This is a genomic window from Fodinibius salinus, assembly GCF_008124865.1.
Taxonomy (GTDB): domain Bacteria; phylum Bacteroidota; class Rhodothermia; order Balneolales; family Balneolaceae; genus Fodinibius; species Fodinibius salinus.
This window is the reverse complement of sequence record NZ_VNHY01000002.1, coordinates 692057-749727: the sequence shown is the minus strand read 5'-3', so window position 1 is coordinate 749727 and position 57671 is coordinate 692057. Positions and strand designations below refer to the sequence as shown.

Below are 57671 nucleotides of genomic sequence, written 5' to 3'. Positions count from 1 at the left end.
GTTTATCCGCTGCTGCCAAAATTGTGGTCCAAGATGTCGGCACTAGCAGGTGCAACGGTTTTGGTACCATTATGCGGGAAAACACTTGACCTGAAATGGCTGGCCAACCGCGGATACCAAGTCGTGGGCATTGATGTCTCGGCCAAGGCACTGCATGCTGTTATGGATGATGTGGACGAACCCTTCATCGAAGATTCCAGCCATGGGTTTACTATATATCGATCCGATAATATTAAACTTTGGGAGGGAGATTTTCTCAATCTGCCGGTAACGGCTGTTCCAACGCCCAATGTTATTTATGATAAAGCCTCCATTGTTGCACTGCCTCCGGATATGCGTAAAGAATACACCAATAAAATTCTTCAACTCTGCGGAAATCAAACGGAAATACTGCTTCAGACTTTTTGTTATAATCAAAATGAAATGAACGGTCCCCCCTTTTCTGTGGATAAACAGGAAATAAACCGGCATTACGGACAGCAGTTTGATATCCATTTACTCCATCAGCAATCAAAATTTGAGGAGCTCAAAAAGTTCCAGCACAGGGGATTATCTTCCTATCTTACGGAAAAAGTATTTCGACTAAAACCAAAAACATAATTCCACTTTATTGTTAGCAGTAAATATTTGATCTTAAGCAAGCTCGGCATTTTTGCAGATCCCTTGCATATCAACAAGCCGGCATGTATTTTCTAGGTCTTATTTTTCGTTAATCATCTTAATTATACCTTTTCGCAACATGGATGTACAAAAGCGTAACCGATATATAAGTTTAGGATTATTCGTTGTTATTATTGGGTTGGGATACTGGTTATATCACTCAATTGTTACCCCTTATCAAGAGGTTATTAAACGTGAACAAATGACTGAGCGTGTACGTCACCAAATGGGTAATATTCGTGATGCACTTACGCGATACGAACGAAATACCGGAGAGTTCCCTCCTACCGAGGGCGGGCTGGATACGTTAGTTAAGTATCTGAAAACAGATTCCACAATGATTATGAAGGGCGATTCACTGTTTCAGCCGCTCAAAGAAAATAAAACCTACAATCCCGATTCGTTGATCTACTCCGTTCGGCCTCCGCATAAAAAGTTTCAATATACGCTGAACGATACACTTCGACCTGAAATTTACCTGCTAGAAGATCCCGATACCGAAGATAAAATCGGGTCACTCGAAAAAACAACCTTGCTCAATGCAGGCAGTTGGGAATAATGGTGCATGGAAGACTCAAATCCTAGTTTAGGGCTTAGCTTTTTTGGGAGTCGGCTGTTTTATGCCGTCAACGATTCTGATAATCCCCGGAGAGTTAACCGAATAGGATCTTACGACTTTAATGTTGATATATCCGAAGCGCTGCTCGGTGATAACGAGCAGCAGTTTCGGGGTATCAGCAAAACTGTTGATGAACTTAAACAACAATATTCGGTTCAGCGACTGCGCATTCACTCTTTCCCCTCTCAGGAATGCTGGACTACTGTTCCCAAGATTGTTTACGACGACTCTGATGAGCGAGAGAATCATATCAATATTTTAATGAACGGTGTCGATCGTAAACACATCCATCCTACTTGGTACAACCTGAGCAATCAGGGACATAAATTTTTGCTGCTGCGCAACCGCGAGTCTACAGCTGGACTTCAACAGCTGGCTGCCAAGGCCTCAACCTCCGACATGATCAGTGATTTTGAGATTGGCATGCGGTGGATTCAACACGCCAACCCCGGCGGCTCTTTTATGACCATCTGCTGTTTTGGCAACTGCATCTCGGTCTGCTCATTTATACTCGGCAAACTACGCGGTGCTACCTACCTGCCGTTCGATGACATTGAAGATCTGCCCTACCTATGGCTGCAGCACGCACAAGAATTGCAATGGATGCAAGGACTACACGACAATATCTATCTATATGGTGCAAGGGCGTACCGGGTAATAGAAATACTGCAGCCCTTTTGGGATGAAGCCGGCACCATCATCAAAATGGATTCGCTTGATGATATGATGATTGAAGCTGAAGAAACCACCTACGGGTTTAACCTCGAGCAGGCATTCCCCGCTGTACTGCTTGCCCTCGATCTTAACTAAAAGTTCGTCATCAGTACAATACATACTTTAATAAAAGTAAGTAACTAACCCTTCCAGCATATTTTTTTTACATTAGGATAAATCTTTATCATATCAGATAGCACATTATATGCGTATCATTACCGGTTTATTGAAAGGGCGACGAATTAATATGCCCAGCACACTTAATGTTCGACCTACTGCAGCACGAACCAGAGAGGGGTTGTTCTCTATTCTGGATGCCCGAAAGTTTATCCGAAATACACGGGTACTAGATCTTTTCGCCGGCTCGGGCAGTCTTGGCATCGAAGCTATCTCACGCGGGGCCGAAAAGGTCCTTTTTGTGGACAGCGACCGCCGCAATACCCAACACATCGAAAATGTGTGCAACGAATTTAACATTGCTGACCAAATTCGCACCGCCCCGACAACCGTTCAAAAATTTCTAGACGGTATACCGCTGCCCTACGACATTGTATTTTGTGATCCTCCGTATGACTTCCCTGACATGTATGAAATGATTGCAACCATCACTACTGACGGATGGCTGGCTGAAGGCGGATGGCTAATCCTGGAACACGACAAGCGGCACAATTTTACTGATCATCCGCACTGTGCCTATTACAAAGAATACGGTCGTACGCATGTAAGCATCTTTCTTGATGAACCCGGAATCGAATTTTAATCAACTGCTTTTATGAAAACATTAGCACTTTATCCCGGTTCTTTTGATCCCGTCACCTATGGACACCTTGACATCCTTGAACGCGCCACCGAACTTTTTGACAAAGTCATTATCACCATTGCCATCAACAAACAAAAGGAAACGGTATTTACCGGAGATGAACGTGAAGCCCTTATTGCTGAATGCTTAGAAGATAAAAATTGGGCCAGCCGCGTTGAGATTCAACAGTTTACCGGCCTACTTGTTGACTTTGCCAAAGAAAAAAATGCCCAAACGCTGGTGCGCGGCGTGCGGCAGGTTTCCGATTTTGAATATGAATTCCGTATGGCCCTCACTAACCGCCGGCTGGCACCTGAAGTAGATACGGTATTTCTGATGCCCAACGAGCAGCTCACCTTCATTTCGGCCTCGCTGGTTAAAGAAATTGCCCATTGGGATGGCGACCTATCCTCTTTTGTACCTGAACACGTGAGTAATGCATTACGAGAAAAATTTGACCATACGTAAGTACCATCTCTATAGCCCGCACATCTCGCTTCGTTCTATATCCATCCCTCTCAAGAGGGATTATGTAGAATTACGGCACACTTTTTTCTATTTTCCCCACTGCTAACAACAATTCATAACAATCAACAACATGATTTCATCCCGTGCGCAATCGGTAGCTCCCTCTGCAACACTTGCCATTTCTGACAAAGCAAAAGAACTTAAGGAAGAGGGAAAATCCATCATATCACTCAGTGCCGGCGAACCCGACTTCAATACTCCCAAACACATTTGTCAGGCTGCCATTAACGCTATTAATAATGGCTTTCACGGTTACACCATGAATACCGGGACCCCCGGACTGCGAAAAAGCATCACCAACAAACTACAGCGCGACAATAATCTGAGCTACAGTCCCTCCCAAATTGTGTGTACCAACGGCGCTAAACAAGCACTCGGTTTTAGCATGCTGGCAATGATTGACGAGGGTGATGAAGTTATTATACCTGCTCCCTACTGGGTTTCCTATCCACAAATGGTAAACGTAGCCGACGGGACGCCCGTGACGGTACGCACTTCTTTTGATAATAACTACCGGATAACGGCCCAGCAGCTAAAAGACGCCATTACCGAACAGACCAAAGCCGTAATGCTCTGTTCTCCCTCCAATCCTACGGGCACTTGCTATAGCAGAGAGGAATTAAAGGCACTGGCAGACGTTTTGGATGATCATCCCCAAGTAAATATTATCTCAGACGAAATTTATGAATATATCGTTTTTGAGGATGAGCATGTCGGGATCTTGAATGTAGCTCCCCAACTTAAAGAACGCACGGTACTCATTAACGGTTTTTCCAAAGGGTTTGCTATGACGGGCTGGCGACTGGGTTACCTGGCAGCACCTCAGGATTTTACTGATGCCGTTGCCAAAATTCAAAGCCAGGAAACTTCAGCTCCTTCGGCTATTTCTCAAAAGGCCGGTGAAGCCGCCTATAGAGGATCTCTTGATGCAGTAACAAAAATGCGAGAAGCTTTTAAGAAACGTCGCGACTACATCGTTGGTGCATTATCTGAAATCGAAGGTGTCAAATGCTTTACCCCCTCAGGTGCTTTTTATGTATTCCCTGATATCAGCCATTATTTTGGACGCTCGGATGATAACGGAACCACTATTGAATCCAGCACAGAGCTGTGCATGTACCTTATTGAGCAACATGGACTTGCTGCAGTACCCGGTGATGCTTTTGGCGAACCCAATGGCATACGGCTGAGCTACGCCGCTGGCATGGACCAGCTTAAAGAAGCCATAAGCCGGCTGAAAAAAGGACTGCAAGAACTATCCTGATATGTCAATTTGCAATAATACCTGCATTTGGCATTAAATATGCTATACATTTATGCTAATACGATTTTGAATCATTCGAAAACAACCCATGCCTACATACAAATACAAACGAGAAGACGGAACCACCTTTGAAACCCGCCAAAGTATTAATGATGATGCCCTCGAAGAATGTCCCGATACGGGCCAAAAAGTTAAGCGGGTTATCAGCGGCGGAGGCGGCGTAGTCTATAAAGGCGACGGCTGGTACGTCACTGATTATAAAGACAGTGACCGTAAAGAAAAGCGGGCCGAAGCAGCCGAAAAAAAGAACGGGACCACTGATTCTGCTGACTCTAACGACAGTACTTCGAATAACAAGACCGCTACTGACAATAACACATCTGATTAAGTTGTGGATTCAAAACACTCGAAAACGCATGAAGAAGCATTAGAACAATTTGTATTGCTTTGGGGCGAAATGGCCTCCGCTTGGGGTATCAATAAAACAATGGCACAAATTCATGCCCTACTGTATGCCGAGGCTGATCCGTTGGATACTGACACAATCATGAACCACTTGGATATCAGCCGAGGGAATGCCAATATGAACCTGCGTAAACTGGTGCAGTGGCAGCTCATCCACAAGGTACATTTTAAGGGCAAACGAAAGGATTTTTTCACCGCCGAGAAAGACGTCTGGAATATTGTATCTACTATCATACGCGAGCGACAACAACGTGAGGTAGCACCCATCCGTGAAAATCTTAATGAGACCCTTGCTCTTTTTGATGAGCCGGATTCACTTTCGGGGGAAGAACAAGCATTCAAAGAACGGATAGAAAATTTCACTACCTTTCTGGAAATGTTTGAACGCTTTACCGAAGCGCTGTTGCCCTATATCAGCAAAAGTAATCTCAAGTTCTTGAAACATTTGGTGAAGCTTGCAGAAATGAAAAACAACATCACCGAACCCAACCAACCTCCTGAGGATGAGTAATAAATCCAACCGCGAAATTGGCGATGAGGGCGAAGAGCTGGCCGCCGCTTATCTGGAATCCAAAGGATACACTATCCTGGAGCGTAACTACCATTTTGAACATGCTGAGGTGGATATCGTCGCTTATGATAATGAAGCCTACATTATCTTTGTGGAGGTAAAAACCCGTTCTTCCAATCAGTTTGGTGAACCTGAAGAATATGTGGATGATGAAAAGATTGCCAATGTCTATAAGGCCGCCGAGGCCTGGCTGTATGAACGCAAAATGGACGGGGCTCCTGTTCGCTTTGATGTGATTGGTATCTTACAACAAAAGGGGCAAGCTCCAGACATTTCGCACTATGAAAATGCGTTTCGACCAGGGCGATAAGTATTTACCACATAAACATAAAGGAGAAGCCATTCCCCTCACTTTACTGCACTCAATATAGGACAACTATTCGGGAGTATAATTCCCGCTGTCTTGGGCTGTTTTTACGCATCCACGCTTGAAACAAAATGTTGATAAATGTAGAACGTTTATTAATACCTATTTACCTGGGATAACCTTTTCATTCGGTCAGGAAGGCAGAATAACCAATGCCAACAAACTAATATATAAAGGTTATCCCGATCAGTACATTGCTTATGTGTCGATCACCTCTCCAGGAAAAAGATTAAACATAAAGAAACCCGCAGCAGCTACGACGCCACTGCGGGTACAAAGTATCCTACGGGAAAATAGGTCCGTCGTTTACTCCACCGGGCTCCAATAAGGAATAAGATCACCGGCGCCGTTGGCCGTTAGGTTAGTCGGAATTCCGCTGCCGTCAGCATTAATTTTATAGATTTCCCCATTCCCATCGCGGTAAGAGGTAAAGGCCAGTTCACTGCCGTCCGGGGACCAGCTGGGGTAGGCATCTGTCGCCGGGTCGTTAGTCAATTGCTGCACGCCGGTGCCGTCGGGGTTCATCGTATAAAGCAATTGGTTCCCTGAACGGTTACTGTCAAAGACAATTGTACTGCCATCCGGCGACCACCGGGGCGTGGCATTATTATAAGAATCGCTGGTGAGCTGCTGGCGGCCGGTCCCGTCGGGATTCATGGTGTAAATCTCATAGTCCCCGTCGGTATTGCTGGCATAGACAATCTTGGAACCATCCGGGGACCAGTGGGGGAAGGCATCACGAGCGCTGTTGTTGGTCAGCCGCTGCTCCCCGCTGCCGTCGGCCCCGATCGTATAAATTTCGTTATTCCCGCTGCGACTGTCCACGAAGGCCAGTTCGCTACCGTCCGGGGACCAGCTGGCTATATCTGTCGGAACCACTTGCGCTCCCGCGGCCGTCAACTGCTGGACATTTGCCCCGTCGGCATCCATCACATACAGGTGGGTCGTAGAACCCCCGCGGTCACTCGTAAAGGCAACCTTGGTGCCGTCGGGAGAAATGGGTCCGGCAAAGTCAGCGGCGGTGTTGTCGGTTAGTTTCGTCGGGGACGAGCCGTCGGTATTCATCAGGAACACCTCCGTATCCCCGTCGCGGTTACTGCTAAAGGCAATCTTGCCATCAGCCACGGCCTGGCACTCCACGGTAAAGGATGTGGAGGTGGTATCCCCGGCCGTAATGGTCACCGTTTGGGGGTTGCTGCCGCTGACCGAGCAGTTGCCGGCGATGCCGGACAGTTCGGTATTCACGTCCCCTTCGGAGAGGCCGGCCAGGATCACGGTGCCCGACGACGATACGCTCTTGCTTGCCCCATCGGCGCTGGCGGTGTAGCCGTCGGCGTCAATGTCATCACCGGTGCTGCTGGTGGTCACTTCCACCGCCCCGGTGGTGGGCTGGTCGTCATCATTATTATTGTCATTGGTTGGGCCGTCATCGCCACAGGCAGCCACCAATAGCAAAGTCATAAATAAGGTCGATAGTTGTATTAGTCGTCTCATAATGATAGTTGATTATTGTAATGAATGTAGGATAATCACAGAACTACTTCTGTAGTATTCATTATTATATACGTGATTCTGAACAAAATGAGCTCAAATGAGTGACATATCGTAGCTATAAGCATAGGAGAATGCTCATAGCTGATAAATAAACATAAAGAAACCCGCAGCGGCTGTGATGCCACTGCGGGTAAAAGTTATTATTCGAAAAAATGGTCCGTCGTTTACTCCACCGGGCTCCAGTAGGGGTTAACGTCACTGGCGTTGTTGGCCGTCAGGTTAGTCGGAATCCCGCTACCGTCAGCATTAATTTTATACACTTCATCATTCCCAGCACGGTCAGTATAAAAGGCCAGCTCACTGCCATCCGGCGACCAGCTGGGGAACTCATCCGACCCCGGGTCGCTAGTTACCTGCTGCACGCCGGTGCCGTCAGGGTTCATGGTGTAAATTTCTAGGTTCCCTGAACGGTTGCTGGCAAAGGCTACCTTACTGCCATCGGGGGACCAACGAGCCATACCATTATTATCGCTGTCGGTGGTGAGCTGCTGGCGGCCGGTCCCGTCGGTATTCATGGTGTAAATCTCATAATCCCCGTCGGTATCGCTGGCATAGAGAATCTTGGAGCCGTCCGGTGACCAGTGGGGCCAGGTATCCGTTGCGCTGTTGTTGGTCAGCCGCTGCTCGCCGCTGCCGTCGGCCCCGATCGTATAAACTTCCCCATTCCCGCTGCGGCTGTCCACAAAAGCCAGAGTGGAACCGTCCGGCGACCAGCTAATCCCTGCTAGTAATAGATTCACACTCGCTCCCGAGGATGTCAGCTGCTGGACGTTCGACCCGTCAGCATTCATCACATACAGGTGAGTTGTAGACCCGCCGCGGTCACTGACAAAAGCAATTTTGGTGCCGGTCGGAGAAATCGGCCCGGCAAAATCAGTGTCGGAGTTGTCGGTGAGTTTCGTCGGTGAGGAGCCGTCGGTATTCATCAGGAAGACTTCCCCGTCCCCGTCCCGGTCGCTGATAAAGGCAATTTGGCCGTCGGCCACGGTCTGGCAGCTCACGGCAAAGGAGGTGGAGGTGGTATCTCCGGCCGTAATGGTCACCGTTTGGGGATTGCTGCCGTTGACCGAACAGTTGCCGGCGATCCCGGACAGCTTGGCATCCACGTCCCCTTCGGAGAGGCCGGCCAAGGTTACCCTGCCCGACGAAGGCATGCTCTTGGTGGCCCCGCCCGCACTGACGGTATAGCCGTCGGCGTCAATGTCGTCACCGGTGTTGTTGGCGGTCACTTCCAGTGCCCCGGTGGGGTCGTCATTGTTGTTGCCATTGGTCGGGCTATGGCCGTCATCGCCACAAGCCGCCACCAATAGGATGGTCAAAAATAAGGTCGCTAGTTGTATTGGTCGTCTCATAATGATAGTTGATTATATTGATTGTTGTAATGTAAAGTAATCACAGAAATATTTTTGGTATTCATTATAATATGCGTAATCCCAAACATAAAGGGGGTCAAATCAATGGATGTTGATCTAGAGTAAAAAAATAAATGTGGTGGTAGTATTTTTGCTAACCTTGCGGGACATACAAGCCTCCTCTCTCTACAGATATTATTATAGCACGTACAGGAAAAAGATGGAGAAATGAGATTCAAATATCAAATCTTGTCGAAATTCGGGATCCTGACAGCGTTGCAAAATAGAGGATTTTTAATATGGATCAAGCCTTCTGAAATACCCGCTGCAGGGCTGACTTGCCAATTGACCAGTACCAGCCTATGACCAGACCGGTAATAATATGCCAGATGCCCCACCAAGCGGCGACCAAAGCCATGCCTCCAAGGCCGTTAAAAAAGGTAAAGATAAGCAACAGCCCCAATCCTGAATTTTGAATACCGGTTTCTATGGCAATGGATTTACGGTCTTTGCGGTCAAGATTAAAGAGCCAGGCCAATCCATATCCGCTGCTTAGTGCAAAGGCATTGTGAAAAAACACCAAGCCGACCACCAAATGCACGTAATTCAAAAAGTTGTTAATATTCATACTAAAGGCTACCAATACAAAACCGGCAAAAAACAATATCCCAAATCCTTTAATCCAGGATGATATTTGATCAGCCAGTGGCTCTTTCCAAGACCGTACGAGCATACCCACAACAAGAGGCACTCCCAGGATGAGCCCCACAATCTTAAAAACCTCCCACAAATTTAGATGAATATCTTTTAAAATAAGATTTGTTGGCTCATAAAAACTGGCCCACAGGGTAAAGTTAAAGGGGGTCATTACAATGGCAAAAAGAGTAGCAATAGCCGTCATGCTTACCGAAAGAGCTGCATTACCTTCAGCTAAAAGAGAAAAAAAGTTTGAAATATTTCCACCGGGACAAGCCGCAACCATGAACATACCCAGCGCCAGGCTCGGCTTTGGTTCAAATCCTAATATCAATAAAAAAGTAAGTGCAGGCAGCAACACAAACTGTGAAAAAACGCCCACTAAGGTAGGCTTGGGATCATTCAGCAGCCGCTTAAAATCATTGACAGAAAGTTCCAGTGCCACTCCAAACATGATAATTGCCAGCGAAATATTCATTGCCAGCAAACCACTGTCATCTAGATTTATGCGGATCGCGTCTAAGGATTCAGCCATTAATCAATAATTATTTTTCGGTTTCCAGGGAAGTTAAATAAGCTAAGAATAAAGAGTTCAAGGCGGTAAATGTATACCCCCAACAATTACTCTATCACCACATTGGGGCGCAGCTTTTCCATTGTTTTCGGACCAATGCCGTTCACTTTCCTGAGCTGCTCCACATCCGTAAAGTCTCCGTTTTCTTTTCGATAATCAATAATGCGCTGGGCATAAGCCGGACCAATGCCGGGTAAGTGATCAAGCTGTGATTTGTCAGCCGTATTGATATTAATAGGGAAGGCCTCGGCGGGATCCGGATCCTTATCTTCAATCATGGTCCGGGGCATCTTTTGAGCAATCTTCTCGGGATGTTCCCAGATCCCTTTATTCTGTTGCTGAGCTTTTTCTGTATATCTTTTAAAGGCTTCTACAGAATCGGGGTGCTGAGCATAATACGGTTCCGGCTGTCCCAGTCCCTGTTGCAGCAAATACTTGTTTACTACAATTTCCTGTCCATCTTTTTTAAGTGTCACATAGGCTTGAAACGCTCCGTACCCTGCTTGTGGCGTTCCACCCGAGGGGCCCTGCAGCTTGACTTGTGATTCTGATATGAGGTTACGCACACGTTTTGCAGCTTCGCTACTATAATATTCCGAAGAGTCGTTACCGGCATACATACGAGGCACTTTAACACCCAAAAACTCTACCTCGTATTCAAAGCTAGGGGCTATCTCAATGCTAAATTCACTGCCATCCTGCACTTCCTGAACTGCATACCACTGATCAGCATTAAGCGGCGGTGCCGGTGGTTGCTCTTCGCCTTTTGCTCGGCGCAGTACTCCTCGAAAATCCTGATAATACTGATTGGTAATTTCATCAGAATAAATGATCAATAAATTTTCATCGTTATTGACTTCCGCATTTTTTGAAAAGTTATATGAACCGGTTAACGTCACTCCCTTGTCGGTAGAATCCGGATGGGCGGCATCCAACAACATCACCTTATGATGCAACTTACGCATTTCGTTGGCCGGTAGAATCTCACGGTTCGTTACGTTTGCTTCGGGTGATGCCCAGATATCACCATTACTTTTGTAGCGACCATAAAACAGCGGATCAATAATACCGCTAAGTGCAATATTCCCGGTGGCTGACATCTTCCAAATTGTGCGGCTAAGCGGTATGCTGGGAGTAATGGCAAAAGCCTGGAAAGCAACATCATGTTGGACTTCGGCCTGAACAACCTCTACCAGTCTGTTCATTACACTGGGCTTGGTATCATTACGATTGATAGGCGCAAAATACAGCTCCACTTTGGTATCATCTACATAGTAAATGTGATCGCTGACTCCCTTTTTATCCTTATGATATTTTGCCCGGCCTGCATTGGGAGTGTCTGTTTCACTTCCCCACATTTGTTCAAATTCCCGTGTATAGGCTTTGGCTATTCCATCATCCTTAATAACAATAATATTATTAGTGTTATAGGCACCGGTATAGGTAAGGTTGGTCGATCCGGTCCATACTAAATCATCATTGGGAGAATCATTGCGTCCATCGATGACGGCAAATTTGTGGTGCATATCTGCCCCAGAATTTGTCAGCGAGTGATCCGAGATACCGCCGTTGGGCTGATAGATATCGCCGTCATCATCAATAGATGTAATACCGGCCTGGCGCAACGTAGCCCACATTACAGAATCAATGTGTGCAGCATCGGATCGATTATAGTTATCAGTAACAATACGAACATCTATCCCTCTTTGATGTGCTGCAGCCAACGCTTGCCCTATGCGCTGGTGTTCAAGATCATAAATAGCCAAATCAACGCTGTATCGGGCGTCCCGAATGAGCGATTCCAATATTCCGATCAAATCTTCACGGCTATTACTCATATTGCCGGGTAGTGCTACTGAATAATCAGCCGGCATATTGAAATATACCTTGATCCACTCGGTGGTACTACTGTCTGCTGTTGTTTGACTTTTACTTTGCAGAGGTAACAACGCTGCCGCAATAATCAAAAATCCAACGACCCGACGTTGTAGTATCATTCCTGTTGTTTTTCATCCGTTTTTTATCGTATTTTCGAGTTGTAATGTACAGTTTTAATGGGCCATAAAGCAATTTGAGTGATGAATTTACAGCTTTTAAATCCCTTACGATGGCGGAAATCGTTCCTTCTCTTCATCCTGGGAGGCTTCGTGGTTGTTTGGTTCAGCTTTATAGATACCTACAGTATCTGGAAACGTATTGAACTTAATCAGCGTAAAGCTGAGTTAAAGAAAAAGAAAACGCAATTAAAAAAGGAAACAGCTGTACTCAAAAGAAATATCTCGAATCTCGAATCTGATCCCTTTTTACTGGAGCGTATTGCCCGCGAAGAGTATGGTATGAAAAAAGAGGGAGAACTTATTTATAAGGTGAAGGTTTCAGATTAGGCTGCTCACTTATCTTGAACCATCGACTGTCGCTTGTCTTTCTTATACTATAAACCAAAATAAAGAGTTATTATAACCCTCAATATTACATAAAATCCTGTGTCAGCAACAGCTTCTGCATGAAACGAATGTTTACATACAAGGCTTGGTCTCTGGGGCTGTTGCTGGTATTTTTGTTGGCTGTTATTCAGCCACTTTCAGCCCAAGATAGCACGGGAGTAGATAATCTCCTTAATCGCTCTTCGCAACTGGATACTACGAAAACCAACGATCAGCGTCAGAACACCCCAAATAAGCAATCAAACAATCAATCCGGGCGTGGTAACGCAGGCGCGCCTGAGCAAGAGGGACAAGTGAACTTTCAGGCAAGCGACTCGCTGATCTTTGAGTTTAAAGAAGATCGCATTGCTACCCTTTATGGTTCTTCATCAGTAGTACATACATCCGGTGAACTACAGTCCGGCAAAATATCCATGAACCTTGACCAAAATCTGGTAAGTGCCAAAACCCAAACTCCGCAGGATACGCTTTCCCAACCGGTACTAATTAGAGATGACCGACGTATTCGAAGCAATAAAATCGACTTTAATTATGAAAGTGAAAGCGGACGTTTCGAGGTAGCTCGGGTAAATGTTCAAGATGGTAACCTTATCGGCAATAAGGTTAAAAATACCGGCCCCAATGTTGTTTTCCTGGAAAATGCTAAGTACTCAACCTGTCAGCTCGACCACCCACATTATTATATTAAGGCAGATAGAATGAAGGTTGTTGACCAAGAAAAAATATTTTTCCAAAATGCGCGACTATTTATTCTGGATATTCCTTATCCGCTAATTTTTCCTTTCGGTTATCTTCCGGGCAAATTTGATAAGAAACAATCAGGCCTCCTACAGCCAACCTATGTATTTCAAGACCAACAACGACGGGGAATTGGACTGAAAGATTTTGGCTGGTTTCAGTACTTCAACGATTACCTGACGGCCCGCGCCTCTATCGATATTTTTACTTCGGGTACCTATTTTATAGATACACAGACTAATTACCGAATTCGCAATAAGCTAAACGGAAATGTACAAGTAGGATACTCTAAGAGAAATAGCGGGTTGGAACCGACGGATCCCGATTATACATCGAGGGTAGAAAAGGAACTACGAATTTCACACCAGCAACAGTTTTCACCTTACGCCAACTTTAATACCAATATAAACCTACGTACTGAAGATTTTAATCAACAAAACTCTTTTAATCCCACTGAACGCGCTGAGACCAGCACGAGCTCCAGTATTAATTATCGATATCGACATCCCAATAACACCTACAATTTTGATGCATCTATCCAGCAAAACCAAAATTTTCTGACTAATGTAACCCGTGTTCAAGGACCCGACTTGAACTTCAGTGTAAAACAATTTTCACCTTTTGAAAACGAGCAAACCTCTGGCAACGAATCAAAGTGGTACGAAAAAATATCTTTACGGTATCAAAATAGTTTTAACTCCGATTACGAGTTTGATCCTGTTCGCAAGGACTCTGCCCGTATTAATTGGTTTGAGGCCCTGCGAGATCCCACTAAATATCGCCAATCTACAGATGATACCGATCACTATAAATTCGGATTCCGACAACGAGCAAATCTAAGTGTAAATCAAATTTTACCCAGCCAATTTTTAAACGTTAGCCTTAACGGGCAATATAATGAATACTGGTTTCCCACCACCATACGTAAATCTTTTAATGCCGATTCCAATCAGGTAGTAGATCAGCAAGTTCGCGGTTTTACCTCGGCCCGGGATTTTAGTGCCGGACTTAGTTTTACCACAACCGTTTATGGTATTATGAATGCAAACATCGGAAATATCACAAGCTTTCGTCATACTCTGCGCCCACAATTTTCACTTAATTACCGCCCAGATTTTAGCAGCGATTACTGGGGATACTATCGCACAGTACAAACCGACACTACTCGGAAACCCGATGGAACACTACCCAGCCGAGAATATTCAATTTTTGAAAATGAAGTCTTTAGCGGTCCCCAAGCCGGTGAACAACGATCAGTCGGGTTTGGAATCGGCAATGTCTTTGAAATGAAAAAAGTAAGCCGCGATTCTACCGGTGAAAAGAAAGAAGAAGTTGTACGGCTTATTGACCAGTTTAATATAAATTCCAGCTACAATTTTGCGGCCGACAGTCTTAAACTTGCCAACCTGCAAACAAACTTAACGGCCAGCATCTTACCGGGGCTGGATATCAGGGCTGATGCCAATTTTAACTTTTACCAACGAAATGCCCAGGGACAAAAAATTGATCATTTCCGAATTTCTAACTCCCGGCAGCTTGCAGAATTAACCAGCTTTTCTACGGGAACCAGTTATTCGGTGAAATTGGGCGAACAGGGATTGCAAGCAGATGATCGACCTAATTATCCGAAGAATTATAACCCTCTTAACCAACGTATTTTTCATCCCGTAGATCAATATTTTAACCAACAGCCCGTACAGGATTTTAAAACACCATTTTCATTTTCGATAAACCTTAGCTATCGCTGGTCACTGAACCCCAATCCCAATCAGTCCAACAACAAGTCAGCAACCATTAATGCCAATAACATCAGCCTGAAACTTACACCAAAGTGGAATTTCAAAACCCAGATTGGTTATGATTTTATTCGGAAAAAATTAACCCCTTCACAATTTAATCTTACCCGCAAACTCCACTGCTGGGATTTTTCATTCACCATGAATCCTTTTGGAGATAAAAAATATTATTTCTTTTCACTGCGGATTAATGCAGGTCGGCTGCAAAGCATTATTCAAAAATTACCGGGACTTAATAATCTAGAACGAGGTTCTGATCAAGCCGGACGAACACCTCGCGGCTTTTAGTCTTCTCTACTCTGCAAATGTTTTTGCACATATTTTCCCAAGATGTCGAACTCTAGGTTTACCGCATCACCGACTGATTTGGAGTATAAATTCGTATGCTCATAGGTATAGGGAATAATAGCCACCGTAAACCTATTCCCGGTTTCTTCAGCTACTGTTAAGCTTATTCCATCAATAGCAATACTCCCGCGTCCAACAATAAGACTGCTATGTTCTCTCGGATATTCAACTGTAAATAACCAGTCACTGCCTTCCTGTTCAATATTTTTAATAATCCCCGTGACATCTACATGCCCTTGTACAATATGTCCGTCCAGCAGCTGGTCAGGACTCATAGACCGCTCTAAATTGACCGGTGATTCTACTCCAAGATTACCAATAGTTGTTTTGCGGAGTGTCTCTTCCACGCTCTGAACGGTAAAAGTTTGCTTATCACAAGCCGTTACGGTATGGCATACGCCGTTAATGCTGATACTTTCATCCACCGACAACTTTCCGGCGAAATCGGCTGCAATGGCTATTTCTTTACCACCGTCAAGTGAGATAATATTCTGTACTGTACCGACTGATTTTATAATTCCTGTAAACAACGCAGATAAGTTAAGTTCTGATTACATACACATAAACCTAAGACTATCCGTGGAAACATGCTATAGCGGAACCCCAGATATTAAGGTACCGGCAGAGGTATTAGCAGGTATATTATTTCCTAAAGATACCCACGGAATAGCAAATCATTACCCACCTGCTTCCATTCCAGATCATGAAACTCCATAATTTCAGACATGCGATTGATATCCAGATTGATAATTGATTTTGTGCCCCCTCCCAGCATTTTAGGGGCAATAAAACACTCTACCTTATCCACCAACTGCTCATGCAACAGTGCCGATGACAACTGTTGTCCGGCCTCAACTAATACTGAGGTAAGCGGCAGTTGTCCTAATTGGCGAAATGCCTGGCGTAAATCAGTATGTCCATCTTTCTCATCCACTAATAACGTCTCCCCATGAAAATAGTCTGACTGCAGCATATCAAGCATCGGATCAGCTTCATTCTCATACTTTTGCCTGTTATGGGTCAGCACAATGGTCTTTTCTTCATATTGATCAGAAAATAAATTCAAATCTTCGGAAAGTTCCAGCGGACCATCAATCACAATACGACGCGGCTGCCGCCCTTCAACATGGCGTACCGTCAGTCGGGGATTGTCGAGACGTGCTGTATTTCGTCCGACCATTACGGCATCATACTGGCTGCGCCAGCGGTGGACCAGCGCACGAGACTGGGGACCGCTAATCCACTCTGAACTGCCATCAGGTGCTGCCGTATAGCCATCCAGCGTCTGTGCAATTTTGAGTGTTATAAAAGGTCGGTTTAACGACTGGTGATACAAGAAAAACTCATTAAGATCTTCGGCCTCTTCCTGCATCAGTCCTACATCAACGGTAATGTCATGGTCGCGAAGGTGCGTAATACCTTTGCCAGCTACCTTAGGGGTGGGATCTTCCATTGCCACTACTACCCTATCAATAGGTTGTTCGGCAAGCAATTCGCAACAGGGTGGCGTATTGCCGTGATGAGCACAGGGTTCCAGCGTAACATAAACGGTAGCTCCCTCAAGCGAACTTTTATCAGCAATATCATCCAGCGCTTTTTTTTCGGCATGAGCTTCGCCGTGGCGTTCGTGAAAGCCCTGCCCAATCTTTTGACCTTCGGTAGATATAATAACACAACCCACCATGGGATTGGGTGACACATAACCAGCCCCCTGCTCGGCAAGATCCAGCGCGTGGCTCATCCATTTTCTATCTATATCGGTCGTTGTGTCAGCCATCTTTCACTACTTTTAAAAATCAATAAGAAGTTATCAACAATTAAAAAAGGGCAAGAATTTCTCCTTGCCCTTTTGCAATCAATATCTCTTTGTGTAATTATCCGCTGAGCAACCGGTCTCGGTTATCTTCAATGTCAGCTTCTTCTTTAAGCTGTTCAATCCAGGTATTCATAAATACCTGATTTTTGCTTTGCTCCAATTCACGTCGAATTTGTTCCCGAACCTGGGGCGTCAGATTCTGTACATCAGCTTTACGAAGTTCGTTTACCTTCACAATAAAAGCGGCATTCGTGCCTTCAATAGCAGCGGAGTAGGCTCCTTTTTTCAGACCAAAAATAGCACCTACAACCTTCGGTTCCCGGCCGGCCCCCTCGATGGTAGCATCATTCATTGACAATGAAGAAACGGTCATAACCTCATTACCGGACTTTTCTGCAATCGTCTCCAAGTTATCATATTGTTCGGCCAGTGTATTAGCTTGTTTTACCGCATGTTGCTTAAGCTTATTGTTTTTAACAACCGTGCGAATTTGCTTTTTTACTTCCTCGAACGGTTGTGTGCCAGCCGGGGTAACTTCGGTAACATGCAACACTACAAACAGGTTGGGAAGTTCTATAGTCTTCGAAATAGCTCCGGGCTCTGAGGACTCTAAAAAGTTGAGAATCTGCCGGCTTTGTCCAATACCTGAAACAAAGTTATTCCCCTTGGTTGCAAACCCTTCTTGCACCGATAACGAACGTCTTTCAGCTTCACCGGTAAAGGTTTCCTGCTCAGCAAAGTAACTGAAATCATCAGCCTTTTTAGCTCGCTTATCAAGCGTAGCAACAGGATCTGCTTTTACATCCAAACTAAAAACGACAAACCTGACTTTACTTGCTGTCTCCTCTTTCTTTTTTAGCAAATACATTCGTCCCTGGTCCCTTATAACCTCTGTTACCTCGCCTTCGGCTACATCAAGTACCGAACGGTAGAGCTCCCGTATATCGCTTTTGGGAACCAGTTCTGCAGTATAATCGGTGCTTGACTGATATCGATTTAAAAACAAGGAATCATTTTCAGCACTGGCAAAATCAGAGCGAAGCTCTTTAATATCATTGAGCGTACGCATGGTATCTTGCTTTGTAGGGGTCTTGTCAAAACTTACATACTCAAATCGGTACGACTCTTTGCGCTTATACTTGTCGGAATGATTTTCATAATACGTCCGAAGATCTTCTTCGCTAACAGAAATCTCACTTTTATCAACATCGCCATAAGAAAATCGAACAAATGAAACATCAGCCGTAGTATTTCGGCGAATATATTCTTGCTCCACCTCATAATCACTAACTCTCATAGACGACTGCAAGTAATTGCTCATTTTTTGCTGACGGCGCTGCTGGCGCAGTTGCTGTTCTACCCGAATCCACATCTGTGTATTTTCAGGAGCATCAATAGCAGCTTGTAAAGCAGCGCGATCTATGGTCCCATCCTCACGCTGAAACTGTTGTCTGATAAACTGTACCGGATTTTCACCGCTAATCATATCCACTACTTCCTGATCAGTTACAGTAATACCCAGATCATCCATTTTTTGCTGTATCAGCTTGCTGTTTACAAGAGCCTCCCAAGCACGCTGCTGATATTGAGCCCGCAACTCTGGATTCATAGAATTGCCGGTTTGGCGTGTATGTTGCTGCGTAAAATACTGCATGCGGCTGTTGTATTCGTCCAACGAAATTTTTTCTCCATTAACCGCTCCCAAAGATCGGGGACCCTTTTGTAACACACTAAAAAGGTCGGTGTCTTGAAGCATCCACAATATTCCGAATGAGAAAATAAGCACCCACAAAATAACGCCGGTCCCTTTTCTCATTTTTTCCATTACACCCATATTCGTAAACCTCGTAACTACATCTTAATTAATAAAAAAATTTGTTAGACAAACATATTCTGCCTGTCCATAAGCTTCTAAATATACAATACACCTGTGCTAACAGCAATATTGCGAAATCGAAAATAGTTGCCTTCTTCAATCAGTTGTACAACAGGTTGTGCACACAAAACAACGTCTAAAATACCTCAATCAGCTTCATTCCCTTAAGGTATTTCTGGGGATTATTGTTGATATTGTTGATTAGCGTATCCATTTCGCCAGTGAGACTTTCCAGATTATTATATAATCCGGGATCATTGACCAGTTTACCCAGACTGCCCTCCCCGTCGTTAATTTTTGTCAAAATCTGATCGAGTTTACTGTTCGTGCTCTTTAAATTTTGTGCGAGAGTTTCCAGCTGGGTTAGTGACCGATCCAGCCCCGTCATCACAGAATCTATGCGCGACTTATTGCGCATGCTAACTGTATCCACATTCGCCAAAAACCGTTCGGCATGGTTAATGCTGTTTTCAAGATTTCTTCGTTTGTTCTTGAATAAGGTTGACACCTCCTTTGATGTGGTCTCTAAATCTCGCAATATGCCCTTCACATTTTTCTTAGACTCCTCATCCATCATACTGTTTAGGCGGGCAAGCAGTTTGTTCAACTTTCCAAATGAGTCGGATACATCTTTACTCAACTCATCCCCTTTCTTTCCAAATGTCTCCATAACCCCGGCCCGGTATTCACCTTCAATGGTATCACCATAATGTAGATTTTCTTTGGCATCGCCTCGCTCTACGACAATAGCCTTACCATCCAGCAGACCCGTCGATTCAAGATATGCCACTGAATTTTTGGGAATATCCACATCCAAATCAAAGCTCATGGTAACGCCTACACTATCGTTGGATAGCAGCTTAATCTTTTTCACCGAGCCTACCTTTACACCATTAACATACACATAATTTCCTGCTGATAGACCGTCAGCTCGGCTGAAATATGTTTGTACCGTATTTGACTGGCGAAATAATGGCAGATCACTCATCAACCGGTATCCGACAAAGCCAATAAAAATGGCTATTAATATTGTTATTGCTACTTTTAATTCATTGCTGACTTTCAAAATAACTCCTCGTTAGTTTCTTATTTGATACTCACTAGCTGTTATAAAATTCATTAGATCTTCGTTATCACTTTCGCGCATTTCATCAACAGTGCCATGCCAACTTAGGTTTTCATTTTCTAAAAAGACTACACGCTCGGCAATCTCAAGCACACTGTGGATGTCATGCGTCACCACAATAGAAGTAATATTCAAATTTTGGGCCATCGAGATGATTAACTCGTTTATTTCTTCTGATGTTTTGGGATCTAAACCCGACGTAGGTTCATCATAAATTAAAAAATCGGGCTCTAGGATGGTAGCACGTGCAAGTGCCACCCGGCGCTGCATACCGCCGGAAAGCTCCGCCGGCGATTGGTCACCCGTACCGGCCAAATTCACCAAGTCCAGACTCTCCTCAACCTTGTCGGCAATCTCATCTTCAGTAAGATCAGTAAAATACTCCAGCGGAAAAGCAATATTTTCGAAAGTATTGAGCGAATCGAAGAGTGCCGATCCCTGAAAAAGTACTCCAAAACGCTGACGCATTTTCCGAAGGGCTACGTATTCCAAATCAAACACATTTCGCCCGTCAATAATTACTTCTCCCGAATCGGGATACATAAGGGCATTCAAATGCTTTACCAGCACCGACTTACCACAACCCGACCGGCCAATTATGGCTACCGTTTCCCCTTCTTCTATATTAAAAGAAACGTCTTCCCACACCAGGTTCGACCCAAAACTTTTGGTAAGATTGCGTATCTCTATCATTTGTTTATCATTGTTTACAAAAATACCGAAGCCAATACAAAATCAGCTAATAATACATAAATGCAGCTCAAAACCGTAGCCTGCGTCGTGCTGTTACCTACTCCTTCGGCACCGCCGGTAGCATAATATCCTTTAAAACAAGAGATCGAAGTAATTACATATCCAAACACAAAGGCTTTGAGCATACCAAAGGTCACATCCCAGGGAAAGAAAAACTCCCGGGCACCCTGCATAAATTCAGCCGGCGGCAATGCTCCTGAAAAATATGCGGCTGCTAATCCACCTAAAATACCCGACACGCTGGCAAAAATATACAGCAAGGGGAACATAATAAGTCCCGACAGTACGCGTGGAAGTACCAGGAAAGAAACCGAGTTAAAGCCCATCGATTCCAACGCATCAATTTGTTCACTCACTCGCATGGTGCCCAACTCAGTGGCAATGCGGGCTCCTACCTTACCGGCTAACACCAAGCTTGTGATTACCGCCGACAGTTCAATAAGCAGCGACTCTGATGTAATAGATCCAATCACTGAAATAGGCACAAAGGCAATATTCAGCTGGTATGCCGTTTGGATAGTCATTACTGCACCGGTAAATACGCCCGTGAGCAATACGATAGGTACTGACTCATAGCCAATTTTCAACAGCTCGTTAACAAGGTTTTTCTTATACGTATTAAACTCATATAACGATCGTAACGACCGATACAAGAGTAAACTGTATTTTCCTAACTTTTCGAGTGCCTTCATAAATGGGATTAATCTAAAATAAGGCTGGAAAGTATTAAATTTAAGCGTGGTTGTCATTTCGTGCGCTTTAATTTTTCAACTATATTATAGATGTCTTTGTAAAGTTCAAGCTCTAATCCTTAATACAGCTAAAGAAGGTCACTTTAAAACCAAAATTGTTGGTAATTTTTTTCGATAAATTCAAAATAATCTAACTTTTAGTTTTGCAAAGACGTCATATAAAAAATTATTCTCGCGATAATTGAGGGCATGAATACATTTTATAATAACGTTATTGACAACATTATAGCCACCAGGATTGCTATTGCCCTAAGTATCCTGGTTGTTGTATTTGTTGTAGGCTCGTTTGGCTACAATATTATTGAAGGTATGAGTTCTTTCGATGGATTCTATATGACCTTCATTACTATCACCACCATTGGCTTTTCGGAGCTAACTAACCTATCTCCAGCCGGACGCATCCTTACTATGGTGATTTTTGTGATGGGTATTGGTGTCATTTCGTATATTGCTTCGCAGACTACCCAGCTGATATTTGAAAGCGAAATTTTCAAAAAACGTGCTATGAAAAAACAACGCGAAAAAATGGAACAACATTACATTATAGCGGGATATGGACGGATCGGACACCGCATTGCAGAAGTCTTACGGGAAGCTAACATCCCCATAGTTGTCATTGAAAACAGAGAAAGCAGTATTGAACGCATTAAGGACGATAAACTGCTATATGTAAAGGGAAATGCACAAAACGAGAGTGTGCTCCGAGAAGCCGGCATCGACCGTGCAAAGGGTCTAATCTGTGCCCTTTCCCGTGATGAAGACAACGTTTTTGTTACTCTGGTTGGCCGCGATATGAATCCTGATATTTTTATTCTCGTGCGTACTAACGAGCACGAAAATACAAAGAAAATTTTACGTGCTGGAGCTAACAAGGTGATCTCTCCCTACGAAATTGGGGCCGACCGCATGGCAAACGTTATACTTCGGCCTCATGTTGATCAGTTTATGGACCGTATCAGAACCGATGAAGACCAAGATCACATTTTTGACGAGGTTAAGATTTTTGAAGGATCGGTATTAGCCGGTAAAACACTGGCTGAAGCACAAATTCGACAGAAATTTTTTGTAGTAATTATTGCCATTATTCCTCAGGACAAAGAGAATATCCAATTTAACCCCGGCAGTGAAGATAAAATTTCGATCGGCGACTCGCTGATTGTGCTCGGCGATGTGGATCGCATTGAAAAGCTGCGCGAAGAGGGATGCAAAGATTTTCGAACACTAGAAGAACGTGTATCTAAGCACGACTTTATGAAACACATCAATCCTCACCAACGTAATACCCAATCGGCATGATACGATACTTAACCGCCGGCGAATCGCACGGCCCTAAACTTACCGGCATCATCGAAGGCGTGCCCGCCGGCCTGCCCATAACTGAAGATGAAATTGCTCTACACCTAGCACGCCGTCAAAAAGGTTACGGCCGCGGTGGACGTATGGCCTTTGAAAAAGATAAGGCTACCATCTCGTCCGGCGTACGATTCGGTAAAACAACCGGTGCCCCCATTGCTATGCAGATGCCCAACCGCGCGCATGAAAAAGACGATTCTAACTGGCCCAAAGTGCTAGCCAAGGAGGGCAACGGTGACGATGTAGATCCCATTACCGTCCCGCGACCCGGCCATGCCGATCTGACGGGTGTACAAAAATACCGGTACGATGATATTCGACCCGCTATCGAACGTTCTAGCGCCCGTGAAACAGCCATGCGCGTAGCCTGCAGCTCTATCGCTCGCAAGTTTTTAAAACATTTTGGTATTGAAATTGGCGGTCATGTAACCCGCATTGGCAAGGTAGGATATGAACAGCCGTGGGAGGATGTGCGCGACCGCGTGGATCCCATGCTCGAAGATGGCGCAGAAACCATATTCAAAACCGCCGATGAATCACCGGTGCGCTGCCTCGACGAAGATCTGACCCAACAGATGCGTGATCTAATTATCAAACGACGCAAAGAAGGAAGCTCACTAGGCGGACACTGGGAGGTTGTGGTAACCGGCCTGCCTGCAGGACTCGGCAGCTTTGTCCACTGGGACCGCAAACTCGGCGGCCAGCTGGCACAAGCCATCATCGGCACCCAAGCCATGAAGGGCGTGCAAATCGGGCAGGGTTTTGAGTCTGGCCGACGCCATGGACAAGTAGTGCACGATGAGATTATCCATGAGGATGGTACATTTAAGCGCCGAACTAATCGCATGGGTGGACTGGAAGGCGGTGTAACTACTGGCATGCCGCTAATCATCCGCGGCGTAATGAAGCCTATCCCCACTATGCTTACACCGATTGATACAGTTGATATCCACAGCAAAGAAAAAACCGACACACGTTATGAACGGTCAGATGTCTGTGCGCTCCCGCGGGCCATTGTGGTAGCAGAAAGTGTAATTGCCCCCGTGCTGGCCAATGCCTTTTTGGAAAAATTCGGTGGTGACTCTATTGAAGAAATTGAAGAACGGCTTGATCAGTAAATGGAAGTCATACTTTTCTTTATCAGCTTTTGATAAGCAACTGATATACATCTAATATTAGATCCCTCATTGTCCTCAACTGAGATCAGGTTGAGGGCAATATCGCATCTGCGGGACGAAGTTCACATACAACCAGCAGCCCTCATCACAAGTTACAAAGTGCGGCCAAATAAACGAGCGTAGGTTCCAGAAGAACCCTTTTTCCCTTCCGCAATTTCCGTATCTTATCAATGGAACATAAAATAGTCTGGTCTGATATACGTTATTACTAACGGTTATGAGCGAAGAAGATAAACCAAAAATAAAGCAACTTGCCCGGCAGATTAAACAAAATCCCGGGGACTCATTTTCAAAGTTTGCCTTAGCGCTGGAGTTTCGCAAAGAGGCCGAATTTAAAAAGGCGCGTATCCTCTTTGAGGATATTCTCTCCACTGATCCCGATTATGTGGGCGTCTATTACCATCTTGGCAAACTATATGAAGCAATAGGTCGACTGGCAGATGCCCGTGAGTTGTACCAGCAGGGAATTCCCAAAGCTGAAGAACAGGACGAGAACCGGACAAAGACGGAGCTGCAGGAAGCACTACAGCTGGTTGAAACCGAAATTGAAGACCACTAAGAAAGAATAATGAGTTATCAAAAAATATTGATTACAATATTCTGCATTGGCTTTCTAACGGTAGGAGCTTCTTCTTGTGTTTTAGCTCAAGGAACTTCACATACCGTTCAGGAAGGCGAAACGCTCTTTAGTATTGCCCAGCAGTATGATGTAACAGTCCAGCAGGTAAAGGGTTGGAACAGCCTGACCAACAACAATCTTTCGGTGGGACAAGAACTGATCATCCGGGACAACACACCCACTGATAAAAACCAGCTTACCCACACTGTTAAAGCAAATGAAACTCTTTTTTCGATCTCTAAATCTTACAATGTAAGTATCGCGGAAATCAAATCGTGGAATAATCTATCATCAAATCAGTTAGCTGTTGGACAAAAGCTGACGATTTATCCGGCAGAGAAAAAATCTTCTAATGAGTCATCAATTGTTGTAGATGAACCATCGGATCAAAATACTTATTACACCGTTAAAAACGGGGATACGTTATATCGCATTGCACAACAACACCGCATGACGGTTGAGGAGCTAAAAAAACTGAATAATTTGGCTTCGAACACTATCAGAGTAGGGCAAGAACTTACGGTTCGCGATACTGGTACAGACGTCCCGCCATCTGTAGCCGAAGCTGTGGGATCGGCACCGCAGGGTAAATTCATTTCCTATGAAATAAGCAACAGTTCCGAGGGCCTTCAGGATATCCTTGATAAGTTTAATATGGATAAACAAGAGTTTAAGGCGTTGAACACCGGAACAAATATTAATTCGCTGCGGAGTGGACAGACGGTTACGGTATTAGCACCGCCTACCAAAGTACACAAAAATCCCTTTCTGGATCGGCTGAGCCTTCAAAACCTGGGATCTGCTTCGGTTACAAAATATGATACCACTGCCAAAGCTCATCCTACCACAAATGGCGAACTTTACAATCCAGATGCGCTGACGGCAGCACATTCAAACATGGCTTTGGGATCAGTGGTCTTTATTAGAAACCCGGCAAATGGGATAGGTATTTTTGTCCGTATTAACGACCGTACTTCGGGAAATGCCCTAAAACTTTCGGATGCTGCCTGGGAGTCTCTTGATTTAAGCAGCTCGTCACCACAAATCACAATCTATCAGCAATGATAAAACAGCTGCGCAATAACGCCCGACAGTATTTTTCTTCTACGCATTCTTTGCTATACAGCTACCTAATCAGCCTGCCGCTGTTGTTGCTTTACGAAATGCTCATCTTTATCAGTCAGCCGGATGCTGAGCAGGTGGTACGTATTTCAGTTGATGTGTGGATCAAGACATTGCTTTCATTTATGGGGCAGCACGTACTTTCTATTACGCTCATTTTTGTAGCTCTATTGGGTATTATCATTTTATATCGCGAACGCGATAAGCTATCTACGCTCTCTATGCGCTATTTTGGATACATGATTATTGAATCAATGGTGTATGCTGTGGTACTTGCTCTACTCATTGGAGCGGCGATTAGTAATCTCCTGCAATTGTTACCTTCTGCCCCTATAGAGAGTATCCCGCTGCTACAACAGTTTGCACTGTCACTGGGAGCAGGCTTATATGAAGAACTTTTTTTTCGTGTAATTTTGGTATCCGCTCTTTTATATGTGCTTCAAAAATTCATCTCGAAAAAATATATAGCTTACGGTTGTGCGATAGTTCTGGCAGCATTGTTATTCAGTGCCGTCCATTTTGTAGGTGATATGGGATATCCTTTTAGCTGGGCCGGACTTCTGTTTCGTTTTTTATTTGGATTGGCGCTGAACGCTATCTACTTGTGGCGTGGCTTTGGAACGGCGGCTTGGACACATGCCCTCTATGACCTACTGGTTATTATTCTTTGGTAATTTGGTAAGATCATACTGATTTATATCGTCTGTATAAATCCAGAAAGAGAAACTTATCGTATTAAACATTGCCTATAAGGTTCATTAGTGAAAACGATTAACGTTTTGGAAACAGATTTGATATAATATCTAAACACGAGTTGGACACTGTGTAACAAAGTATTGAGCAACTGAGCCATATTATTGCTTCGGCAACAAATTAAAAAACAGTGGGATGGCACAACTAACAAAAGAGGAAATACAGAAGCAGGAAGATTTTGAGGATGAAATTATTCCACACTTGGATGCAATGTATAATTTTGCACTACGCCTGACCTCCGATCCCAGCGACGCCGAGGATCTGGTTCAGGATACCATTGTAAAAGCATTTCGGTTTTTTAGCAGCTACGAAAAGGGAACTAACGCCAAGGCATGGCTCTTCCGGATCCTCAAAAATTCGTATATCAATAACTATCGCAAGCAGTCTAAGCAGCCTAACCAAGTTGACTATGATGAGGTTGCAACTTTCTACGAAACTATTCGAGCCGAACGCACGGATACCTCGGACCTGGAAGATAAGATGTTCCGCGATCTTATCGACGATGACATCTCTAACGCCCTTGATGAACTGCCTGAAGATTTCCGCACGGTAGTACTACTTTGTGATATTGAGGATTTTACCTACGAAGAGATAGCTAATATGCTGGATGTGCCCATCGGCACAATACGGTCGCGTCTGCACCGTGGACGTAACCTGCTGAAGTCTCAGCTTATGGAATATGCCAAAGAGCGCGGCTACCAACCTGATTAACAAAGAAAGGATTTGGCAAAGAGGCCGCCTCTAATTTCCTTTGGGCGCCTCTAAAATAATACGCATGGTTGTGCCACGCCCCACCTCTGATTCATGTATAAACAAAGTTCCGCTGTGATATTCCTCAATAATTCGTTTTGTAAGACTTAGTCCCAGCCCCCAGCCCCTTTTTTTAGTACTGTAACCGGGCTTAAATATTTCACCGTGAAATTTCTTGTCGATGCCCGATCCTGTATCCTTAACATCAATATACACTTCATTTTCTACGCGGTATAACTTAACGGACACATAAGGACTGCTGGCACTAGCCTTAATAGCATCCATTGCATTTTTGATGATATTTTCGACCGCCCATTGGAACAAATCAGAATTTACCTTTGCCTGTACTCCTTCATCCAACTGCTGCAACACTTCTACATTTTTGCCGAGTTGTGGCAGCCGACGCTTCATATATTCAAGTACATTTTCTAAAATGGGGGCCAGCTTTTGCCGGTTCAGTTCCGGCTCGGAACCAATCTTGTTAAATCGCTCTGCCACCCCGCGAAGACGAGACACATCATTTTCGAGCTCATTACAAATCCGCTGGGTAAAATCATCATCTTTTTCCTCGCGGAGCAGCTCAACCCATCCATACAAACTGGAAAGTGGCGTACCTAGCTGATGGGCGGCCTCTTTGGTCATACCTACCCATAGGTTTGACTGTTCAGATTTTGTGATCGTACGGTAGCTTACAAACGCTATTCCCAACACTAATGCCAACAGGCTCAGTTGGATATACGGGAAATACCGCAAATAGCGCACTGTGGGACTCTCACCATAATATACATACTGAGTTAGTGAATACTGTTCGTTGCCGAGATTTATTTCAATAGGATCATGCATTTGGGCAAAACGATCAATCAACTCTTGCTCTTTCTCACCTTCAACATGGTGTTTAAACACAATTTGACCACTCCCATCTACTATAATCCGAGGAACCTGAAAGCGTTCTTCACTCAACAAAATTTCCTGTGTTACAAAAGTCTGGGAGGTGCGATCCGCTTCTGCCTGATCAATAAGGGCTATAATACTATCCGGTGCCGAAGTATGTTGTTGCAAGTAATTTGATGCCTTCAGCAGGTTTTGGCTGATTTCTTCCTGGATGGGATTACTAGTGTATTCAATGGCTTTAGCCCATAACTCAACGTTCGAACGTTCCTGGACCAGGATACGATTAATCAAATAGTGGTTATAAGCAAAGGATCCTATCCCTAGCAGAACCAAAAGCCCTACCAGAACAATATTTATTCTATTTGAAGTAAGATGGATTTTCATACCCAAATATTAGCTATACTGATAAACCGTAACTACCCGATATGTTACAAAATAAAAAAGGCATCACCGAATCGGTGATGCCTGTAAAATCGATTACCACTTTATTTATGCAGATGCCTTCCGCTTTTCATAAACCGGCGGCGCATCTTCTTTTATTGTCTCTCGGGTAATAACACACTTTTCTATATTATCCATCGAAGGCAGCCTAAACATAATATCCAGCATAGCTTTTTCCATAATGGACCGAAGTCCACGTGCACCGGTTTGTCTTTTTAATGCCTTCTCTACAATAACTTCCAAAGCTTCTTCTTCAAAAATAAGCTCCACCCCTTCCATCTTGAACAGCTTCTTATACTGTTTAACCAGCGCATTTTTGGGTTTTTTCAGGATTTCAATCATTGCATCCTTCGAAAGCTGATGCAATCCTGAAATAACCGGCAAGCGACCAATGAGTTCCGGAATCAACCCGTATTTCTGCAGATCTTGCGCTTCTACATGCGTAAAGATATCGGGATCATCTTTATCGAACGTTACCTGCTCCTCTGTGTGGAAACCGAGGGAACTTACCGACAGACGCTTAGAAATAATTTTCTCCAGCCCATTAAATGCACCTCCACAAATAAATAAAATATTGGAGGTATCCACCTGTATAAAACTCTGTTCGGGATGTTTCCGCCCCCCTTTGGGTGGAATGTTAGCCGTAGTACCTTCTAATATTTTGAGCAACGCCTGCTGTACGCCTTCACCGGAAACATCGCGCGTTATGGATGGGTTATCACTTTTACGGGCCACCTTATCAACTTCATCAATATATACAATGCCACGGGTAGCCTGCTCTACATCATGGTCGGCCGACTGTAGCAAGCTCGACAAAATGCTTTCCACATCTTCACCCACATAACCGGCTTCGGTAAGTACTGTAGCATCAGCAATGGTAAAAGGCACATCAATAATATTAGCCATTGTTTTGGCCAATAGTGTCTTTCCGCACCCTGTAGGACCCAGCAACATAATGTTGCTCTTTTCTACTTCGGTATCTCCAAACTCTTCTTCCAGCTCTGAGCTAAGTCGCTTATAGTGATTGTACACAGCCACAGAAAGAGTCTTCTTGGCTTCTTCCTGGCCAATAACGTACTCATCAAGGCGTGCTTTAATTTCGGCGGGCTTGAGAGTTGGCTTATAATTTTTTTCACGCTTCTTTGCCATCGAGTCTAAATCGCTCTTTACAATACCCGATGCATCGGCCACACAGCGGTCACAGATATACACATCATCCGGACCAGCTACCATACTGTTCACCTCATGACTCGATCGCCCACAAAATGAACAATATATTGTTTTTTCGTTATTATTCTCCTGATCGCTCATAATTGTACGTCAGTATAATGCTAATTGCTATTCATTTGCGTTTTCCATGATGGTATCAACCAAACCGTAATCTTGTGCTTCTTCAGCTCCCATCCACTTATTACGGTCAAAGTCTTCCATAACCTGATCCTTGTCTTGATTGCAGTGATCCGCAATAATCTGACAAAGCAGATTTTTGATGCGTAAAATTTCCTGTGCCTCAATTTCAATGTCACTGGCCTGTCCCTGTACGCCACCTAATGGCTGATGAATCATGACCCGGGAATGCGGCAATAAGTTACGCTTACCGTCTGTTCCACCCGTCAGCAGTACAGCACCCATCGATGCCGCCATACCTACACAGGTTGTTACTACATCACAACTAACATACTGCATGGTATCGTAAATTGCTAATCCGGCTGATACAACACCACCCGGGCTGTTAATATACAGATTAATGTCTTTTTCGGGATCTTCGGCCTGTAGGTACAGAATCTGTGCTACTACAGAGCTTGCCACCACATCATTAATAGGCGTTCCCAAAAACACAATCCGGTCTTTAAGCAGGCGGGAATAAATATCAAATGCCCGCTCTCCCCGTTCGGTCTTTTCAACAACCATGGGAACCAAGCTGTTATTCTGGATTCTTGAAAAATCTCCATCTTCCATATTCGGCATTTCGTATATTGGTTGCTCAGGCATATGCGACTAAATAATTTGATTAATTGTTGTCAACAGTTAATAACGTATTATGCTTCCGCTTGTTCTTCCATTTTTTCCTGATAAGTCTCTTTGTCAATTTCGTTAATCTCAACAACATCTTTGAGCTTATCAAACACTTTTTCTTCACGGATACTCTTTCGCAGATTCTCAAGCTGTTGCGGATTCTGGGCAAACATATTGCGCATCTGATCAACACTCATACCGTATTGTGCGGCCTGACCTTCCAGATGCTGATCAATATCTTCAGGCTCAATTTCAATGTCGTCAAATTTTTCTTGGAGCTTCTCATTCAAAAAGAACCACATACCATCTCGCTCAGCGCGTTCTCGCATGTTTTCTTTATACTCTTCTTCATCAAAGTCAGGGGGCAATTCTCCCTGCGACTGTTGCTTAACCCGCTCAACATATTGGTTCAGAATCTGATTCATAAAGACATCAGGGATCTCAAAGTCATGTTTTTCAACAAGTGCATCAATAATTTCGTTCTTGAAAATATCACCTGCTGAATCATCATATTGATCCTGGATCTGACTTTTAACCAGACTACGATATTCCTCCGTATTTTTTGCTTCTTCATTGCTCTGCTGCTTGGCAAATTCATCGGTAAAGTCTGCCTTATGTGGTTTTTCCACCTTCTTGATATTCAGGTGGAAGCTATGGGTATGATCATCATGACCAATTTCAACCGCTACGCTATCGCCGGTCTGTTGGCCAATAAGATCATCGCGAAACTGTTCTGATTCTTCTTTACTAAGATCAATTACCTCTTCATTGGTATTTTCTTCATCCGGTTCTCCGTCATCATCCAGCGGAACAGCATCAACGGTTACCCGAAAGTCATCTTCAATTTCATCGTCAACCACTTCCCAATTACCGGCTTGATGCAACTGACGGTCAATTTCTTCTTGTACTTCTTCGTCAGTGACATCGTGGACCAACTGGTCAACCGTAATTTCACTGAGTTCGGTCAGCTCAAAATCGGGACGTGCACCAATCTTGAATTTTGCTTCCAGCTCATCATCTTCCCAGCTGAGTTCCAGCATTTTACTTTCGCCTACAGGGTCATGCTCGGGCACAACTTCTTGTTCAAAAACTTCCTGAACATAGTTGTTGATTTCTTCACTCTCAATTTCGTCGCCAAAACGCTTTTTGATAATCTTAATCGGCACTTTGCCGGGACGAAAACCAGGCATGTTTATCTGTCCGCGGTATTTTTTGTAAGCCTCTTTAAACTTAGGCTCTAAATCTTCGCGCACAGCTGAAATTATAACTTCTTTATCAACCGAGGTAATATCATTAATTGTTATTTCCACAGAGTTACTCCAAACTGGTGTTTAATTAAAGCGGTAAGAATGTAAATTATTCACAATAAATATGTATATGTACGAGAGGGGGGACTCGAACCCCCACGTCTTTAAAGACACTAGATCCTAAATCTAGCGCGTCTACCAATTCCGCCACTCTCGCAGGTGTATCATTCAGCTTTATGATGCTACTCCTGAATTTTAGAGTCTCGAAAAATACGGGTTTTTTATTCTGTTATCAACACAAATAAATATCTCATTTCTCAAAAAAGACTTATGAACCATTTACGTAATTTTGTAGTTTTTGATTCTAACAAAATTCGCAAAAAAAGTGGTATTCATGTTTTATAACCTTCGCTTGGTTTACATCACCACAAGCAACAAAGAAGAAGCCAAAAGTATTGGCAGAACGTTGGTTGAAGAAAATCTTGCAGCATGTGTAAATATCATTGGCGGAATGGAAGCAATCTACCAATGGGAGGGAGAAATCGTTGAAGATGAAGAGACTATCCTTATTGCCAAAACCCCATACCATAATGTGAAGGAGTTAACCAGCCGTGTAAAAAAGCTGCACAGCTATGATTGTCCTTGCGTTATTTCACTACAACTCTCAGAACAAGAGGGCAATGAAGAATATCAGCACTGGCTGCTCGAAGAATCTCAAAAACAAACCATTGATTACGAGATCGAAGATGCATAGGCAGAACTCAAGGCACAAGATGTAAGGCTGTAATTAGCTATGTAGCCCGCATTCAGTCTTGGCCGATTCCTGCCAGCGTCCTTCGCGCCCCATGCCCGCTACCGTGCAGTGCGTGCATCCTACCGAATAATACCCCTGTTCTTTGAGTGGGTGTTGCGGTAAACTGTGGGACTCAATGTACTCAGCAACCAATCCGCTGTTCCATTCGATAAGCGGATAAAACTTTATCATTTCATCCTGTTCGTCAATAATTTCCAGGGTACTGCGATGCTGGTTTTGAAAACCGATTAATCCCGACATCCACACATTATACTGCTCCTTTACCGACTCCAACGGTTTTACTTTGTTGACCTCACAACAGTGGTCGGGATCTTTATCCCACAACCGGTTTGTTTTTGTCATTTCGTGTTCGGCTTTATTGGGATGTACGTCAATCACATTTAAATCAAGCAGCCAGGTTAAACGTTCTTTATAAGCTTTGGTCTCTTCAAAATGGTATCCCGTATCAATAAAATAAATGGGACAATCCGGTTGTATGCGGCTGATAATATGCAATAACACGACTGATGTTGTACCAAATGAAGAAGTAACCAGCACATCATCAAAAGAATTAAAAATCTGCGCCACCCGCGCATCAACAATTTTTGCCGAAAGCGACTTGTTGATCTTTTCTTTATTGACGAGATTCATATAGATTCAAGCCTGTGATTAATTGGCATTATTCTAATAGCGAAAATAAACCTAACAGTGTCTGTACTAAAAGTCGAACATAAAAATCATATCTGCCGCGCTACTATTAACCGCCCTCAATCACGCAATGCCATCAACTTTGAAGTGATGGATGCCCTGGAACATTTGTTGATTGATCTGGAAACAGATTCCGACGTTCGGTGTTTTGTGCTTACGGGAGCCGGTGAAAACTCATTTATATCCGGCGGGGATCTTCAAGAGTTTCATACTATAAAAACAGCTGAAGAAGCCAAGCCGATGGCCCAGCGCATGCTTTCCATTCTGAAACGTATCGAGAAACTGCCCTGCTGGACCATCGCTTCCATTAACGCTCCAGCCTATGGTGGAGGATGTGAAATGATGTTGGCCTTCGATTTCCGCATTGCCTCGGAGCAAGCTACCTTCGGTTTTACCCAGAGTAAGTTTTATCTTCCACCGGGCTGGGGCGGGCTCACCAGGCTGGTAGAATGCGTGGGACGTTCAACAGCACTGCAGTGGCTGGCCGAAGCGCGTATTGTAGATGCAGAAAAAGCACTCCAACACGGACTTATTAATCGCACGGCTCCGGCCGAACAACTGAAGAAAGAGACCACGGCCTGGGCACAGCAGCTTACCAAGAATGACCGCGCATTCATCAAAAATTTAAAACAGGGCGCTATGCGCATCACCGAAGCACGCTGGCAGGCTATTGAAGCCGAGCTTGACACCTTTGCACAGTTCTGGGAAAGTAACTTACATGAGAAAAGAGTAGAGAAATTTCTGAACCGAAACGAGTAATAAATCGCTTATCCCCTGACAAATAATTAGCTACGGATGGCACAAAGGTATGTGCAGAATAAATTAGAAGTGAAAGCCCCGGAAAGCGATACTCCAGCTTTGTAACTATTACTCTTTTATTTTTCGGCGCAGCATCATTTTGGTCTCATAGCGTTTGCTGTTGCGTACAAGCTCAACACGCATGGAATCCCCCTCGCTATATTCTCTGAGCAAGGCTTGGGCATGCATTTTACTTTGTATGCGCTCGTTACCAATTCGTAAGATAATATCTCCTGGTACAATACCAGCTTCAAAGGCCGGGCCGTCGCGGTTTACACTTTCTACCAGCAGCCCCATTACAGCTGGCAAATCATACCGTGCAGCTATGTTATAAGTCATCTGTTTTGTTTCAAATCCGGCATCGTAACCAAGCTGCACTTCTCCGGTGGACGAAAGTTGCTTAATAATTTTTTGCACGCGGTTGCTGGGTATAGCAAAACCCAACCCTACATTACCACCACTAGTTCCGCCAGTAAAAATAAAAGTGTTGACCCCAATAACTTTACCCTGACTATTTACCAGCGGTCCACCCGAATTGCCGCGATTAATGGCTGCATCGGTTTGAATCATATTTAAATAAACGCGCGGCTCTTTGGGATCAGGCCTAAAATCACGGTTGCGAGCACTCACCACCCCTACTGTTACAGAAGGCTGCGATGCTTTAAACAGTCCAAAAGGATTGCCTACCGCCAACGACCATTCCCCCACAACCACGCTGTCTGAATTACCAAACTCGGCGGCGGTAAAGGTAGTATCAGCCTGTATCTTAAGCAGCGACAAGTCGGCCAGCTCATCCGACCCCAGTACTTTAGCCTTATATTGCGATCCATTCGTCAATGATACCACTACCTTCTTTGCATTTTGGTTAGCTACATGCTGGTTGGTTACCACCAATCCATCTTTACTAATAATAAAACCGGATCCCATGCTACTGACTTCCCGCTCTACCGGTACGGAAAAGAAACGATTGTAATAATTATTAAATTTTAGACGGCGTCCACCTTCTACCACCTCTGTCACCGTAATACTCACTACAGCGGGACTCACTTCTTGCACAGCCTTTGTGATAGCATTATGCCTGCTGTTGGAAATTGAATTTGTTCGCGCCGAAACCTGCTGCGGCCTGCGGCTTCTTTGTGATAGGGTAGTATCTGACTTTCGGACTTCTTCTTGTCCCCCCATTTGCGAAATATTAGCGGATCGGGACTGGGTGGGCTGGGTAGTATCCGTTAACTCTTTCTTGTGATTGGCCTCTTCACAGCTGAATAGCATCACGGACAGAGAAACAATAACTATGGCCATTAATCGGTCAATCATAGCAAGAAAAACAACTTTTGGTTACGACTTGTCTACACTAACAAGCTGTTCGGCACCAATTTCAACCACTTCTTTGATGGTTTCTTCAAGGGGGCCGGGGTGCCAAGCACCGGATGCTTTTTTGTGTCCACCGCCGCCAATTTTACGTGCCCATTTATTGACGTTAACATCATTACTTTTGGAGCGCAGACTCATCTTGACACCGTCGCCCAGAGCTTTAAACAAAATAGCGGCTTTGATACCCGTTACACTCAGCGGATATCCCACAAAACCCTCACAATCATCATTGGTTGTATTGGTTTCTTCCAGCATTTCTTTGGTAACGTACATCACCGCAATTTGATTGTCCTCATAAAGCTCGATCGTGCCCATCGCTTTGCTAAGCAAATGCAGTTGATTCAGACTCTTGTTTGAGAATACGCGTTCGGCTACTTCATTAGGACGAAACCCGCCAATCCGGAGCAACTCGGAGGCAATGCTCATCGTTTCCGGTGTTACACTATCATATTGCAACGAACCCGTATCGGTAAGAATACCAGTATATAATGCCTTTGCGGCATCCTCATTAAGCTGAGAAATATCATTCTGTAAAAACAAATGAAAGATAAGCTCACAGGTTGAAGACGCTTCTTCCACCGAAATGCTAAAGTCAAATCCGTCGTACGGGTCGGGATGATGATCCACCATGTAGGTAGGCTTAGGATCATCCTGAATATAATCGGAATAACTGCCAAATCGCTTAGGCGAATTACCATCAAGCAGGACAAATGCATCACATTTTTGGAGTGATTTTTCATCCGGCTGCCGGATCGGATAATAATCGGCCAACCACTTAAGGTTCAATGGAACATCATCATCATTAAAAGCAAAAGCGCGAATATCATTTTCTTGGAGCCACAAACAAGTTGCTACCTGTGCGCCAATACAATCCCCATCGGGACGGATATGCGAAAACACTCCTACCGTGTCGTATTGTTTTAATTTTTGGATGAGTTCATTAAACATATAGGCGTATTGAAATGCCAAAAAATAAGCTTATTAAGATGGGGTATAGCATAGAGGAAAGCAATAATTTTTTCGGTATAAATTCTCACTCCTTATTATGTTATCATATGTTCCCGAACAACCTTAAAATCGATTAAACATACTTTTTTGATGAAACGAGCACTCATTCTTTGCAATGGACGCCCACCCAACAGGTCGCTGTTTCGTGAATATCGCGCAAAAGCAGACCTGTTTATTGCGGCCGACGGGGGTGGTAATATTGCCCGTGATTTTGATGCGCACCCTGATCTTATTATCGGTGATTTAGATAGTTTCATTCCCTATGAAGATGAATCTTTTGAAACACTCAAAAAATCTGATCAAGAATCCAATGACCTTGAAAAAGCTCTTTCATATCTGCGTAACCGCAAAACAACACATGTAGATATCCTGGCCGCCACGGGACAGCGCATAGATCAAACACTTAAGAATATTTCGGTACTCAAACAGTTTAATCCGCAATTCGAACAGTTATTTATGATTGATGATTACGGAGTCTTACAACTCATACCAAAGTCATTTAGTACCGATCTGCCCAAAGGTACTACGGTTTCTCTTTTCCCACTGTCAGGCAAAGCAGATGGTATTATCACTGAGGGGCTAAAATATCCGCTTGAAGATGAAATAATGGAAAATGGCGTGCGTGACGGCTCATCAAACAAAGTAGTCGAAAATCCCATAAAGATATCTTATAAAAATGGGGATCTTCTTATGTTTATATCCCATAAAAAATTCGAAGATTCTCTTTGATCCCTTCCGCTATTAAAATATTTTCCATCTTTTTAATTCAACGGTATTCCATTGGCTGAACTGGAATTTACCCTGCTTGACTGGGGACTCATACTTTCATACTTCGGATTCCTCATCTATTTGACTTGGCAGAATAATTGGCAGGATGAAGATGAAGAATCATTCTTACTGTCGGGGCGCAAGATGAGCCTACCGGCCTTTGTGGCAACGCTTGTCTCTACCTGGTACGGGGGCATTCTGGGCGTAGGTGAATACAGCTACCAGTTTGGCATTTCGCAGTGGCTGTTGTTTGGTTGCCCGTTTTATATTTTTTCGGCTATTTTTGCTTGGTTGCTAGCCGGCAAAATAAGAATGAATAAAGCCCTGTCGTTGCCCGAAGCTATCGGTAATTTTTATGGTGATACAGCCGGCCGATTTTCTGCCATCCCGATCTTCATACTCGTAAGTCCGGCTCCATATATTTTAATGCTGGGGCTCATTTTCCAATATCTGACGGGTGGCAATGGTGGTTTCCTCTGGTATGCCAGTGCCGTAGCACTTTTTTCGGTGGCCTATGTCATTTTCGGCGGATTCAATGCCGTAATACGTACCGACGCACTGCAGATCACACTGATGTTTGTCGGTTTTACTGCTCTCATTATTTTTGCCGGGATGGAGTTTGGCGGCCTTGGTCAGCTTTGGAATATTATGCCGGCCGACTACCGCGACATTACCGGCGGGCATAACCTGCAGTATATTCTTGTGTGGTTCTTTATTGCGCTGTGGACCTTTGTCGATCCCAGCTTTCACCAGCGGGCCGCCGCTGCTGAGTCTCCCAAGACAGCTAAAAGAGGGATATTCATTTCTATTGTGTTGTGGTCGCTATTTGACTTTCTGACGATGTTTAGCGGTATCTACGGCTGGGCTATTTTAGGTGGCGACCTTGCGGAACCTATCATGGTATATCCCTATCTGGCCAATGAAATACTGCCGATTGGCTTTAAGGGACTATTCTTTGTCGCTCTTTTAGCTACCATCATGTCCACCTTGGATAGTTATCTTTTCTTATCGGGACAAACACTGGGCCGCGACTTGCTGGTTAAAATATTTCCCAACACTAAGAATAATACACTAACCCGAATTAGCACGCTTGCAGCTGCACTTATCGGCATCTTGCTCATTATTATTTATCCCAGCGTTATCGACCTGTGGTATGTCATTGGCTCGGTGATGATTCCCGGCCTACTTATACCTGTATTGGGAGTATATTTAAAGCTATTTTCGCTGCGAAAAAAATGGGTCTTACCCACCATGGTTGCCAGCATTGGCGTATCACTGTTATGGCTTATCCTCGGTACTATCACCAGCGATGCAGCCTATGAATATACCTATCTTGGCATAGAACCGTTCTACCCGGGATTAGCTATAAGCATAATCTTTTGGCTAATCGGACGGGTACGTAATGGAGAACTTTTGGAAGAGACATCCTTTTTGAAGGACTCAGATTTTGAGTAATGGTATCCGTAATACCGATCGGGCGGACCCCACATGAAACTTCCTAATCTCTTCGGGCTAATCCTTCAACTTCACTCCTCCTTTGGCTCAGAATAACATCACTCCAAAATACATCCTTATGTACTTTTAAGAATGTGACCAAGATTAAGCTTATGGATAGGAATTAAATATTTTACAGCCATGGCGTCTTTCTCAATGTTGAGCATGCCCGTGCGCCGAAAGTCAACAATGCAGTATCCCTCAAAAGAACGAACCACTTCTCCGATGCCGTAAAATTCGGGGGAGGGTCCATAATAAACCAAGTCTCCCACTTGTATATTATTATCTGCTCTTCGGTTATAGGGATAAATAACCGGCAGCCGATCCAGTCGATATGAAAGTCGTTTTTTTGTGGGCATAGAAAACTAATATAACAGATTACGACCCCTTTTGCGCAATGACAAATTTTCGGGTCTTCCTGTCAATTTCTTCAATAGTAACCCACGTGGCCTCGGCAGGAATAAGTGAAGCAATACGTTCCGGCCATTCAATCACACAAATACCTGATCCATAAAAATATTCTTCAGCCCCGATTTCGAGCGCTTCACGGGGCGAATCCATGCGATAACAATCAAAATGATACAACGGCAACTTGCCCTCATGCTCATGGATCAGTGTGTAGGTAGGCGACTGTACTTCTTCGGGACTTATACCTAAACCATCGGCTAAACCTTTGACAAAATGAGTTTTGCCGGCCCCTAAAGGTCCTTTCAGACAAATAATATCACCCGCTTCGAAGTTAGCCGCAAGCGTTGTCCCCAACTCAACCGTCTGTTCTGGGCTGTTCGTTATTTCTACCTGCTCCTCCATCACAACATTGACTTGGGTCGAAGAGTAGCAATGGGCAAAATCATCTCTTCCATACTTGCTCCGCCGTGTAAAAAGCTATCACGATACCGATTCTGGTACTCATGGTAATTGGTGGGATATACAAAATAATAATCCTCTTTAGCAATAATATAATTGTTCGAATATCCCGGGGTCGGCAGTTTGTATTCTTCAGGGTTTTCAATAACTATACTACTGTTATCTTCCACCGTTAGGTTGCGGCCGTATTTATAGCGCAGGCTAGTTGATGTGTTTCGATCGCCCTTTACTTCTGTATCGTGCAATGCCCGCACCGCACCGTGATCCGTGGTTACTACAACAACCACTTCTTCTTCAGCTAGCATCTGAAAAATTTCATACAGCGTTGAGTGTTGGAACCATGTTTTCGTCAAGGACCGGAAAGCCGGCACATCCGGGGCAATCTCCTTGAGAACATCTGAATCGGAGCGAGAGTGCACTAGCGTATCCACAAAATTATATACAAATGTACTTAACGGTTCTTGAATGTAATTGTGGATATCTTGAGCAACGGCCCGCCCCTGTTCGGTATTTAATACCTTCTCATATTTTATTTTCTGATCTATCCCCTTGCGGTCGAGTTGAGCCCGCATCAACTCTTTTTCATACTGGTTCAGTGACCGCTCATCCTCTCCTTGGTCCCACAAATCAGGATAGATATTTTCAATCTCAAGCGGATATAATCCCGAAAAAATAGCATTGCGCGAATAGGGTGTAGCGGTCGGCAAAATAGAGTAATAAAAGTCCGTATCGATGCTGTAACTGTCACTCAGTAGGTTTTCAAACATCATCCACTGATCATAACGCATGCAGTCAATAATGAAGAAGAGCGTGGTTTGTCCATTTTTTACATGCGGCAATACATACTCATCTACCAAATCAACCGACAGCGGGGGGCGATCTGGTGTTTCTTTTTCCAGCCAAGGCTGGTATTGCTTGGTAATAAATTCGCCAAACATTTTGTTAGCTTCCCGGTACTGGTCCCCCAATACCTGACGAAGTGATTCTTCCCCCGACTCTAAATCAACATCCCAGCGCGTAAGCTGTTTATAAATAGTAATCCATTCGTTCCAACTCAGGTTGTCATGAATGCGGTCAGATATTTTATTGAACTCACGCAGATACGATTGGGCAAACTGTTCATTGCGGATACGCTGCTGCTCCAACAGTCGCTTGATCGTCAATACAATTTGGTTTGGGTTGACCGGCTTAATCAAATAGTCAGAAATCTTACCCCCAATGGCCTCCTCCATAATCGATTCTTCCTCACTTTTGGTAATCATCACCACTGGCAACGAAGGCTCTAACGTCTTAATGCGATTGAGCACTGCCAGACCATCCATGCCGGGCATCTGCTCATCCAAAAAAACAATATCGAACGACTCCTCTTTGATAAGCGTGATAGCATCTTCGCCGTTAGTTACCGGAGACACCTCAAAATCTTTATTCTCCAAAAAGATAATGTGTGCTTCCAGCTGATCGATTTCATCATCAGCCCACAAAATGCGTGTTTTCATAGAAGGATCCGCCTTAATTAGTTTGGATCCTAAAGTTTGACAAATGGTTTCAAATTATCCAGCCGCTTTTGGGCAATACCTTTAATTTTTTTGAGCTCGTTTTTAGTCTTAAATTTCCCGTTTTCCTTGCGGTAAACTATGATACGCCTTGCATAAGCAGGTCCGATACCGGGCAGCGACTCCAACGCCTGCTGGTTGGCTGTATTAATATTAATCTTTTCTTGAGCAGACTGCGTCTCGTTTGGCTCTTCATTAGGGGCATCCGCAGTGTCTGCGGGAGTGGTATCACTTTGAAGGCTAACCAGTTGTTTTTCGGAAGGATGGTACCGCTGCATAAGTTGCTGTTCTTTCTTCTTGAGCATAGCTGTCCTTTCTTTAAACTGCTGCTCAAGTTCATGGTACTGTTCATCCTCGAACGGTACCGAAGGCGTAAGTCCAACATTGACACTTGCTAATATAACAAAGAGTATCACCAGCGAAGTTACTGTTTTACGTTCGCCGGGAGTAATTTTTAGCTTCTCTAACCAGAAAAATATTCGTCTCTTCATAATTGGTCACCTCTGAGGATGTTTTGTCTGCCTGTAACAGTAGGACCCATGTAACCGGCAATCCTTACAAAAGTTTTTCGTTGAAGACTCAACGTAACCCCAATCTCGATAGATAGGCCATGGAGTTTATCTCTCTCAATAGGAGATATATTATTACTTGTATGGATCTTGTAAACCCTAACAAAACTGCTTCTCTACATCGAGATAGGTCTAAGCACTATCGCAAATTTCCAATTAGCATCTCACGTGAACATTGCTAATCACCAGATTCTCATTACGAATGAAATCAATCTTGTTTGCGATACAAAATAATTCGATGTTTGACTGCTGATATGGAAACCGTAAAAATATACCATTACCAAAGTTTATCTGTCTCCTATACCCGCACGGGGATGGAAAACGACAAGCCCCTGCTTATTCTTCACGGGTGGGGCAGCAACAAACAAGTAATGGCACCACTGGCCAAACAATTGTCTGATATTCGCGATTGTTACATACCCGATCTGCCCGGCTTCGGTAATTCATCGGTCCCCAATGATCCCTGGAACGTGGATGACTATGCGGATATGGTTGAACAATTTATCCAAGACCAAGAATTTGAAACCGTTGACTTGCTGGTCCACTCTTTTGGCGGACGTATTGCGCTGAAGCTCTGTGCCCGAGCAGATTGTCAAGATCATATTGACAAAGTACTCATTACCGGCGGTGCGGGCATGAAACCCAAACGGAGTTTGGGTTTTTATCTTAAAAAGTACACTGCTAAAACATTAAAGGCCCCGTTCTACCTATTACCTAAATCTTGGCGCAGCAATGCATTAGAATGGCTTCGGGAAACGGCCCTCTGGAAGGCACTGGGCTCCAGCGACTACAGCAAACTCAGCGGGGTGATGCGCGAAACCTTTGTACAAACGGTTACCGAATATCTTGAACCGACCCTTCCAAACATTCCTCATGAGGTGCTATTACTATGGGGACGTGATGACAATGCGGCTCCGCTTTACCAGGCCGAACGTATGGAGCAGGGAATCGAAAATGCTGCACTCGTAGTCATCGATCATGCCGGACATTATGCGTTCCTGGATCGACCATCACATTTTACCTCTATTGCCAAAGCGTTTTTTAAGTAACAGAGAAATAGATCTCTCTGCCTTTAAAAGACAGGATGCAGCCACCTCACACAACAAATCATAGCATCGATAGAAGAGAACAGTTGGATGCCCTATTTCCAGCCAATGCCAAATAATTAATCTATCACTCAACGAAATAGTTTATCAAAAAATTACTCCTATTCCCCCTCGTCATCAAAAAACTTATTATATATGAAAAGCCCTAATGCAAAAATTCCAAAAATAATACTTGTCTCAATAAATTTATCGAGGAATTTGTCTCTGGTAAAATAGTAATAGATGATATAGGTAATATATAGACATAAAATAATAATTAAATTTTTCATCCAACTATCTTACTAATTTTATCTCAAGAAGGCTATTTAATACCAAATCAAATATTACTGAAAACAAAAATGACTTCACCTAACACTTAACCATCCTCACTGAATAAATACACTGATTAAATTTCTTGGCTAACTGTTCTTACTAGCCTAGTATTTTCTTTGTACCAATAGTTAGTTGCAAAAGGAGCTATTCTATTAGGTGTTATAGATCAGAAGCACAAATCCCTTAAGCTAAAAAGCTTTTTAAGTCATGGACAGATGAAAGAACCGTAACATCTTGAATTATTATAATAAGGATCTTACCTACGGTTGGGATAAACAAAAATATATTACCCACTGCTCTCCATTTCTCGCTCCTTAAAGTCCTCATCAAAATAGTTGTACCATTTTCGGAAAGGACGGAACGCATTTTCCGGATCAAACGGTCGCTTATATTCACTCTGCCGACACTCCTCGCTGCAGCAGCCCTCCATCTTTTTTGCTCCTTCTTCGGAACAGACAAAAAGCTTATTGCACTGCATATTCGCACAGTTGATATAGGTATCTGCCGGTTTGCCGGTAATCTCACACTTTGCTATGGGCTCCATATCATCTTCATTTACGGGCACTACCAGGCGATCATCGAACACAAAGCATTTGCCCTTATAGTGTTCACCCCCCTCTTCATTGGAATACCTTAAAATACCACCATGCAACTGGTTTACATCGTGCCATCCCTTTTCCTTCATGAGTACCGAAAACTTCTCACATCGGATACCACCGGTACAATACATCAATACCTTTTTATCTTTACCTACCTCTTCTTCAAATTCTTCAAGCCACTCAGGAAATTCGTAAAAATTTTCAACTTGGGGTGTCACTGCTCCTTCGAAGTGACCAATCTCAGATTCATAATCGTTGCGCACATCTATCATCACATAATCTTCGTCAGATTCTATAACTTGCTTCCACTCCTCGGGCTCCAAGTATTCGCCGCCGTCTTCCGGATCAACATCCTCTTTATGGATAGCTACAAGCTCATCGCGCGTCTTGCATTTCAGTTTGGCAAACGGAATGTAATCACTGGTATCCGTTTTAAAATCAATACCGTCAAATCCGGAGATGCTCGTTAGCTGGTCTTTATATTCGGCCACCTGCTCGGGCGTGCCGCCCAGCGTACCGTTTATACCGGTATCACTTATATAAATGCGTCCCTTTATGCCCAGCTCCTCACAAAACTGTTTATGTTCAGCACAAAATGTTTCGGGATCGTCAATCTCATTAAATTTGTAATACAGTATTACTTCGTACATGGTCTATTTCCTTTTTTAACTACTACTAGAGCACAGCGATTAATAGTTTCTTTGTGCACTTCGTGCCTTAGTGATTCATGATTTGCAGATCCCAAAAATAAGGGTAATTTTGCAAGAAATGAATTTTTCTGCTTTCTAATATAGTTGTAGATGATCTTTAAGCGGCTACCAATTTTAATTTTTCTGCTCTGCCTTTTCTTCTATCAAGCCGGCTATTCGCAACAGGGTGAATCTGTACATAATCACAATGCCTACCATACTATTGACCAAGCCTACAAAGCAGGCAAACTAACCCTCGACCAAAAGGTACTATACAAGTTTTACCTCAGTAAAAACAGCTCTAAGCTGCCTGATCAATACCGCCTCCCAGCACAAAGCGCCATTAAGTGCGGTACCCCAGCTTATATGGATTTCGAACGCAACCGTTCGCAACTATCTGCAGCCACTATTAATAAAATCAAATCGATGACGGCCGCGCCCACTGCTCAGGCCTCCCAAACCTACTCCTCACCCTCCGGTAATTTTGAAATTCATTACCAAACTTCTGGATCTTCTGCCGTACCAAACGAAGATACAAACACCAACGGCATTCCTGATTATGTGGAAAAAGTGGCAACAGCAGCAGACTCATCATATAGCCACGAAGTGCAAACCCTGGGCTATTCGGATCCCATTTCTCCTAGTACATCATATGAAATCCAAATACAAAATGTTGCACCTACCTTTGGATTAACCAGCCCAAACACCACTAATCCTAATAGGTCATACTATTGTACAAATAGTATATCTACTTGCATATTTATCGAAAATGATTTTGCCGAGGGATTTCCGCCCAACGATCATCCCGATGGCAATCAAACAGGGGCGATCAATGTTACGATGGCTCATGAATTTAAGCATGCTATCCAGTATGAAGCCAACAGCTGGTCTGGAGAAACGGGAGCTTGGCTGGAGATGGATGCCACACTTATGGAAGAGGTAGTCTATGATAACGTAAATGATTATTACAATTACCTTGATTCCGATCAGTCTATACTCAGCGATCCTACGCAAAGTTTCTATCCCGGTTCTTACGAACATGTCAGCTGGGCACTTTTTTTTGAAGAAAAATTCGGTTCCCAGTTCTGGGTAAATGTTTGGCAAATTATCTCAAACAGTCCCAACATTACCATGGTTAAGGCCGTCACTCAACAGTTGGGCGGGCAACAGGCATACATGCAAAATTATGTAGAGTCCCAGATGTGGCATTACGCCTCGGGCAATGCCAACAGTCCGGCTTCTTTTGGGTTTGAAGAGCGCACCGATTACCCTTCACCTAACATTACCTCAACCTTCTTTGGGGATGACAGTCTTGCCAATCCAGATACGCTACAACTAATGTCAGCCGGCTATCATACCGTTCAGGCTGCTCCGTTTTCGGGATCAGTTGCCATCAATTCGGAAATAGATTTTGTTAATAAAATTATGATTGGCGTGCTGGGCTACTTTAAAAACGGGACGACTGAGTTTAAAACTTTTTCATCACATAACAGCATCAGCGATCAGTTTATAACCGGGTGGAAGTGGGATAAGCTAAACAAGATTGGTATTGTGGCTGCAAATGGTAAAGAAAGCCCTCCAAATCCTGTTTATACGCTCAAAGTTCGTTCTGTACAACCAACTGAAAACAAACTGGAGCAAAATTTTCCGAATCCATTTAGCAATCAGACAACTATTCGATATAGCCTTACCCAACAGCGGGAGGTAACACTGGAGATATTTGATGTACTGGGCCGAAAGATTTCTACTATTGTCGATAGGCCTCAAAAGGCGGGTATCTACACCTATCCGGTTACCGCAGAAGGAATGGCTTCAGGCGTTTATTTCTATCGGCTTACTTTAGACGGTAACGCCGAAACCCAGAAGATGACGCTGATTAAGTAAATTAATTCTGGCAGTTTTGCCAACAAAAAATGAACTAATAAAAAAATACGCAATACGAAGCATGACCTCCGTATTGCGTACTACGTATTACTAGTAGTCAAATAAACTACACATCAAGTTCTTTCGCCGGCAAAATTTTACCACTCACTTCACCAAACCCAATTGTGTAGCCATCGGTTTCGGCATAGCCGGTCATCGTTACTTCGTCGCCGTCTTCAAGGAAGGTTCGCTCATCACCGTTGGGAAATTCAATAGGATCGGTACCTTTCCAGCTCAGCTCTAGCATACTTCCGTACGATGATTTTTCCGGTCCACTGATAGTGCCCGAAGCATACAAATCACCGGGACGGATATTACAGCCTGTAATAGTCTGATGCGCCAGCTGCTGAGCTACATTCCAGTAGAGATTCTTCGCATTGGATGCACAAATTTTGTGCGCCTCGTCCATATCCTTGCCCTGCAAAAACACATCAAGATTAATATCAAACGTCCAGTTTTCATCAGTATCCAGATAAGGAAGTGGTTCAGGATCCTGCTCAGGTCCGGAAATACGGAACGGCTCGAGCGCATCCAGCGTAACAATCCACGGGGAAACAGTCGTTGCCCAGTTTTTCGCCAGGAACGGGCCCAAAGGCTGGTACTCCCACTTCTGGATGTCGCGGGCACTCCAGTCATTGACGAGTGTGAGCCCAAAGATGTGCTCGTCAGCTTCGTCAATAGGAATTGGCGATCCCACATCATTACCGGGACCTGTCAGAAAACCCATTTCCAGCTCAAAATCACAAAGTTTACATGCACTAAAAATAGGGGTATCATCGCTATCCGGCGGCAGGATTTGTCCCTGTGGACGATGTAGATCAGTCCCGCTGATAACCACCGAACTGGCCCGGCCGTGATAACCGACAGGCAGATGTTTCCAGTTAGGTTTGAGGGCATTTTCGGGGTCCCGAAACATACTCCCCACATTAGTAGCATGCTGCTCAGAAGAGTAAAAGTCAGTGTAATCACCAATATCTACCGGCAGCTGCATTTCTACCTCGTCCATGGGGATAAGCACTTTACTGCGCAGCGAATCATCATCCCGCAGCGTTGCTTCATCAGCACTTAACAACCGGCTGATCGTTTGGCGTGCCTCCGTCCATGCATCACGACCCAGACCCATAAATTTATTAAGCGTTTGTTCTTGGAATACTTCTGCGCCCTCCAGGTGTGGGCCGTCAAAATGGCCGGCGGCTTCCAGTGCTGCCAAATTCACAACATAATCGCCAATGGCGGAGCATAAAAAAGAATCTCCATCACCGGGATTGGCTAAGCCGTAAGGCAAATTTTGAATAGGAAAGTGCGATTGTGAATCTACATCTACAAATGATTCTAAAGTAGGATCGTTAGTTGAATTCATCGTTGGAATTTTGGGTTATAAATTATGAATCTCTTAATCTTAAGATCAATCATCGAGTATTAACATAGCATATTCTTAACTCATCAATCCTAAATTTTGAAGATCTTCGCGGGGTTCGTCAAAGCTACAGCTGCCATATGAAATAAGCGCCACTTCTCGTAGCTCGTTAATATCATCAGTAGAAATATGCAGATCATTCCATTCGAAGCCATCATCCGTAAATATAAATTGCTCTGGATCTTCTTCTGATATAATTTCGCTCAGCTCACTTGCAGACAAATCATGGGCATAACCCAGCATAGCTCCCCCGAACACATTTAAAAATCCGTGCATCTTTGTTTGTACCGAATCTGCATAATGGCGCACCGGGTGATGCAGGCCGGCAGTCGCTTTCAACGCTACGTTGTTTTTGCGCGCCTCAGTTAATGCAAAGGAAACCTGCTGTACGGAAGGAAACATATCCGCTTCTATCCCTCCACAACGCAATTTATAGCCAATAGAATCCACATGGTCAGTATCTATGGATTCATTACTGCTCTGCATAGTGTCCAGTAACAGGCTGATATCTTTTTTCCAGTTTTTCTCAAAATACCCTTCGAAAAAAAGACGATTAGGCGTGAGTGATGACTTGCTTAATTCTTGTACTGCAAGCGTATAAGCATCCGCAAACAAATCGGCATCATTTGCAAATACTACTTCCCGTGGCAACTTAATTTCCAGCATATCGGTACGTACGCTGCTGCCATGAGTATCGTGGAATTGATTAACTGCAGCAGTTATTTGCTGCAAATGATCTTCAAATTCACTCATCGTTTCTGTACCCTTTCCAAGCACCGAAAAAGAATACGGATTGTCAGCCTTTTTAAATAATGTATCTCCGTAGGGCGCTAACTGATCAAGATCCAGGGCAGGAATGATAAATCTCGACAACATCCAGCGATCTTCGCAGCTGCGATATTTACTGTAATTTTTTATGGCCGGATCGAGCGAAAGATCAGAAGGAGGGAATAATCCTGCATAGTCGATAATCTCCTTCATGAATGCCTTTAAGCTTGCTTCCATTTCTTCAAAGTTAAATTTAATTCAAAAATAAATTAACATGTTATTCTGAATTAGGTTCAGAATCTACATAAGTTTCTTCTTCCGGTAAAACAAGGTCCTGAAACAAATTCAAGTGACATACTAATATTTGTAAAGACGTTGAACTCGAAGCCATTAAGTTCATCCATTTGATAAAGAAAAGCAATCAATGCAGGGTCACCAAATCTAGAATAATAGCATCAGCTATTTTTATGCCTTTACCAGTCAGTTTAATCCTATCATCTACCTTTAGCTTCTCCTCTTGTTGTCGATTGGTTAAATACTGTTGCTGACGATCTGTTAAGGTATAATCATATTTTTGTTCTAACTCTTCAAAGCCAACGCCCAACCGAGTTCTAAGGCCCATCATTAGACGCTCTTCAGCCAGTTGTTCCAGGGAAAGCTGCTCCTTATCTTTGCTATCTTCATTGCGTAGATAGCTGCGAAGATCAGTTTCATTTTCCCATCGATAGGCTTTTTCATCCCACCAAAATGAATGTGCCCCAGGCCCCAATCCCAAATAGTTTTCGTGCTCCCAGTAACTACTGTTATGATCAGCTTCACAACCGGCACGGCTATAATTACTTACTTCATACCGTTCTATTCCCTGTTCAGAAAGCCGCTCATTAACAATTTCAAAATGGGCAGCCACTTTATCATCCTCGGGAGGTGCGATGCGTCCCAGCTCTACCTGCTTACCCAGTCGTGTATTGGGTTCAATCGTCAGGGAATAGGCCGAAATATGCGGCGGATTAAACGGAAGCAGCTTATCCAGATCGGCTTCGAGCTGCTCATTTGACTGGTTGGGATTACCGTAAATAAGGTCTACCGTGTACGATTCGAAACGGGACTTACTTAACAGCTCCAGGCAATGAAGGGCCTCTTCACTGGAATGTGCCCGGTGCATAAATTCCAACAGCTCGGGATCAAAACTCTGTACACCCATACTAGCCCGGTTCACCCCCAGGCTTCTCAAATCAGCCAAAAAAGGTTCCGTAACATCATCGGGATTCATCTCAAAAGTTATCTCCCGACTGTCAACCTCAAAGGTCTGTTCAAGCGCTTCTAAAATTTTTTCTACCTGCCGGGGCTCGAGCAACGAAGGAGTGCCCCCACCGAAATAAATCGTCTTTACCGTCTCTTCTGAATATCGAGTATCAGCATAATCCTGAATCTCCTTTAGTAGTTGCTGTACAAAATGCTCCCGCTCGGATGTTCGCGTCACGAAGTAAAAGTCACAGTACGAGCATGCTTGCTTACAAAACGGAATATGGAGATAGATTCCAGACAAGCTGTTTTTCGAATTGAGGATTAAGAATTACGAATTTGACAATTACCAACTTTGGTTATAGAAGGCTTTGCAGAACCTAGCTTGTCATCCTGAATTTAGTTCAGGATCTCGGTTTAAACGCCAACCACTGCATGTGAGATTCTGAAACAAGTTCAGAATGACAAGATGGAGATAGTTTTTTGTAAAAGCCCTCTTTAATAAAGGAGTTTCTATTCTCTAACTTAAGTTCAGTATCTACTTCCGATCATCTTCATAAAAAGGATTCTCCTCGTAGGTATCTTTTTTCATATAAGTGCGGGCATATTTTACATAGTTATCCGCATGCTCTTTAATAGAGGCAATCTCCTCTTCGGTAAGTTTACGTGTCTTTTCTACCGGACTGCCCATATACATATATCCCGATTCCAATCGCTTGCCGGGTGGCACCAAGCTTCCTGCCGCTACAATAACATCCGATTCAACCACTACTTCATCCAAAATAGTAGCATGGATACCAATAAGCGCTCGATCATGAATAGTACAACCGTGAATCATCGCATTATGACCAATGGTAACCTCATCGCCAATCTTTGTTGGCCCGGTTTCATTCATTACATGGATACAACTGTTATCCTGCACATTTGTTCGATCTCCTACTTCAATCCAGTTAACATCGCCGCGAATAGTAACGTTAAACCAGGCGCTGCTCTCCTCCCCAAAAGTGACATCACCAATTACATCTGCACTGGGTGCTACAAAAGACGACTCAGGAAACTGGGGCTTTTTATTTAGAAACTCGTAAACCATAGACACCTCTTTTTTACTCAAATATTTTCATGTCAAAGATAGGTAAAAGGCGTGCCCCTTGCTATTGAAAAGACTCTACTAACTCAGCTGCTGCTTGTTCTGGATTTTCTGCCCGGCATATCGCCGAGCTCACTGCAATTATATCTGCACCTGCATCAATCACCTGCGGAGCATTTTTCAACGTTATTCCTCCTATAGCTACCAGGGGAACCTCGACCTCTTGGCGCACCCTCCTTAAGGTATCCAATCCCCGCGGGGCATACTGCTTCTCTTTTGTGGAGCTCTCAAAAATGTGTCCCAATGCCACATAATCTGCACCTGCCCTTTCAACTTGCCGGGCCTCTTCCAAACTTGCCGAAGTTCCGCCTACTATAACTTCCTCTCCCAAAAACTGTTTAACTTCTGAAATAGGAAGGTCATCCTGCCCCAGGTGTACCCCATCCGCGCCGCCTACCTTTGCAAGGTCGGGCCGATCATTTACGACCAACAGCTGCGACCCTTTGCTTTTGAGATTCATAATCTCTCGAATCTCTGCCAGCACTTTTCGGTCTGACCGTCTCTTATCCCGATACTGAACCATCTGTATTCCGGCCCGATAAGCAGCATCTGCCAACTCAACGTGGGAATAGCGATCTTGCCCTTCCACATCTGTTATTAAGTATATTCCTTGCAACATCTTCTTTCTCATTTCTGGTACCTAGTGTAGTTATTGGTTAATTGGTAAAGTGGTTATTTTGTTGTCCCCGGTATGTAGTCAGGTAAATGAGCGTTTGCCATATTCGGAGTTCTGGGCTGGGTGGGTGACCTTAGTATTTTAGTGATTAAGTGTTAAGTGACCACAGGGCACCAAAGCTACAAAGTAAAACCGCTGACGGTGGACGGATGACCGCTAGCGGGCTATGGACAACCAACGCCCCCAACCTCCAGCTTCCAATGAACAAATAACTGATAACCAATAACAAAATCGTTGACGCAGATAGATACATTCACTGGGATAATGACTTTACTTTCTTACTGGTAATACCACTAGTACAATTCAAAATTCAATTCAGAGCTGCCCGAGATGCTCTTTAAAACTATTCACTTGTTGAACCACATTATCCGCTTTCATTACTGCTGAAATTCCTGCTACCCCGAAAGCACCGGCCTGCAAACAGGGGTCAACTTTTTCAGGAGTTATCCCTCCCACAGCAAAAACCGGAACTGAGAACTGTTCAGCAACTTCCTTCAACTTATTAATTCCTTGCGGATCACCATATTTTGCCTTTGATGCCGTGTAGTACACCGGCCCAAAAAGCAAAAAGTCTGCTCCTTCTTTCTCTGCACGCTTAGCCGCCTTCTTCGAATGTACACTCATCCCTACCGTAAGTTTCGGCCAACTGCTTTTTATAGCCATGGGAGGAATCCCATTCTCAGGACAGTGTACACCATCAGCGTCCAGCAACTGTGCTATATCTGCGCGACGATTAACAAACAACCTGGTGTTGTATTCATTGGTAATACTTCTCATCTTCTTGCCTAAAGCAACAAGCGATTTATCAGTCATATCCTTTTCTCGCAACTGAACAGCCCGCACTCCGGCTTTACAAGCACGTTCCACCGTTTCCAAGAGCGATCGTTTGTCAGGAGCTTTGCGATTCGTAATCAAATAATAACGAAAATTGATACTACTGTTCTTCACGATCCACCTCAATTAGCCCTTCTTCCGGGCTCGAAGCTTTGGCATACAACCTCTTAGGCATACGTCCCGACTCCAACGCCAGACGCCCGGCCTCTATACTTTTCTTCATCGCTTCAGCCATCTTTACCGGATGCTTCGCCTGAGAAATTGCGGAGTTCATCAAAACCGCATCCATTCCCAGCTCCATAGCAATTGCCGCATCCGAAGCCGTTCCTACTCCTGCATCCACAATAACCGGCACGTCCACCAAGTCTTTTATGATGCGCAGGTTATAAGGATTTCGGATCCCCATCCCCGAACCAATAGGTGCACCCAAGGGCATCACGGCGGCACACCCCATATCTGCTAATTTACGGCAGGTAATAGGATCATCGTTGGCGTAAGGCAGGACTACGAAATCCTCAAGAATGAGCTTTTCGGCAGCTTTTAAAAGCTCCGGCACATCGGGGAACAGGGTTTCGTCATCCCCAATAACTTCCAGCTTCACCCAGTTGGTTCCCAGGGCTTCGCGTCCAAGTTTGGCCGTGGTAATAGCTTCTTCGGCGGTATAACATCCAGCCGTGTTGGGCAGCAAAAAGTAGCCGTCATCCTGGAGATACTTAAGAACATTTTCGCCCTCATCCGTATTTAGATTGGCACGGCGTAGAGCCACAGTCACCATTTCGGTACCGCTGGCCCGCAAAGCCTCGCGCATCGTTTCCGGATCGGGAAATCGACCACTGCCTACAATTAATCGAGAATCAAATTCTCGGTCAGCAATTTGTAATGAACTCATAAAAATCTGCTCCTTTTATATTTATCCGCCTTGGGTAGCCCGGATTATTTCAACCTTATCGCCGTCGTTTAGCTGGCAGTCCTGCCATTGCTCTCGTGCAATGACCGTGCTGTTTACAGCAACGGCAACCCCTTTTTCGCTATGTTCAATATCAAAAGACTGAAGTAATTTTTGTAATGTCTCTGCTTCCGTCTTTTCCTGTTCTCCATTTACTGTTAATTCCATCACTATATCTTCACTAATTTGCATTAAATCGTTGTGGACGGAAAGGAGCAAGCCAATCCGATACTTCTTCATCTAATATTTCATTAACCAAGGCATAAACGGTTAGCGGCATTAACATAATTCCATGGCGGTAGTGTCCCGTTGCATAATATAATCCCGATATATCACTTTCTCCTATTATAGGTCGGTGATCTTTGCCGGCGGGTCGCAGACCTGCAACCGTTTCTACCAATGGCAGCTCATAAATAGCCGGAACCATTTCCCAACCATGTTCCAGCAATTCTTTCTGCGCGCCGGCAGTGGGCCGTTTATCAAACCCTTTCTCTTCGGCTGTTGCCCCAAGACGAATAGTACCATCTTCTTTAGGTACCAGGTACATCCGTGGGGAGCGAATAATTCCTTTGAGCGGGCAATCATCCGTTTGTTCAAGCGTTAAAATTTGTCCTTTTTCGGGCCTTATGGGAGGTAACTGCTGACCAGGTATGCCAGCTAGTTGTTGTGACCAACAACCTGCCGCAACAACAACCTGATCAACAGCGTGTTCCTCCTCTTCCGCAATAACGTTCATCGCGGTCTCTCTTTTAATTTCAACTTCCTCAACTTTTGTATGCTCTCTGACAGTACCGCCCAGCTTTTCAAAAGCGTTTTCCATCGCCTTTAACAACTTTCTGTTATCAATCTGGGCATCATCAGGCAGCCACAGTCCCGACACCACATTGGGTGACAACAGCGGCTCGCGCTCCCGGGCTTCTGTGCCGGTAAAGAGTTCTACATCCAGTTCTAACTCTTTTCTAAATTCGTACAAACGTTTTAGCTTCTCTGTATCATCGCGATCGATACCGGTCATGAGGGTACCGCAGGTATCGAGAACGGGCACATTATCTGTATCCTCAGAAAGCTCATCCAACAAACGGGGATACATGTTCAAGCTCTGCTCACCAAAGCGCATAAGCTTGATCTCTTCAAACCCCGCCTCGGCATAGGGTGCTAACATACCACCTGCCACCCAGCTGGCCTCTTTTCCTATTTTGCCTTTTTCAAAAATTGTAACATTTGCACCGCGACGTACCAGCTGCCAGCCGATACCCAGACCGATAATACCGCCACCAATAATTGCTATATGTTCTGTCTTATTACTCATAATTACTTTTATTAGCTGTTAAAACGCACATCTGTTATTTCAAATAACGGCCATTGTACGCCTACGGTCCATGCCCCCACGAAAATACCAACCCAACAAATGACCATGAGTCCATCTGCGGACGAAAAACCGGGTTGATAGTAATATGTTCGTTGTACACTGCTATTAAAACGACGTGCTTCCATAGCAACAGCAATACGCTGTGCTCTTCTTATACTCTGGGCCAACAGAGGAATAGCATATCGCCGTATTTTCTGCCACCACCCATTCAATCCTCTGTTTGACGTAACACCTCTCACCTTATACGCTTTTTGTAATGTCTTAAACTCTTCAAAAATAAGAGGGAGCAAACGCAATGATGCCATAAAACCATACGCATAACGCGGAGGCAGCCTCAATTGCTGCATCATTGAATAGAACAGTAATACCGGTCGGGTGGTAAGGGCAAAAAGCAGTCCAATTAATCCGAAGCTGAGGGCACGAAGTCCAATATGAACCCCTCTATAAAAGCTTTCCCGGCTTACCACCGCCGGCCCCCATTGCCACCATACCGTATCTCCCTTTCCGAAAAGAATCATCGAAGCTCCTGTTGAAAGAAAAACAAACAGAAAAGGTAACGTAAACAGTAGCACCCTGCTTTGGGGCTGTCCCGATCCCAACAGTAGCATTCCGACCAATCCTGCTACCAGTGGTATCATAACATTAATATTATGAATAAAGAGTACTGCAAAAATACCCCCCATCATAAGCACCAGTTTTAGTGATGGATTAATACGAGAAATCCACGACGAATATTCTTCTTTATACAACATGGCTCGTCCCCTCTTTTACTTGAAAACGGTCTCCCATGTGATCAGCCTGTAGCTTACCACCTTCAACCTCCCAAACACGTGTGGCGTATCGTCGTACAATTTGCGGGTCATGCGTAACCATTAACAGGGATGTACCCTGGGCCCGATACCTCTCCAGTTCCTCAAGAATGGCAAAGGTATTGCCCGCATCCTGCCCAAATGTAGGCTCATCCAACAACAACAATTTGCGATCTGCAACCAGTGCGGATGCTACACTAAGACGACGTTGTTGGCCGGTAGATAACCGATAGGGATTTTCATCAGCTAATTCTTTTAAGCCAAACCGTTTTAAAACCTGTTCTACTTTACTGTCTATTTGTTGATCTGGCAGCTGCTCTTTCTGTAACGTAAAAGCCACCTCTTCATAAACACTTTGAGCAACAAACTGAAGCTCCGGATTCTGAAAAATAAAACCAATCTCAGATGCCACTTCTGCGGTATCACTAATCAGTTGCCCCTGCAGGCTTACTGCTCCTTCTGTGGTAATTAGTTTCATTAGTGCCATCAACAGCGAGCTCTTGCCCGCACCGTTGGGACCGGTAATAGTAATCCATTCTCCCTCCTGGACCTTAACCTCAGGCATGGTAATGCAAGCCTTCTCATCATAAAACCCTTTAAGATGTTCAATACCGAGCAATGGAGGTTCAGACTTATCTAAAAAATTGGTATTGGGCTCTACACCTATTTCACATTCCTGATCGTGAACATTCCAGCTTTCTGAATGCCAGATACCGTACCTATCTAGTAAGGAGCGATGATTCTGTTGTACCTCCTCCGGAGAACCATCAACTACCAATCTCCCTTCTTGATTCAGTACCAATACCCGATCTACAAATTCGACAATCTCTTCAATTTTGTGTTCGACTATCAACAATGTCTTATCACGACCCAATGTACGTACATGCTGCCAAATTTCCGAGGTTCCTTCAGGATCCAGCAAGGCGGTAGGCTCATCCAACACTAGCGTATCCGGCTTTAGAGCCAGTGCCGAAGCCAATGCCAGTCGCTGTTTCTGTCCCTGTGATAATGATGAAATAGGCTGGTGCGCATCTGTAAACCCCAAGCCAACCTGCTGTAGATAGTACTCGATATCACTCGACATATCAGCGCGTGGCACGCCCATATTCTCCAACACAAAAGCGATCTCCTCATCCACATACGGCATACAAAACTGCGAATCGGGATCTTGAAAAACATAGCCCCACGACTCCAGGGTTTTTCGCTCTTCCCATTCAATAGGTTCTTCAATAGCTTCGGGAATAAGCCCTGTTATCACCTTCAATAAAGTAGACTTCCCCGAACCTGAGGGTCCCAGCAACAGCACTTTTTGTCCCTTAAGAATATTTAGTGACAAGCCATCAAACAGCAACGTATTTCTGCTCGAAAACCGAAACCTCAGATCCTTTATTCGCGCCGCTAAATATTCCGTATCGCTATGTGATGCAGGTGCTTTCATATACTAATTGGAGTCTACCGTTGCAGTGCCCACCGGACGAACCAGATCAGCTACACCAGCATCTTCCAGAGCCGAAACCAACCAGTGGCCCATCCAGCCGGCAATAATGACGGCACCCGATAACCGAAACAGAATCAACAGGGAGAGATTCCACAAGGCAAGGTCACCGATATAACCCTGCAGTGAATCCAACAAGAGAGACCCAACTGTTGCTGCCGCCGCCGCTGCCACAGCTACACTAACAGAATACTTCCGATAGCCTACCGCAGCAAACACGAGCTC

At 44.2% G+C, this 57671-nt stretch carries 57 protein-coding genes and 1 tRNA gene (2 of these 58 running past the window's edge); 23 read left to right on the top strand and 35 right to left on the bottom strand.

Going from position 1 to position 57671, the window contains the following annotated elements; all coding sequences use genetic code 11:
- From LX73_RS08225 to LX73_RS08185, 9 genes are all read left to right on the top strand, one after another.
- On the top strand, window positions 1-600 hold the 3' portion of the coding sequence (locus LX73_RS08225) for a thiopurine S-methyltransferase (RefSeq protein ID WP_148898992.1). The gene continues 63 nt to the left of window position 1, outside the view; 600 of the gene's 663 nt are visible here — the last part of the coding sequence; the start codon falls outside the window, past its left edge; its stop codon occupies window positions 598-600.
- A 139-nt stretch (window positions 601-739) separates the two neighbouring features.
- A complete protein-coding gene (locus tag LX73_RS08220) occupies window positions 740-1219 on the top strand; it encodes a hypothetical protein (RefSeq protein ID WP_148898991.1) in 480 nt (159 codons plus the stop codon).
- Between the two features lie 6 nt (window positions 1220-1225).
- Window positions 1226-2089 carry a hypothetical protein gene (locus LX73_RS08215; protein ID WP_148898990.1) on the top strand — a complete coding sequence of 288 codons (864 nt, stop codon included), beginning with the start codon at window positions 1226-1228 and terminating at the stop codon, window positions 2087-2089.
- 109 nt (window positions 2090-2198) lie between these two features.
- Window positions 2199-2753 carry a 16S rRNA (guanine(966)-N(2))-methyltransferase RsmD gene (gene rsmD, locus LX73_RS08210; RefSeq protein WP_148898989.1) on the top strand — a complete coding sequence of 185 codons (555 nt, stop codon included), beginning with the start codon at window positions 2199-2201 and terminating at the stop codon, window positions 2751-2753.
- Between the two features lie 12 nt (window positions 2754-2765).
- Window positions 2766-3260: a pantetheine-phosphate adenylyltransferase gene (coaD, locus tag LX73_RS08205; RefSeq protein ID WP_148898988.1), complete on the top strand. Its 495-nt coding sequence runs from the start codon at window positions 2766-2768 to the stop codon at window positions 3258-3260.
- A 130-nt stretch (window positions 3261-3390) separates the two neighbouring features.
- On the top strand, window positions 3391-4584 hold the full coding sequence (locus tag LX73_RS08200; RefSeq protein WP_148898987.1) for a pyridoxal phosphate-dependent aminotransferase: 1194 nt from the start codon (window positions 3391-3393) through the stop codon (window positions 4582-4584).
- Window positions 4585-4672: 88 nt separating this feature from the next.
- Entirely contained in the window at window positions 4673-4972 is a 300-nt protein-coding gene (locus tag LX73_RS08195; RefSeq protein ID WP_148898986.1) for an FmdB family zinc ribbon protein, read from the top strand.
- A gap of 3 nt (window positions 4973-4975) precedes the next feature.
- Complete coding sequence (locus LX73_RS08190; protein WP_148898985.1) at window positions 4976-5560, top strand: GbsR/MarR family transcriptional regulator; 585 nt, start codon at window positions 4976-4978, stop codon at window positions 5558-5560.
- A complete protein-coding gene (locus LX73_RS08185) occupies window positions 5553-5930 on the top strand; it encodes a YraN family protein (protein WP_148898984.1) in 378 nt (125 codons plus the stop codon). The genes LX73_RS08190 and LX73_RS08185 overlap by 8 nt, the downstream gene beginning before the upstream one ends.
- A 363-nt stretch (window positions 5931-6293) precedes the next feature.
- Here LX73_RS08185 and LX73_RS08180 read toward each other — a convergent pair whose 3' ends face one another.
- From LX73_RS08180 to LX73_RS08165, 4 genes are all read right to left on the bottom strand, one after another.
- Window positions 6294-7169 carry a DUF5050 domain-containing protein gene (locus tag LX73_RS08180; protein WP_170245631.1) on the bottom strand — a complete coding sequence of 292 codons (876 nt, stop codon included), beginning with the start codon at window positions 7167-7169 and terminating at the stop codon, window positions 6294-6296.
- A 536-nt stretch (window positions 7170-7705) separates the two neighbouring features.
- Window positions 7706-8695: an LpqB family beta-propeller domain-containing protein gene (locus LX73_RS13130; RefSeq protein ID WP_281289668.1), complete on the bottom strand. Its 990-nt coding sequence runs from the start codon at window positions 8693-8695 to the stop codon at window positions 7706-7708.
- Window positions 8696-9197: 502 nt separating this feature from the next.
- The gene (locus LX73_RS08170; RefSeq protein ID WP_148898981.1) at window positions 9198-10124 is read right to left on the bottom strand and encodes a bile acid:sodium symporter family protein; all 927 of its coding nucleotides are present in this window, start codon (window positions 10122-10124) and stop codon (window positions 9198-9200) included.
- A gap of 86 nt (window positions 10125-10210) precedes the next feature.
- Complete coding sequence (locus LX73_RS08165) at window positions 10211-12160, bottom strand: phospholipase D-like domain-containing protein (protein ID WP_148898980.1); 1950 nt, start codon at window positions 12158-12160, stop codon at window positions 10211-10213.
- 81 nt (window positions 12161-12241) lie between these two features.
- On the opposite strand from LX73_RS08165, the gene LX73_RS08160 reads away from it, so the two are divergent.
- Both LX73_RS08160 and LX73_RS08155 read left to right on the top strand, forming a co-directional pair.
- The gene (locus tag LX73_RS08160) at window positions 12242-12547 is read left to right on the top strand and encodes an FtsB family cell division protein (RefSeq protein ID WP_148898979.1); all 306 of its coding nucleotides are present in this window, start codon (window positions 12242-12244) and stop codon (window positions 12545-12547) included.
- 119 nt (window positions 12548-12666) lie between these two features.
- Entirely contained in the window at window positions 12667-15429 is a 2763-nt protein-coding gene (locus LX73_RS08155) for a putative LPS assembly protein LptD (protein WP_148898978.1), read from the top strand.
- Here LX73_RS08155 and LX73_RS08150 read toward each other — a convergent pair.
- The 6 genes from LX73_RS08150 to LX73_RS08125 all read right to left on the bottom strand — a co-directional run bounded on the left by LX73_RS08150 (window position 15426) and on the right by LX73_RS08125 (window position 21809).
- Entirely contained in the window at window positions 15426-16019 is a 594-nt protein-coding gene (locus LX73_RS08150; RefSeq protein WP_148898977.1) for a riboflavin synthase, read from the bottom strand. The genes LX73_RS08155 and LX73_RS08150 overlap by 4 nt on opposite strands.
- Before the next feature lie 119 nt (window positions 16020-16138).
- Window positions 16139-17266 carry a bifunctional diaminohydroxyphosphoribosylaminopyrimidine deaminase/5-amino-6-(5-phosphoribosylamino)uracil reductase RibD gene (ribD, locus tag LX73_RS08145; protein WP_148898976.1) on the bottom strand — a complete coding sequence of 376 codons (1128 nt, stop codon included), beginning with the start codon at window positions 17264-17266 and terminating at the stop codon, window positions 16139-16141.
- Between the two features lie 97 nt (window positions 17267-17363).
- On the bottom strand, window positions 17364-19130 hold the full coding sequence (locus tag LX73_RS08140) for a SurA N-terminal domain-containing protein (protein WP_246138201.1): 1767 nt from the start codon (window positions 19128-19130) through the stop codon (window positions 17364-17366).
- Window positions 19131-19317: 187 nt separating this feature from the next.
- Complete coding sequence (locus LX73_RS08135) at window positions 19318-20247, bottom strand: MlaD family protein (RefSeq protein WP_148898974.1); 930 nt, start codon at window positions 20245-20247, stop codon at window positions 19318-19320.
- Window positions 20248-20259: 12 nt separating this feature from the next.
- On the bottom strand, window positions 20260-21000 hold the full coding sequence (locus tag LX73_RS08130) for an ABC transporter ATP-binding protein (RefSeq protein WP_148898973.1): 741 nt from the start codon (window positions 20998-21000) through the stop codon (window positions 20260-20262).
- Between the two features lie 14 nt (window positions 21001-21014).
- Entirely contained in the window at window positions 21015-21809 is a 795-nt protein-coding gene (locus LX73_RS08125) for an MlaE family ABC transporter permease (RefSeq protein ID WP_246138200.1), read from the bottom strand.
- A 192-nt stretch (window positions 21810-22001) separates the two neighbouring features.
- Between LX73_RS08125 and LX73_RS08120 the strand changes: the two genes are divergently transcribed.
- From LX73_RS08120 to LX73_RS08095, 6 genes are all read left to right on the top strand, one after another.
- Entirely contained in the window at window positions 22002-23108 is a 1107-nt protein-coding gene (locus LX73_RS08120; RefSeq protein ID WP_148898972.1) for a potassium channel family protein, read from the top strand.
- Window positions 23105-24283 carry a chorismate synthase gene (aroC, locus tag LX73_RS08115; RefSeq protein WP_246138199.1) on the top strand — a complete coding sequence of 393 codons (1179 nt, stop codon included), beginning with the start codon at window positions 23105-23107 and terminating at the stop codon, window positions 24281-24283. Before LX73_RS08120 ends, aroC begins: the two co-directional genes overlap by 4 nt.
- A gap of 277 nt (window positions 24284-24560) precedes the next feature.
- Window positions 24561-24902, top strand: coding sequence for a tetratricopeptide repeat protein (locus tag LX73_RS08110; protein WP_148898971.1), 342 nt, complete (start codon window positions 24561-24563; stop codon window positions 24900-24902).
- Between the two features lie 9 nt (window positions 24903-24911).
- On the top strand, window positions 24912-26027 hold the full coding sequence (locus LX73_RS08105) for a LysM peptidoglycan-binding domain-containing protein (protein ID WP_148898970.1): 1116 nt from the start codon (window positions 24912-24914) through the stop codon (window positions 26025-26027).
- Window positions 26024-26758 carry a CPBP family intramembrane glutamic endopeptidase gene (locus LX73_RS08100; protein ID WP_246138198.1) on the top strand — a complete coding sequence of 245 codons (735 nt, stop codon included), beginning with the start codon at window positions 26024-26026 and terminating at the stop codon, window positions 26756-26758. The genes LX73_RS08105 and LX73_RS08100 overlap by 4 nt, the downstream gene beginning before the upstream one ends.
- Before the next feature lie 214 nt (window positions 26759-26972).
- Window positions 26973-27548, top strand: coding sequence for a sigma-70 family RNA polymerase sigma factor (locus LX73_RS08095; protein ID WP_148898969.1), 576 nt, complete (start codon window positions 26973-26975; stop codon window positions 27546-27548).
- A 30-nt stretch (window positions 27549-27578) separates the two neighbouring features.
- Here LX73_RS08095 and LX73_RS08090 read toward each other — a convergent pair whose 3' ends face one another.
- The 5 genes from LX73_RS08090 to LX73_RS08070 all read right to left on the bottom strand — a co-directional run bounded on the left by LX73_RS08090 (window position 27579) and on the right by LX73_RS08070 (window position 32399).
- The gene (locus LX73_RS08090) at window positions 27579-28862 is read right to left on the bottom strand and encodes a sensor histidine kinase (RefSeq protein WP_148898968.1); all 1284 of its coding nucleotides are present in this window, start codon (window positions 28860-28862) and stop codon (window positions 27579-27581) included.
- A 105-nt stretch (window positions 28863-28967) separates the two neighbouring features.
- A complete protein-coding gene (gene clpX, locus LX73_RS08085) occupies window positions 28968-30230 on the bottom strand; it encodes an ATP-dependent Clp protease ATP-binding subunit ClpX (protein WP_148898967.1) in 1263 nt (420 codons plus the stop codon).
- A gap of 27 nt (window positions 30231-30257) precedes the next feature.
- The gene (clpP, locus tag LX73_RS08080; protein WP_170245649.1) at window positions 30258-30878 is read right to left on the bottom strand and encodes an ATP-dependent Clp endopeptidase proteolytic subunit ClpP; all 621 of its coding nucleotides are present in this window, start codon (window positions 30876-30878) and stop codon (window positions 30258-30260) included.
- Between the two features lie 80 nt (window positions 30879-30958).
- Window positions 30959-32245 (bottom strand): trigger factor, encoded by a 1287-nt coding sequence (gene tig, locus LX73_RS08075; RefSeq protein WP_148898965.1) that lies wholly within the window; start codon window positions 32243-32245, stop codon window positions 30959-30961.
- Between the two features lie 70 nt (window positions 32246-32315).
- A tRNA-Leu gene (locus LX73_RS08070) sits at window positions 32316-32399 on the bottom strand.
- 177 nt (window positions 32400-32576) lie between these two features.
- Between LX73_RS08070 and cutA the strand changes: the two genes are divergently transcribed.
- A complete protein-coding gene (gene cutA / locus LX73_RS08065) occupies window positions 32577-32936 on the top strand; it encodes a divalent-cation tolerance protein CutA (RefSeq protein ID WP_148898964.1) in 360 nt (119 codons plus the stop codon).
- A gap of 33 nt (window positions 32937-32969) precedes the next feature.
- On the opposite strand, the gene LX73_RS08060 is transcribed toward cutA, so the two are convergent.
- A complete protein-coding gene (locus LX73_RS08060; RefSeq protein ID WP_148898963.1) occupies window positions 32970-33626 on the bottom strand; it encodes a phosphoadenylyl-sulfate reductase in 657 nt (218 codons plus the stop codon).
- A 57-nt stretch (window positions 33627-33683) separates the two neighbouring features.
- Here LX73_RS08060 and LX73_RS08055 point away from each other — a divergent pair, with 57 nt between their 5' ends.
- Window positions 33684-34442 carry an enoyl-CoA hydratase/isomerase family protein gene (locus tag LX73_RS08055; protein ID WP_148898962.1) on the top strand — a complete coding sequence of 253 codons (759 nt, stop codon included), beginning with the start codon at window positions 33684-33686 and terminating at the stop codon, window positions 34440-34442.
- Window positions 34443-34550: 108 nt separating this feature from the next.
- Here LX73_RS08055 and LX73_RS08050 read toward each other — a convergent pair whose 3' ends face one another.
- Together LX73_RS08050 and LX73_RS08045 are read right to left on the bottom strand one after the other, a co-directional pair.
- Complete coding sequence (locus LX73_RS08050; RefSeq protein WP_246138197.1) at window positions 34551-35798, bottom strand: S1C family serine protease; 1248 nt, start codon at window positions 35796-35798, stop codon at window positions 34551-34553.
- Window positions 35799-35819: 21 nt separating this feature from the next.
- The gene (locus LX73_RS08045) at window positions 35820-36824 is read right to left on the bottom strand and encodes a DHH family phosphoesterase (protein WP_246138196.1); all 1005 of its coding nucleotides are present in this window, start codon (window positions 36822-36824) and stop codon (window positions 35820-35822) included.
- Window positions 36825-36953: 129 nt separating this feature from the next.
- Here LX73_RS08045 and LX73_RS08040 point away from each other — a divergent pair, with 129 nt between their 5' ends.
- Together LX73_RS08040 and LX73_RS08035 are read left to right on the top strand one after the other, a co-directional pair.
- Window positions 36954-37592: a thiamine diphosphokinase gene (locus LX73_RS08040; protein WP_148898961.1), complete on the top strand. Its 639-nt coding sequence runs from the start codon at window positions 36954-36956 to the stop codon at window positions 37590-37592.
- A gap of 51 nt (window positions 37593-37643) precedes the next feature.
- The gene (locus tag LX73_RS08035; RefSeq protein ID WP_148898960.1) at window positions 37644-39086 is read left to right on the top strand and encodes a sodium:solute symporter family protein; all 1443 of its coding nucleotides are present in this window, start codon (window positions 37644-37646) and stop codon (window positions 39084-39086) included.
- 116 nt (window positions 39087-39202) lie between these two features.
- Here the strand turns inward: LX73_RS08035 and LX73_RS08030 are convergent, their stop codons facing one another.
- From LX73_RS08030 to LX73_RS08015, 4 genes are read right to left on the bottom strand one after another with little or no spacing between them, the layout of a single operon-like run.
- On the bottom strand, window positions 39203-39484 hold the full coding sequence (locus LX73_RS08030; RefSeq protein ID WP_148898959.1) for a hypothetical protein: 282 nt from the start codon (window positions 39482-39484) through the stop codon (window positions 39203-39205).
- A 19-nt stretch (window positions 39485-39503) separates the two neighbouring features.
- Window positions 39504-39935 carry a tRNA (adenosine(37)-N6)-threonylcarbamoyltransferase complex ATPase subunit type 1 TsaE gene (gene tsaE, locus LX73_RS08025; RefSeq protein ID WP_148898958.1) on the bottom strand — a complete coding sequence of 144 codons (432 nt, stop codon included), beginning with the start codon at window positions 39933-39935 and terminating at the stop codon, window positions 39504-39506.
- Window positions 39935-41488, bottom strand: a complete 1554-nt coding sequence (gene porX, locus LX73_RS08020) for a T9SS response regulator signal transducer PorX (protein WP_148898957.1) — start codon at window positions 41486-41488, stop codon at window positions 39935-39937. The genes tsaE and porX overlap by 1 nt, the downstream gene beginning before the upstream one ends.
- Window positions 41489-41517: 29 nt before the next feature.
- Window positions 41518-42036, bottom strand: coding sequence for a ComEA family DNA-binding protein (locus LX73_RS08015; protein WP_148898956.1), 519 nt, complete (start codon window positions 42034-42036; stop codon window positions 41518-41520).
- A 320-nt stretch (window positions 42037-42356) separates the two neighbouring features.
- On the opposite strand from LX73_RS08015, the gene LX73_RS08010 reads away from it, so the two are divergent.
- Window positions 42357-43163: an alpha/beta fold hydrolase gene (locus LX73_RS08010; RefSeq protein ID WP_246138195.1), complete on the top strand. Its 807-nt coding sequence runs from the start codon at window positions 42357-42359 to the stop codon at window positions 43161-43163.
- Between the two features lie 655 nt (window positions 43164-43818).
- Here the strand turns inward: LX73_RS08010 and trhO are convergent.
- Entirely contained in the window at window positions 43819-44781 is a 963-nt protein-coding gene (gene trhO / locus LX73_RS08005) for an oxygen-dependent tRNA uridine(34) hydroxylase TrhO (RefSeq protein ID WP_148898955.1), read from the bottom strand.
- A gap of 150 nt (window positions 44782-44931) precedes the next feature.
- Here trhO and LX73_RS08000 point away from each other — a divergent pair, with 150 nt between their 5' ends.
- On the top strand, window positions 44932-46704 hold the full coding sequence (locus LX73_RS08000) for an MXAN_6640 family putative metalloprotease (RefSeq protein ID WP_148898954.1): 1773 nt from the start codon (window positions 44932-44934) through the stop codon (window positions 46702-46704).
- A gap of 106 nt (window positions 46705-46810) precedes the next feature.
- Here the strand turns inward: LX73_RS08000 and fahA are convergent, their stop codons facing one another.
- From fahA to LX73_RS07940, 12 genes are all read right to left on the bottom strand, one after another.
- Entirely contained in the window at window positions 46811-48103 is a 1293-nt protein-coding gene (fahA, locus tag LX73_RS07995; protein WP_148898953.1) for a fumarylacetoacetase, read from the bottom strand.
- Window positions 48104-48178: 75 nt separating this feature from the next.
- Window positions 48179-49165, bottom strand: coding sequence for a hypothetical protein (locus LX73_RS07990; RefSeq protein ID WP_148898952.1), 987 nt, complete (start codon window positions 49163-49165; stop codon window positions 48179-48181).
- 184 nt (window positions 49166-49349) lie between these two features.
- A complete protein-coding gene (gene hemW / locus LX73_RS07985; protein ID WP_148898951.1) occupies window positions 49350-50474 on the bottom strand; it encodes a radical SAM family heme chaperone HemW in 1125 nt (374 codons plus the stop codon).
- Between the two features lie 234 nt (window positions 50475-50708).
- Window positions 50709-51260 carry a gamma carbonic anhydrase family protein gene (locus tag LX73_RS07980; protein WP_148898950.1) on the bottom strand — a complete coding sequence of 184 codons (552 nt, stop codon included), beginning with the start codon at window positions 51258-51260 and terminating at the stop codon, window positions 50709-50711.
- 61 nt (window positions 51261-51321) lie between these two features.
- Complete coding sequence (gene thiE / locus LX73_RS07975; protein WP_170245630.1) at window positions 51322-51936, bottom strand: thiamine phosphate synthase; 615 nt, start codon at window positions 51934-51936, stop codon at window positions 51322-51324.
- A gap of 372 nt (window positions 51937-52308) precedes the next feature.
- Window positions 52309-52941, bottom strand: coding sequence for a thiamine phosphate synthase (thiE, locus tag LX73_RS07970; protein WP_170245629.1), 633 nt, complete (start codon window positions 52939-52941; stop codon window positions 52309-52311).
- A complete protein-coding gene (gene thiG / locus LX73_RS07965; protein WP_148898947.1) occupies window positions 52928-53716 on the bottom strand; it encodes a thiazole synthase in 789 nt (262 codons plus the stop codon). The genes thiE (LX73_RS07970) and thiG overlap by 14 nt, the downstream gene beginning before the upstream one ends.
- 21 nt (window positions 53717-53737) lie before the next feature.
- Window positions 53738-53941 carry a sulfur carrier protein ThiS gene (thiS, locus tag LX73_RS07960; protein ID WP_170245628.1) on the bottom strand — a complete coding sequence of 68 codons (204 nt, stop codon included), beginning with the start codon at window positions 53939-53941 and terminating at the stop codon, window positions 53738-53740.
- A 13-nt stretch (window positions 53942-53954) separates the two neighbouring features.
- The gene (thiO, locus tag LX73_RS07955) at window positions 53955-55082 is read right to left on the bottom strand and encodes a glycine oxidase ThiO (RefSeq protein WP_148898945.1); all 1128 of its coding nucleotides are present in this window, start codon (window positions 55080-55082) and stop codon (window positions 53955-53957) included.
- Window positions 55083-55093: 11 nt separating this feature from the next.
- Window positions 55094-55894 (bottom strand): energy-coupling factor transporter transmembrane component T family protein, encoded by an 801-nt coding sequence (locus tag LX73_RS07950; RefSeq protein WP_148898944.1) that lies wholly within the window; start codon window positions 55892-55894, stop codon window positions 55094-55096.
- Entirely contained in the window at window positions 55884-57389 is a 1506-nt protein-coding gene (locus LX73_RS07945; RefSeq protein ID WP_148898943.1) for an ABC transporter ATP-binding protein, read from the bottom strand. Before LX73_RS07945 ends, LX73_RS07950 begins: the two co-directional genes overlap by 11 nt.
- A 3-nt stretch (window positions 57390-57392) precedes the next feature.
- Window positions 57393-57671: the 3' end of an ECF transporter S component gene (locus tag LX73_RS07940; protein ID WP_148898942.1), read on the bottom strand. It continues 303 nt past the right edge of the window; the window shows 279 of its 582 coding nt (coding positions 304-582); its start codon lies off the right edge, out of view; its stop codon occupies window positions 57393-57395.

What these genes read in the sequence shown, in the direction of transcription:
- LX73_RS08165 (WP_148898980.1), bottom strand. Translation starts at nt 12,160, where the DNA reads ATGATACTACAACGTCGGGTCGTTGGATTTTTGATTATTGCGGCAGCG.
- LX73_RS08120 (WP_148898972.1), top strand. Translation starts at nt 22,002, where the DNA reads ATGAATACATTTTATAATAACGTTATTGACAACATTATAGCCACCAGG.
- LX73_RS07945 (WP_148898943.1), bottom strand. Translation starts at nt 57,389, where the DNA reads ATGAAAGCACCTGCATCACATAGCGATACGGAATATTTAGCGGCGCGA.
- LX73_RS08105 (WP_148898970.1), top strand. Translation starts at nt 24,912, where the DNA reads ATGAGTTATCAAAAAATATTGATTACAATATTCTGCATTGGCTTTCTA.
- aroC (WP_246138199.1), top strand. Translation starts at nt 23,105, where the DNA reads ATGATACGATACTTAACCGCCGGCGAATCGCACGGCCCTAAACTTACC.
- LX73_RS08170 (WP_148898981.1), bottom strand. Translation starts at nt 10,124, where the DNA reads ATGGCTGAATCCTTAGACGCGATCCGCATAAATCTAGATGACAGTGGT.
- LX73_RS08095 (WP_148898969.1), top strand. Translation starts at nt 26,973, where the DNA reads ATGGCACAACTAACAAAAGAGGAAATACAGAAGCAGGAAGATTTTGAG.
- LX73_RS07950 (WP_148898944.1), bottom strand. Translation starts at nt 55,894, where the DNA reads ATGTTGTATAAAGAAGAATATTCGTCGTGGATTTCTCGTATTAATCCA.
- LX73_RS07990 (WP_148898952.1), bottom strand. Translation starts at nt 49,165, where the DNA reads ATGGAAGCAAGCTTAAAGGCATTCATGAAGGAGATTATCGACTATGCA.
- coaD (WP_148898988.1), top strand. Translation starts at nt 2,766, where the DNA reads ATGAAAACATTAGCACTTTATCCCGGTTCTTTTGATCCCGTCACCTAT.
- LX73_RS08015 (WP_148898956.1), bottom strand. Translation starts at nt 42,036, where the DNA reads ATGAAGAGACGAATATTTTTCTGGTTAGAGAAGCTAAAAATTACTCCC.
- LX73_RS08000 (WP_148898954.1), top strand. Translation starts at nt 44,932, where the DNA reads ATGATCTTTAAGCGGCTACCAATTTTAATTTTTCTGCTCTGCCTTTTC.
- tsaE (WP_148898958.1), bottom strand. Translation starts at nt 39,935, where the DNA reads ATGGAGGAGCAGGTAGAAATAACGAACAGCCCAGAACAGACGGTTGAG.
- LX73_RS08130 (WP_148898973.1), bottom strand. Translation starts at nt 21,000, where the DNA reads ATGATAGAGATACGCAATCTTACCAAAAGTTTTGGGTCGAACCTGGTG.
- thiG (WP_148898947.1), bottom strand. Translation starts at nt 53,716, where the DNA reads ATGAGTTCATTACAAATTGCTGACCGAGAATTTGATTCTCGATTAATT.
- thiE (WP_170245630.1), bottom strand. Translation starts at nt 51,936, where the DNA reads ATGTTGCAAGGAATATACTTAATAACAGATGTGGAAGGGCAAGATCGC.
- LX73_RS08110 (WP_148898971.1), top strand. Translation starts at nt 24,561, where the DNA reads ATGAGCGAAGAAGATAAACCAAAAATAAAGCAACTTGCCCGGCAGATT.
- clpP (WP_170245649.1), bottom strand. Translation starts at nt 30,878, where the DNA reads ATGGAAGATGGAGATTTTTCAAGAATCCAGAATAACAGCTTGGTTCCC.
- LX73_RS08040 (WP_148898961.1), top strand. Translation starts at nt 36,954, where the DNA reads ATGAAACGAGCACTCATTCTTTGCAATGGACGCCCACCCAACAGGTCG.
- LX73_RS08100 (WP_246138198.1), top strand. Translation starts at nt 26,024, where the DNA reads ATGATAAAACAGCTGCGCAATAACGCCCGACAGTATTTTTCTTCTACG.
- LX73_RS08060 (WP_148898963.1), bottom strand. Translation starts at nt 33,626, where the DNA reads ATGAATCTCGTCAATAAAGAAAAGATCAACAAGTCGCTTTCGGCAAAA.
- LX73_RS08125 (WP_246138200.1), bottom strand. Translation starts at nt 21,809, where the DNA reads ATGACAACCACGCTTAAATTTAATACTTTCCAGCCTTATTTTAGATTA.
- LX73_RS08140 (WP_246138201.1), bottom strand. Translation starts at nt 19,130, where the DNA reads ATGGAAAAAATGAGAAAAGGGACCGGCGTTATTTTGTGGGTGCTTATT.
- thiO (WP_148898945.1), bottom strand. Translation starts at nt 55,082, where the DNA reads ATGAGTAATAAGACAGAACATATAGCAATTATTGGTGGCGGTATTATC.
- LX73_RS08090 (WP_148898968.1), bottom strand. Translation starts at nt 28,862, where the DNA reads ATGAAAATCCATCTTACTTCAAATAGAATAAATATTGTTCTGGTAGGG.
- LX73_RS08215 (WP_148898990.1), top strand. Translation starts at nt 1,226, where the DNA reads ATGGAAGACTCAAATCCTAGTTTAGGGCTTAGCTTTTTTGGGAGTCGG.
- rsmD (WP_148898989.1), top strand. Translation starts at nt 2,199, where the DNA reads ATGCGTATCATTACCGGTTTATTGAAAGGGCGACGAATTAATATGCCC.
- porX (WP_148898957.1), bottom strand. Translation starts at nt 41,488, where the DNA reads ATGAAAACACGCATTTTGTGGGCTGATGATGAAATCGATCAGCTGGAA.
- LX73_RS07980 (WP_148898950.1), bottom strand. Translation starts at nt 51,260, where the DNA reads ATGGTTTACGAGTTTCTAAATAAAAAGCCCCAGTTTCCTGAGTCGTCT.
- ribD (WP_148898976.1), bottom strand. Translation starts at nt 17,266, where the DNA reads ATGGCTGACACAACGACCGATATAGATAGAAAATGGATGAGCCACGCG.
- trhO (WP_148898955.1), bottom strand. Translation starts at nt 44,781, where the DNA reads ATGTACGAAGTAATACTGTATTACAAATTTAATGAGATTGACGATCCC.
- LX73_RS08220 (WP_148898991.1), top strand. Translation starts at nt 740, where the DNA reads ATGGATGTACAAAAGCGTAACCGATATATAAGTTTAGGATTATTCGTT.
- LX73_RS08155 (WP_148898978.1), top strand. Translation starts at nt 12,667, where the DNA reads ATGAAACGAATGTTTACATACAAGGCTTGGTCTCTGGGGCTGTTGCTG.
- LX73_RS08185 (WP_148898984.1), top strand. Translation starts at nt 5,553, where the DNA reads ATGAGTAATAAATCCAACCGCGAAATTGGCGATGAGGGCGAAGAGCTG.
- thiS (WP_170245628.1), bottom strand. Translation starts at nt 53,941, where the DNA reads ATGGAATTAACAGTAAATGGAGAACAGGAAAAGACGGAAGCAGAGACA.
- cutA (WP_148898964.1), top strand. Translation starts at nt 32,577, where the DNA reads ATGTTTTATAACCTTCGCTTGGTTTACATCACCACAAGCAACAAAGAA.
- clpX (WP_148898967.1), bottom strand. Translation starts at nt 30,230, where the DNA reads ATGAGCGATCAGGAGAATAATAACGAAAAAACAATATATTGTTCATTT.
- LX73_RS08030 (WP_148898959.1), bottom strand. Translation starts at nt 39,484, where the DNA reads ATGCCCACAAAAAAACGACTTTCATATCGACTGGATCGGCTGCCGGTT.
- fahA (WP_148898953.1), bottom strand. Translation starts at nt 48,103, where the DNA reads ATGAATTCAACTAACGATCCTACTTTAGAATCATTTGTAGATGTAGAT.
- LX73_RS08050 (WP_246138197.1), bottom strand. Translation starts at nt 35,798, where the DNA reads ATGATTGACCGATTAATGGCCATAGTTATTGTTTCTCTGTCCGTGATG.
- LX73_RS13130 (WP_281289668.1), bottom strand. Translation starts at nt 8,695, where the DNA reads ATGCCTTCGTCGGGCAGGGTAACCTTGGCCGGCCTCTCCGAAGGGGAC.
- LX73_RS08195 (WP_148898986.1), top strand. Translation starts at nt 4,673, where the DNA reads ATGCCTACATACAAATACAAACGAGAAGACGGAACCACCTTTGAAACC.
- LX73_RS08200 (WP_148898987.1), top strand. Translation starts at nt 3,391, where the DNA reads ATGATTTCATCCCGTGCGCAATCGGTAGCTCCCTCTGCAACACTTGCC.
- LX73_RS08160 (WP_148898979.1), top strand. Translation starts at nt 12,242, where the DNA reads ATGAATTTACAGCTTTTAAATCCCTTACGATGGCGGAAATCGTTCCTT.